General features: G+C 64.7%; 51 protein-coding genes and 1 pseudogene. 18 read left to right on the top strand and 34 right to left on the bottom strand.

Going from position 1 to position 56721, the window contains the following annotated elements; all coding sequences use genetic code 11:
* The first annotated feature begins 27 nt into the window (after nt 1-27).
* From RAD15_RS28980 to RAD15_RS28970, 3 genes are all read left to right on the top strand, one after another.
* Entirely contained in the window at nt 28-3084 is a 3057-nt protein-coding gene (locus RAD15_RS28980) for an ATP-binding protein (protein WP_458181628.1), read from the top strand.
* 318 nt (nt 3085-3402) lie between these two features.
* On the top strand, nt 3403-4620 hold the full coding sequence (locus RAD15_RS28975; protein ID WP_458181627.1) for an OpgC domain-containing protein: 1218 nt from the start codon (nt 3403-3405) through the stop codon (nt 4618-4620).
* A gap of 45 nt (nt 4621-4665) precedes the next feature.
* A complete protein-coding gene (locus tag RAD15_RS28970) occupies nt 4666-5154 on the top strand; it encodes a DUF2059 domain-containing protein (protein WP_458181626.1) in 489 nt (162 codons plus the stop codon).
* Here the strand turns inward: RAD15_RS28970 and RAD15_RS28965 are convergent.
* From RAD15_RS28965 to RAD15_RS28950, 4 genes are all read right to left on the bottom strand, one after another.
* Nucleotides 5151-6263 carry an ABC transporter permease gene (locus RAD15_RS28965; RefSeq protein WP_458181625.1) on the bottom strand — a complete coding sequence of 371 codons (1113 nt, stop codon included), beginning with the start codon at nt 6261-6263 and terminating at the stop codon, nt 5151-5153. The two genes, RAD15_RS28970 and RAD15_RS28965, sit on opposite strands and share 4 nt — an antisense overlap.
* 2 nt (nt 6264-6265) lie before the next feature.
* Complete coding sequence (rbbA, locus tag RAD15_RS28960; RefSeq protein ID WP_458181624.1) at nt 6266-9043, bottom strand: ribosome-associated ATPase/putative transporter RbbA; 2778 nt, start codon at nt 9041-9043, stop codon at nt 6266-6268.
* Nucleotides 9040-10107 (bottom strand): HlyD family secretion protein, encoded by a 1068-nt coding sequence (locus RAD15_RS28955; RefSeq protein ID WP_458181623.1) that lies wholly within the window; start codon nt 10105-10107, stop codon nt 9040-9042. The genes rbbA and RAD15_RS28955 overlap by 4 nt, the downstream gene beginning before the upstream one ends.
* A gap of 236 nt (nt 10108-10343) precedes the next feature.
* Nucleotides 10344-11549: an ABC transporter substrate-binding protein gene (locus RAD15_RS28950; protein WP_458181622.1), complete on the bottom strand. Its 1206-nt coding sequence runs from the start codon at nt 11547-11549 to the stop codon at nt 10344-10346.
* Nucleotides 11550-11714: 165 nt separating this feature from the next.
* Here RAD15_RS28950 and RAD15_RS28945 point away from each other — a divergent pair, with 165 nt between their 5' ends.
* On the top strand, nt 11715-12482 hold the full coding sequence (locus RAD15_RS28945) for a FadR/GntR family transcriptional regulator (RefSeq protein ID WP_458181621.1): 768 nt from the start codon (nt 11715-11717) through the stop codon (nt 12480-12482).
* Between the two features lie 68 nt (nt 12483-12550).
* Nucleotides 12551-14164 (top strand): acyl-CoA synthetase, encoded by a 1614-nt coding sequence (locus RAD15_RS28940; RefSeq protein WP_458181620.1) that lies wholly within the window; start codon nt 12551-12553, stop codon nt 14162-14164.
* 36 nt (nt 14165-14200) lie between these two features.
* Here the strand turns inward: RAD15_RS28940 and RAD15_RS28935 are convergent, their stop codons facing one another.
* Entirely contained in the window at nt 14201-15151 is a 951-nt protein-coding gene (locus RAD15_RS28935; protein ID WP_458181619.1) for an AraC family transcriptional regulator, read from the bottom strand.
* Nucleotides 15152-15345: 194 nt separating this feature from the next.
* Complete coding sequence (locus RAD15_RS28930; protein ID WP_458181618.1) at nt 15346-16545, bottom strand: MFS transporter; 1200 nt, start codon at nt 16543-16545, stop codon at nt 15346-15348.
* A 225-nt stretch (nt 16546-16770) separates the two neighbouring features.
* Between RAD15_RS28930 and RAD15_RS28925 the strand changes: the two genes are divergently transcribed.
* From RAD15_RS28925 to RAD15_RS28915, 3 genes are all read left to right on the top strand, one after another.
* Complete coding sequence (locus RAD15_RS28925; protein WP_458181617.1) at nt 16771-17574, top strand: MBL fold metallo-hydrolase; 804 nt, start codon at nt 16771-16773, stop codon at nt 17572-17574.
* A 158-nt stretch (nt 17575-17732) separates the two neighbouring features.
* Nucleotides 17733-18749, top strand: a complete 1017-nt coding sequence (locus tag RAD15_RS28920) for an alpha/beta fold hydrolase (protein WP_458181616.1) — start codon at nt 17733-17735, stop codon at nt 18747-18749.
* Nucleotides 18750-18764: 15 nt separating this feature from the next.
* Nucleotides 18765-19712: a fatty acid desaturase gene (locus RAD15_RS28915; protein WP_458181615.1), complete on the top strand. Its 948-nt coding sequence runs from the start codon at nt 18765-18767 to the stop codon at nt 19710-19712.
* A gap of 57 nt (nt 19713-19769) precedes the next feature.
* Here RAD15_RS28915 and RAD15_RS28910 read toward each other — a convergent pair whose 3' ends face one another.
* Nucleotides 19770-20009 (bottom strand): hypothetical protein, encoded by a 240-nt coding sequence (locus RAD15_RS28910; RefSeq protein ID WP_458181614.1) that lies wholly within the window; start codon nt 20007-20009, stop codon nt 19770-19772.
* Between the two features lie 98 nt (nt 20010-20107).
* Nucleotides 20108-21130: a helix-turn-helix transcriptional regulator gene (locus RAD15_RS28905; RefSeq protein ID WP_458181613.1), complete on the bottom strand. Its 1023-nt coding sequence runs from the start codon at nt 21128-21130 to the stop codon at nt 20108-20110.
* 86 nt (nt 21131-21216) lie between these two features.
* On the opposite strand from RAD15_RS28905, the gene RAD15_RS28900 reads away from it, so the two are divergent.
* Together RAD15_RS28900 and RAD15_RS28895 are read left to right on the top strand one after the other, a co-directional pair.
* Entirely contained in the window at nt 21217-21861 is a 645-nt protein-coding gene (locus RAD15_RS28900) for a glutathione S-transferase family protein (RefSeq protein ID WP_458181612.1), read from the top strand.
* Between the two features lie 17 nt (nt 21862-21878).
* Nucleotides 21879-22313, top strand: coding sequence for a DUF6157 family protein (locus RAD15_RS28895; protein ID WP_458181611.1), 435 nt, complete (start codon nt 21879-21881; stop codon nt 22311-22313).
* Here the strand turns inward: RAD15_RS28895 and RAD15_RS28890 are convergent, their stop codons facing one another.
* The 4 genes from RAD15_RS28890 to RAD15_RS28875 form a co-directional block, all read right to left on the bottom strand.
* Complete coding sequence (locus tag RAD15_RS28890; RefSeq protein ID WP_458181610.1) at nt 22314-23099, bottom strand: enoyl-CoA hydratase/isomerase family protein; 786 nt, start codon at nt 23097-23099, stop codon at nt 22314-22316.
* A 13-nt stretch (nt 23100-23112) separates the two neighbouring features.
* Complete coding sequence (locus tag RAD15_RS28885; protein WP_458181609.1) at nt 23113-24222, bottom strand: cyclic nucleotide-gated ion channel; 1110 nt, start codon at nt 24220-24222, stop codon at nt 23113-23115.
* Between the two features lie 154 nt (nt 24223-24376).
* Nucleotides 24377-24595 carry a hypothetical protein gene (locus RAD15_RS28880; protein WP_458181608.1) on the bottom strand — a complete coding sequence of 73 codons (219 nt, stop codon included), beginning with the start codon at nt 24593-24595 and terminating at the stop codon, nt 24377-24379.
* Between the two features lie 289 nt (nt 24596-24884).
* Entirely contained in the window at nt 24885-26330 is a 1446-nt protein-coding gene (locus tag RAD15_RS28875) for a TAXI family TRAP transporter solute-binding subunit (protein ID WP_458181607.1), read from the bottom strand.
* Between the two features lie 403 nt (nt 26331-26733).
* Here RAD15_RS28875 and RAD15_RS28870 point away from each other — a divergent pair, with 403 nt between their 5' ends.
* Together RAD15_RS28870 and RAD15_RS28865 are read left to right on the top strand one after the other, a co-directional pair.
* A complete protein-coding gene (locus tag RAD15_RS28870) occupies nt 26734-27081 on the top strand; it encodes a DUF3307 domain-containing protein (protein ID WP_458181758.1) in 348 nt (115 codons plus the stop codon).
* Between the two features lie 278 nt (nt 27082-27359).
* On the top strand, nt 27360-27758 hold the full coding sequence (locus RAD15_RS28865; RefSeq protein WP_458181606.1) for a hypothetical protein: 399 nt from the start codon (nt 27360-27362) through the stop codon (nt 27756-27758).
* On the opposite strand, the gene RAD15_RS28860 is transcribed toward RAD15_RS28865, so the two are convergent.
* Both RAD15_RS28860 and RAD15_RS28855 read right to left on the bottom strand, forming a co-directional pair.
* Nucleotides 27755-28075 carry a YkgJ family cysteine cluster protein gene (locus RAD15_RS28860; protein WP_458181605.1) on the bottom strand — a complete coding sequence of 107 codons (321 nt, stop codon included), beginning with the start codon at nt 28073-28075 and terminating at the stop codon, nt 27755-27757. The genes RAD15_RS28865 and RAD15_RS28860 overlap by 4 nt on opposite strands.
* The gene (locus tag RAD15_RS28855; protein WP_026202551.1) at nt 28075-28773 is read right to left on the bottom strand and encodes a helix-turn-helix transcriptional regulator; all 699 of its coding nucleotides are present in this window, start codon (nt 28771-28773) and stop codon (nt 28075-28077) included. The genes RAD15_RS28860 and RAD15_RS28855 overlap by 1 nt, the downstream gene beginning before the upstream one ends.
* Before the next feature lie 113 nt (nt 28774-28886).
* Between RAD15_RS28855 and RAD15_RS28850 the strand changes: the two genes are divergently transcribed.
* Both RAD15_RS28850 and RAD15_RS28845 read left to right on the top strand, forming a co-directional pair.
* A complete protein-coding gene (locus RAD15_RS28850; protein WP_458181604.1) occupies nt 28887-29147 on the top strand; it encodes a hypothetical protein in 261 nt (86 codons plus the stop codon).
* Between the two features lie 35 nt (nt 29148-29182).
* Entirely contained in the window at nt 29183-29911 is a 729-nt protein-coding gene (locus tag RAD15_RS28845) for a glutathione S-transferase family protein (RefSeq protein WP_458181603.1), read from the top strand.
* A gap of 183 nt (nt 29912-30094) precedes the next feature.
* Here the strand turns inward: RAD15_RS28845 and RAD15_RS28840 are convergent, their stop codons facing one another.
* From RAD15_RS28840 to RAD15_RS28800, 9 genes are all read right to left on the bottom strand, one after another.
* Nucleotides 30095-31246, bottom strand: a complete 1152-nt coding sequence (locus RAD15_RS28840) for an ABC transporter substrate-binding protein (protein ID WP_458181602.1) — start codon at nt 31244-31246, stop codon at nt 30095-30097.
* Nucleotides 31247-31323: 77 nt separating this feature from the next.
* Complete coding sequence (locus RAD15_RS28835) at nt 31324-31743, bottom strand: acyl-CoA thioesterase (RefSeq protein ID WP_458181601.1); 420 nt, start codon at nt 31741-31743, stop codon at nt 31324-31326.
* A 13-nt stretch (nt 31744-31756) separates the two neighbouring features.
* Nucleotides 31757-32518 (bottom strand): SDR family NAD(P)-dependent oxidoreductase, encoded by a 762-nt coding sequence (locus RAD15_RS28830; protein ID WP_458181600.1) that lies wholly within the window; start codon nt 32516-32518, stop codon nt 31757-31759.
* A gap of 25 nt (nt 32519-32543) precedes the next feature.
* Nucleotides 32544-34427 (bottom strand): feruloyl-CoA synthase, encoded by a 1884-nt coding sequence (locus tag RAD15_RS28825; protein WP_458181599.1) that lies wholly within the window; start codon nt 34425-34427, stop codon nt 32544-32546.
* The gene (locus tag RAD15_RS28820; protein ID WP_458181598.1) at nt 34424-35233 is read right to left on the bottom strand and encodes a crotonase/enoyl-CoA hydratase family protein; all 810 of its coding nucleotides are present in this window, start codon (nt 35231-35233) and stop codon (nt 34424-34426) included. Before RAD15_RS28820 ends, RAD15_RS28825 begins: the two co-directional genes overlap by 4 nt.
* Before the next feature lie 140 nt (nt 35234-35373).
* The gene (locus tag RAD15_RS28815; RefSeq protein WP_458181597.1) at nt 35374-35835 is read right to left on the bottom strand and encodes a DUF3237 domain-containing protein; all 462 of its coding nucleotides are present in this window, start codon (nt 35833-35835) and stop codon (nt 35374-35376) included.
* 12 nt (nt 35836-35847) lie between these two features.
* Nucleotides 35848-37167: a TRAP transporter large permease gene (locus RAD15_RS28810; RefSeq protein ID WP_458181596.1), complete on the bottom strand. Its 1320-nt coding sequence runs from the start codon at nt 37165-37167 to the stop codon at nt 35848-35850.
* A 2-nt stretch (nt 37168-37169) separates the two neighbouring features.
* Nucleotides 37170-37679: a TRAP transporter small permease gene (locus RAD15_RS28805; protein ID WP_458181595.1), complete on the bottom strand. Its 510-nt coding sequence runs from the start codon at nt 37677-37679 to the stop codon at nt 37170-37172.
* A gap of 105 nt (nt 37680-37784) precedes the next feature.
* Nucleotides 37785-38801, bottom strand: coding sequence for a TRAP transporter substrate-binding protein (locus RAD15_RS28800; RefSeq protein ID WP_458181594.1), 1017 nt, complete (start codon nt 38799-38801; stop codon nt 37785-37787).
* Between the two features lie 256 nt (nt 38802-39057).
* On the opposite strand from RAD15_RS28800, the gene pobA reads away from it, so the two are divergent.
* Together pobA and RAD15_RS28790 are read left to right on the top strand one after the other, a co-directional pair.
* Nucleotides 39058-40227 carry a 4-hydroxybenzoate 3-monooxygenase gene (pobA, locus tag RAD15_RS28795; RefSeq protein ID WP_458181593.1) on the top strand — a complete coding sequence of 390 codons (1170 nt, stop codon included), beginning with the start codon at nt 39058-39060 and terminating at the stop codon, nt 40225-40227.
* Nucleotides 40228-40489: 262 nt separating this feature from the next.
* Nucleotides 40490-40909, top strand: coding sequence for a PaaI family thioesterase (locus RAD15_RS28790; protein WP_458181592.1), 420 nt, complete (start codon nt 40490-40492; stop codon nt 40907-40909).
* Nucleotides 40910-41059: 150 nt separating this feature from the next.
* Here RAD15_RS28790 and RAD15_RS28785 read toward each other — a convergent pair whose 3' ends face one another.
* Complete coding sequence (locus RAD15_RS28785) at nt 41060-41944, bottom strand: LysR family transcriptional regulator (RefSeq protein WP_458181591.1); 885 nt, start codon at nt 41942-41944, stop codon at nt 41060-41062.
* 122 nt (nt 41945-42066) lie between these two features.
* On the opposite strand from RAD15_RS28785, the gene RAD15_RS28780 reads away from it, so the two are divergent.
* The gene (locus tag RAD15_RS28780) at nt 42067-42693 is read left to right on the top strand and encodes a pyridoxamine 5'-phosphate oxidase family protein (RefSeq protein ID WP_458181590.1); all 627 of its coding nucleotides are present in this window, start codon (nt 42067-42069) and stop codon (nt 42691-42693) included.
* 242 nt (nt 42694-42935) lie between these two features.
* On the opposite strand, the gene RAD15_RS28775 is transcribed toward RAD15_RS28780, so the two are convergent.
* Genes RAD15_RS28775 through RAD15_RS28765 form a run of 3 tightly spaced genes read right to left on the bottom strand, consistent with a single transcriptional unit; the run spans nt 42936 to nt 46481 of the window.
* Complete coding sequence (locus RAD15_RS28775) at nt 42936-43667, bottom strand: ABC transporter ATP-binding protein (protein ID WP_458181589.1); 732 nt, start codon at nt 43665-43667, stop codon at nt 42936-42938.
* A complete protein-coding gene (locus RAD15_RS28770; RefSeq protein WP_458181588.1) occupies nt 43664-45433 on the bottom strand; it encodes a branched-chain amino acid ABC transporter ATP-binding protein/permease in 1770 nt (589 codons plus the stop codon). Before RAD15_RS28770 ends, RAD15_RS28775 begins: the two co-directional genes overlap by 4 nt.
* Before the next feature lie 7 nt (nt 45434-45440).
* Nucleotides 45441-46481 (bottom strand): branched-chain amino acid ABC transporter permease, encoded by a 1041-nt coding sequence (locus RAD15_RS28765; RefSeq protein ID WP_458181587.1) that lies wholly within the window; start codon nt 46479-46481, stop codon nt 45441-45443.
* Nucleotides 46482-46658: 177 nt separating this feature from the next.
* Between RAD15_RS28765 and RAD15_RS28760 the strand changes: the two genes are divergently transcribed.
* Nucleotides 46659-47180, top strand: coding sequence for a MarR family winged helix-turn-helix transcriptional regulator (locus RAD15_RS28760; protein WP_458181586.1), 522 nt, complete (start codon nt 46659-46661; stop codon nt 47178-47180).
* A 19-nt stretch (nt 47181-47199) separates the two neighbouring features.
* Here the strand turns inward: RAD15_RS28760 and RAD15_RS28755 are convergent, their stop codons facing one another.
* The 7 genes and pseudogenes from RAD15_RS28755 to RAD15_RS28725 all read right to left on the bottom strand — a co-directional run.
* On the bottom strand, nt 47200-49296 hold the full coding sequence (locus RAD15_RS28755; RefSeq protein ID WP_458181585.1) for a putative bifunctional diguanylate cyclase/phosphodiesterase: 2097 nt from the start codon (nt 49294-49296) through the stop codon (nt 47200-47202).
* Nucleotides 49297-49496: 200 nt separating this feature from the next.
* The gene (locus RAD15_RS28750) at nt 49497-50780 is read right to left on the bottom strand and encodes a glycerate kinase type-2 family protein (protein ID WP_458181584.1); all 1284 of its coding nucleotides are present in this window, start codon (nt 50778-50780) and stop codon (nt 49497-49499) included.
* A 192-nt stretch (nt 50781-50972) separates the two neighbouring features.
* Nucleotides 50973-52202, bottom strand: coding sequence for an ABC transporter substrate-binding protein (locus RAD15_RS28745; RefSeq protein ID WP_458181583.1), 1230 nt, complete (start codon nt 52200-52202; stop codon nt 50973-50975).
* 170 nt (nt 52203-52372) lie between these two features.
* Entirely contained in the window at nt 52373-53602 is a 1230-nt protein-coding gene (locus RAD15_RS28740) for an ABC transporter substrate-binding protein (protein WP_458181582.1), read from the bottom strand.
* Between the two features lie 241 nt (nt 53603-53843).
* Entirely contained in the window at nt 53844-55070 is a 1227-nt protein-coding gene (locus RAD15_RS28735) for an ABC transporter substrate-binding protein (protein ID WP_458181581.1), read from the bottom strand.
* 120 nt (nt 55071-55190) lie between these two features.
* Nucleotides 55191-56420: an ABC transporter substrate-binding protein gene (locus RAD15_RS28730; RefSeq protein ID WP_458181580.1), complete on the bottom strand. Its 1230-nt coding sequence runs from the start codon at nt 56418-56420 to the stop codon at nt 55191-55193.
* A gap of 41 nt (nt 56421-56461) precedes the next feature.
* A pseudogene (locus tag RAD15_RS28725) lies at nt 56462-56721 on the bottom strand (branched-chain amino acid ABC transporter permease); the annotation flags it as partial.

The following is a 56721-nucleotide window of genomic DNA, read 5'->3' as shown; positions in this document are numbered from 1 at the left end:
CATCTTCGCATCGGTGAGACCTTCGGAATGAATTGCCATGCGTGCCAGTCGACGATCGACCCGGGCGACAGCTGGTGTCGCAAATGCGGGGCAGCGGTCGGGCCGCGCATCGATCCCGATAACGAGCGGCGGTTCGTCACGATCCTTCGCGCCGATGTCGTCGATTCGACCGGTCTCGTTGCCGAGTTGGGACCGGAGGAGGCGGTCTCGCGGCTGGAGCCGGCCTTGGCGGCCATGAGGGGCGCGGTACGGCAGTTCGGAGGCATCGTCAGCAAGGAGCTGGGCGACGGGCTGGCCGCGGTTTTTGGTGCCCCTATCGCCGACGACAACCATGCCCCGCTGGCCTGCCACGCCGCCATCGAGCTCGTCCGGCGCGTCGCGAGCCTGGGAGATCCCGGACTTCAGGTGCGCGTCGGCCTCCATTCCGGCCACGTCGTTGCCTACATGGTCGCCAGCGAGTTCTCCAAGGTTTACGAGATTGGTGGTGCCGCGCAACATTTGGCGGCGAGACTCGAGGCGGCGGCCGACGCGAACCGGATTTACGTGTCCGAAGCCTGCCAGAAGCTTGCAGATGGGCACGTCCGTTTCGAGTTCTTGGGCCCCAAGGCCTTGCGCGGCTTCAACGAACCCCTGCCGGTCTACCGAATTGTGGGGGCGAGCGATCTATCGAGCTGGCGGGTGCGACGGGCACGCAGTCTTTCCCGGTTCGCCGATCGCACCACGGAGCGGGCGCTGTTGGCCGGCGCCGCGGAAAGAGCCAAGGCAAGCCGGCAGACTGTTCTGCTATTGGGCGACGCCGGCATTGGAAAGTCCCGGCTCGCGCATGAGTTTGCGCAGGGCCTGCGCGCCGATGCCTGGCGCTTGATCGCCACCGAATGCAGTCCGAACCTTCAGGGCGCGCCGTTCAGTACGTTGAGACGCGTGCTGCTTCCAATCCTGGAGGCTGTTGCGCAGCACCCCGATGACCTGCCCGATCCTCGCAAGTCCCTGCCTCCGATTCAGCAGTGCGCTCTCGACGCGGTGCTGGATTTGCCCATATCCGATCCGCAGTGGAGTGACCTGGAGCCCGACGCGCGGAGACGGGCGATTTCCGATACGTGCTGCGCGATCGTCGAGGGCCTTGCCCACCGCCAACGCACGGTGCTTCTGATCGAGGATTTGCACTGGATCGACCGGGCCAGCGATGCCGTCGTCGCCACGATAGCCTCGCTGCGAACACCAGGTCTTTTCGTGCTTCTGACCACGCGGCCAAATGGCATGCCGGTCTGGATCGCAAGCTGCCACGCCGAAGTCGTGGCGATGCGGCCTCTCGACGACGATTCGGGATTGGCCATGTTGGCGGACATGCTCGGTCCTTCCGAGACAAATGCCGATTTGAAGCAGCGGATCATTTCTCATACGTCCAACGTCCCGCTTTTCATCGAGGAAGTTTGCCGCGGGCTGAAGGACAGCGGGACCCTCCGCGGCCAGTGGGGCGACCTGGCCCTCGTACGCCCCATCGATGAGCTCGGCATCCCCGCCAGCATCCAGGGTGTGATTGCCGCGCGCCTTGATCGCGTGTCGAGGCAGGAGCGTTCCGTTCTGCAGATCGCCGCAACACTTGGTCAACGATCGAGCGAAACGATGTTGCGGAAGGTTGCCGGGCTGTCCGAGGAGGTGTTGCAGGATTGTCTTTCGACCCTCGATCGCGCCGAGTTGCTGATCAGAATCGATAGCGAGCTGGAGGATGCTCTCGAGTTTCGGCATGAGATGGTTCGCCAGGTGACCTACGACTCGATGGTCGAAAAGGTCCGCGAAAATCTCCATGCACGCGTCATGGCAGCCTTCGAGAGCGACGAGACCGGACGCGATGCGCCCGAGAGGCTTTGCTATCACGCGACACAGGCGAAGGATTGGCAGAAGGCGTTCAGCCATGGAAGGAGCGCGGCAAGGAAATGCCTGGTGCGCTCAGCCTATGCCGACGCGGCCGACTATTTTGAAATCGCGATGAATTCGCTCGACAAGACTCCGACGAGCCGGCTGCGCGAGGCGGATGCCATCGATCTCCGAATGGAGGCGCGCATGGCGTTCATGTGGTCTGGTCATGTTGCCAGGGCGCTGGATCTGGGAAACGAAGCCGAGCGGCGAGCTGACGCGATCGATGACGTCGGACGCAAGGTCGCGGCGATGACGGTGAGAGCGAGTGCGCAGAATTTCTACGGAACGCCGACCGACGCCGTCGCGATCGGCGAGGCCGTGGTGAGCCTGGCGGAAGGGTGGGGTAATCAGGGATGGCGCAATCTCGCGCAATACGGGCTTGGGCAAGCCTATTTCCTCGCTGGTCGTTATCACAGCGCCGAGAAGATGCTGGCGGCGGCTCGTGGCCGTTTGATGGATCCGGAAGCCGGCGCCCCGATCGGCACAACCCCGCGATATCTGCTCCTGCTCTGCTGCATGATGAACAGCGTCGCCCACACCGTCATGGGCGAGCTCGATGCCGCCGAGCAGCTCCAGCGGCAGGCCGCGGCGATCGCGGACGAGACCGACCGTCCCTACGACCGCGTCGCTGCCGCCTATAGCGGCGGCTGGCTGATGCTCGGCCGCAACGAGCCGGCGGCGGCTGCGGACATTCTCGAACAGGGATTCGTTCTTGCGCAGAAGCACGGCATCCGGCTGTTCGTGCCGGTGCTCGCCTGTCACCTCGGCATGGCCTATCTGGAGCAGGGGCTGTTCGAGCGGGCGCGCGGCATGCTGAGCGAGGCGCGCGAGGAGGCCAAGGCGGTCGGCTATACCTCGGCGGTGTTGCGCAGCTCGATCTACCTCGCGCTCGCCACCTACCGCCTCGGCGATGTCCAGGCCGCGCAGAACATGCTGCGCGAGGCGCGCAACACGGCCCGCCAGCAGGGGTTTTCCGGGCTCGAGGCCGAGGCCCTGTTCGGCGAGGCCGCGGTGACGCCGGCCTCGGACGAGCCGAACAAGGCGGCGATCCTGGCCGCCTTGCGTGCCGCGATCGCGATCGCCTCCGACAGCGGCGCGCTGCCGCTGCAGCAGAAGGCCGAGGCGATGCTGAACGAGATGCTCGCCCAGGGCGACGAGTACACCTGACCCTGTCCGTCGGTTGGACGTGCGATCGTACCGTCATGCGGGGGCTGGCGCTCGATCTGGCGTTTTTATTTCATAGATATTACAATGGCTTATCTACTGTGCATGGGGTTGTTTTTCGATGTTTTTGCGAGATGGGCCGGTTCGGCGGCGCGCGACCGGCGGTCCATGTTCGGCGTGACGACGAAGCCTCTTGCACGGATGCCGGGGTGAGCTACCGTTGGCACTAGCCGCAGGGCCAGGTGACTTTTGGTTTACATTTTTTAGCATCCGATTTTCCGGCGCCGCGACGGCGCGACGCCCACCGAACGAGGCGGGGCCATGATCACTCGGGACCAGTCAGCTTTGTTGGCGCCGGTCGAGCGCGATCTGCGGCTCGATCTCTTCCGCGGCATCGGCCTGTGGATGATCTTCCTCGACCACATCCCGCACGACGTCGTGGCCTGGCTGACCTTGCGCAATTACGGCTTCAGCGACGCCGCCGAGTTCTTCGTCTTCATCTCCGGCTATCTGGTCGGCTGGATCTACGGGCCGATCGTCGCCGGCGGCTGGTTTCTCGCCGCGCTGAAGCGGCTGTGGCGGCGCGCGGCCGAATTGTACGTCGCGCACATCATGCTGTTCCTGCTGTTCACCGCGCAGATCGCGCGCACCGCGCGCCGCTTCGACAATCCGATGTACCAGCACGAGTTCAACGTGTTCAACTTCCTGTCGCATCCGGACGAGCTGATCGGGCAGGCGATCGTCTTGAAATACAAGCCGGTCAATCTCGACGTGCTGCCGCTCTACATCACGCTGGTATTGGCCTCGCCCTTCATCGTGTGGTGTCTGGTGCGCCGGCCGAACCTGACGCTCGCCGGCTCCGTGGTGCTCTACGTTCTGTCGCGCCGGTTCGACTGGAACATCGCCTCCTATCCGCCCGGCACGACCTGGTACTTCAACCCGTTCTGCTGGCAGCTGATGTTCGTGTTCGCGGCCTGGTGCGGCATCGGCCAGATCGACAAGATCGCGAAATGGGTCTGGTCGAAGGCGACGATGGGGCTGGCGGCGGCGTGGCTGGTCTTCGCCCTGCTGATCGTGATGACCTGGCACGTCCCCGCGCTCGAGGCGCTGATCCCGAAATGGATGATCAAGGCGATCTACCCGATCGACAAGACCGATCTCGACATGCTGCGCTTCACGCATTTCCTGGCGCTGGCGATCTGGGTGACCCATTTCCTCTCGCGCAAATGGCGGGCGCTGCATTCTACATGGTTGCGCCCCGTCATCCTCTGCGGCCAGCATTCGCTGCCGATCTTCTGCCTCGGTGTGTTCCTGTCGTTTTCCGCGCACTGGATCCTGACGCAATACACCAAGGGCGTCTGGGAGCAGCTCGCCGTCTCCATCGTCGGCATCGTCATCATGGTCGGCGCGGCCTGGCTGCTCGACCGCGCCAAGCGCGTGCCGAACCTGTTCGTGAAGGTGACGGAGGTCGAGGAGGCCGACACCGCCTTGGACAGCGTCCCGGCCGCGACCGCGGCCGCCGCGCCTGCGAGCCGCTGAACGCGTCGCCTGCATTCTCACGGAGGGTCCATGTCGAGCCGTTTCATGTCCAGACGTTTGTCGATCATCGCCGGCATCTTCCTGTTCCTCGTCTGCGGAGCGTCGGCACAGGCGCCGTCGCCGGACGCGATAGATGCGGCGCGCAAGCTGGTGGTCACCTTGAAGATCGCGGACCAGTACCGCGCGTTGCTGCCGCAGTTGCTGCTCAAGCTCCGGCCCGTGGTCGCGCAGGACCGGCCCGAGATCGAGCGCGACTATGATGCCATGACGGCGCCCGGCTCCGGGGTCTACGCCCCGTTCCTGGCGTCCATGATCGACCAGATCGCCGCGCTCTATGCGGCCGGCTTCAGCATCGACGAGCTGCGTCAGATCGAGGCGTTCTATGCCCAGCCGGCGGGACAGAAATTCCTGGCGAAGTCGGATGCGCTGGCGCAGGCGAGCGCGCAGATCGGCCAGGACGTCAGCCAGAAGGCCGCCGAGGAATTGAAGCAGCGCCTGATCGAGGCGCTGCGGCAGAAGGGGCACAAGCTTTAGGCCAGAAAGGCGCGAAAGCGCCGCAGCGCGATCAGGAAGAAGACGCCGCCGATCAGCGCGAGCGCGACGAGCTGCGGCCACACCGCCTCGAGGCCCGCGCCGCGGAACAGGATCGCCTGGGCAAGCATCACGAAATGCGTGTTGGGCGCCGCCAGCATGATGTCCTGGACGAATTGCGGCATGCTTTCCCGTGGCGTCATGCTGCCCGACAGGGTCTGCAGCGGCAGCAGGATCATGATCAGCAGCAGTCCGAACTGCGGCATCGACCCGGCGACGGTGGCGAGGAAGATGCCCATGCTGGTGGTGGCGAACAGTTGCAGCGCCGCGCCGAGCAGGAACAGCGCCAGCGAGCCGTCGATCGTGACCGCCAGCCATCCCTTCACCACGATGGCGATCGACAGGGCGGAAGCGACCAGCACCACCAGGCCCATCGACCAGACCTTGCTCACCATGATCTCCAGCGGCGAGACCGGCATCACCAGCAGGTGCTCGATCGTGCCATGCTCGCGTTCGCGGATCAGCGCCGCGCCGGTCAGGATGATCGAGAGCATGGTGATCGAGGTGATCACGTGGTCGATGGCGCCGAACCAGGATTTCTTCAGCTCGGGATTGAACCGCGCCCGCAGCGCCAACTCGATCGGCGGCGCCTGCCCATCGCGGGTATGCGCCAGGAATTCTGCGATCTCCGCGCTGACGATCTGCTCGACATAGCCGCCGCCGTTGAACGCCTGCGAGATGCGCGTGGCATCGACGTTGAGCTGGATGGTCGGCGACTTCCGCGCCAGCAGATCGCGCTGGAAGTCCGGCGGGATGTCCAGCGCGAAGGTGTCGAGGCCGGCATCCATTCTCCGGTCCATCTCGTATTGCGAGATCAGGCGCGGCTCGGAGAAGTAGGGCGCGGTAAACGCCATCTCGATGCGGGTCGAGACCGGCGAATGGTCTTCGTCGACGACTGCGATCGCGGCGCGGTTCAACGTTTCCGGCAGCGCCCTGGCGCCGGCATAGACGGCCAGCGTGAAGGAATAGACGATGAGCACGAGCAGCATCGGGTCGCGCACGAGACCGCGCAATTCCTTGATGCCGAGCTGAAGCACGTTGTCGATGCGCATGGTCAGCGGGCCTGTTTCTTCAGCAGCATTGCGCCGGCGATCACCAGGACGGGGACCATGATGGCGAGCGCCAGCAGATCGTTGTGCAGGGTGTCGAACGCCAGGCCCTTGGAGAAGGTGCCGCGCGAGATCGTGACGAAATAGGTGGTGGGATAGAGCCGCCCGACCAGGGCGCCCAGTCCCTGGAGCGATGACACCGGGTCGATCAGTCCGGAATACTGGATCGCCGGGATCAGCGTGATCAGCACCGTGCCGAACAGGGCCGCGATCTGGCTGTTCATGAAGGCCGAGATCACGAGGCCCATGCCGGTCGTGGCCGTGACATAGAGCAGCGCGGCGAGCGCATAGGTCGCGAAGCTGCCGGTGAAGGGCACGCCGAACACGGCGAGCGCGAAGCCGACGAGCAGGAGGAAGTTTCCGAAGGCCAGCACGACGTAAGGCAGTTGCGTGCCGAGCAGGAATTCCAGCCGCGTCACCGGCGTCACGTAGAAATTGACGATCGAGCCGAGCTCCTTCTCGCGCACGACCGCGAGCGCGGCCAGCACCGCCGGAATCATGATCAGCAGCAGCGGGATGATCCCGGGCGCCATGGCGACGACGCTTCTGACGTCCGGATTGTAGCGGTAGCGCAGCTGAAGCTGGTAGGAGCCGGCGATCGCCGCCTCGCCATAGAGCTCGCGGCCCTTCTGGGCGAGCCAGGTCGCGTGGATCGCCTGCGCATAGGAGCGCAAGGTTTCGGCACGCGTCGGATTGGCGCCGTCGACCCAGGCGCCGATCTCGACATGGCGGCCGCGGCTGACGTCGCGGCCGAAGCCCGGCGGCAGCTCGATGGCGAGGCCGATCTCGCCGGCGCGCATGCGGCGGTCGAGGTCGGCGTAATCGGTGATTGGAGACTTCTCGGTGAAATAGCGCGACCCTGCGATCTGGAGACTGTAGTCGCGGCTGATCGCGCTGTCGTCGCGGTCGAGCACGGCGAAGGTCAGGTTCTCGACGTCCATGCTGATGCCGTAGCCGAGCACGAACAGCAGCAGCACGCTGCCGAGGATCGCGAGCGTGGCGCGGATCGGGTCGCGGCGCAGCTCGAGCGCCTCGCGCCGGGAATAGGCGAGCATGCGGGTCGGATTGAACGCGGCGCTGCGCCGGCGGGCCGGCGCGGCTGTCGTCGCCGGAACGGGCACGGGCGAGGCGGCGGCCGGCTGGCTCGCCGGCTTCGTGGTGTCCGCGATCGCCTCTTCCAGGCAGGCGATGAAGGCCTGCTCCAGCGTGGCGGTGCCGCGCGCGGCCACGATCGCCGCGGGCGTATCCGACGTCAGCACCTTTCCCGCATGCATCAGCGAGATCCGGTCGCAGCGTTCCGCCTCGTTCATGAAATGGGTCGACACGAAGATGGTGACGTTGTCGTTGCGGGACAGCTCAGCGAGGATCTGCCAGAAGCGGTCGCGGGCAACCGGATCGACGCCGGAAGTCGGCTCGTCGAGGATGAGGATGTCGGGCGCATGGATCATCGCGACCGCCAGCGACAACCGCTGCCGCAGCCCGAGCGGCAGCGCGTCGGGCAGGGAATCGGCGACGTCGGCAAGATCGAACCGGGCGATCATCTCGTCGATGCGCCGGGCAATGGTGTCCGCCGGCAGTTCGAACAGCCTTGCATGCAAGTCGAGATTTTGCGTGACCGTCAGCTCCGAATAGAGCGAGAAGCCCTGCGACATGTAGCCGATGCGCCGCCGCACCGACATGTCGCCGGCATCGATCGCCTTGCCGAACAGCCGCGCGGTGCCTTCGCTCACCGGCAGCAGGCCGGTGAGCATCTTCATGGTCGTGGTCTTGCCGCAACCGTTCGAGCCGAGGAAACCGAAGATCTCGCCCTTCCTGATACGGAAGCTGACATCGTTCACGGCGACGAAGTCGTTGAACCGCCGGGTCAGGTGGTCCGCCTCGATCGCGATCTCCTCGTGCTCGGTGTTGCGCGGGGGGATGACGACACCGGCCTGTCCGCCGCGATCTGCCTCCGGCAGCAGGCGGATGAAGGCATCGTCGAGTGTGGCGGCACCGGTCTGCCGCAGCAGCGCGGCCGGCGTTCCCGTCGCCAGTACGCGGCCCGCGTTCATTGCGATCAGGAAGTCGAACTGCGCCGCTTCCTCCATATAGGCGGTCGAGACGATCACGCTCATGCCGGGCCGGCCGTTGCGGATCGAGGCGATCAACTCCCAGAACTGGCGCCGCGACAGCGGGTCGACGCCGGTGGTCGGCTCGTCCAGGATCAAGAGCTCGGGATCGTGGATCAGGGCGCAGCACAGGCCGACCTTCTGCTTCATGCCGCCGGAGAGTTTTGCCGCCGGCCGGTCGGCAAAGGGCGTGAGCCCCGTGTCGCGCAGCAGGCCGGCGATCCGCCGGCTCCGTTCCGCCTTGTCGTGTCCAAACAGGCGGCCGAAGAAGTCGATGTTCTCGAACACCGACAGCGTCGGATACAGATTCTTGCCAAGCCCCTGCGGCATATAGGCGATGTCGGGGCACACGTTGCGGCGATGGCGCGAGCTCGCCATGTCGCCGCCGAGCACATGGATGCTTCCCTGCTGGATCGCACGTGCGCCGGCGATCAGCGAGAGCAGGCTCGACTTGCCGACACCGTCGGGGCCGATCAGGCCGACCATGCAGCCGGACGGCAGATCGAGCGTGACGGCATCGAGCGCGCGGGTCTTGCCGTAGCTCAGGCCCACGCCTTCCAGATGCACCACGCTGCCGGCGGCAGCCGGTGCATCGGCTGTGGCAGTTCTACTCATCGGGTCAGCTTGATCTTGAGATTGTCGGGCCATTGCGCGGCCGGGTCGAGCTGCACATAGGCCATGCCGGGCAGGCCGGTCTTCACGTGCTCAATGTGCTGGCGCAGCAGCTCGGGCGCGATATGCGCCTTGATCCGGAACATCAGCTTCTGGCGCTCCTCCTCGGTCTCGACGGTCTTGGGCGTGAATTGCGCGACATCGGCGACGAAGGTGGCCTTGGCGGGGATCACGTATTGCGGGATGGCGTCGAGGACGAGGCGGATTTCGGAGCCGATCGCGACGCGGCCGGCGTCGGCCGTCGGCAGGAAGAACGTCATGTAGACGTCGCCGAGGTCGACCATGTTGAGGACGCGGCCGCCGGCGGCGAGCACCTCGCCGGGCTGCGACACGCGGTACTGCACGCGGCCGTCGCGCGGTGCCTTCAGCACGCTGTCATTGAGGTCGGCGTTGATGCTCTCGATCGCGGCTTTTGCTGCGTCGACTGCGGCGCCGGCATCGATCACCAGGGCGCGGGAAGAGCTGATCGCCGCCTCGGACGCCGCGACCTGGGCCTTGGAAGCGGCAAGCGCCGCCTTCGCCGTGGCGTTGGCGGAGCGGTCGTCGTCCAGGACCTGCTGCGACACCGCACTCGTCCTGATCAATTGCTGGGAACGATCGAGCTTGCGGCTCGCGGTGTCGAGCTGGGCGATGCGCTGGTCGACCACGGCTTCTGCGGCCTCACGTTCGGCTTCGCGCTGGTTGACGAGGCTCTTGGCGGTCTCGACGTTGATCGATGCGCGCTGAAGCTGCGCCTCGGCCTGCCGGCGCTGGGCCTGCAATTGCTCGGTGTCCATGCGCGCCAGCACTTGGCCCGCGCTGACGAAATCGCCTTCGTTGACGAGGATCTCGCGGATCCGTCCCGGCGTCTTGGTGGCGATGTCGATCTCCACCGCCTCGATGCGGCCGTTGCCGCGGGCGAAACCTGCAGGAAGCGCGTTGGAATCGCGGTGCTGCCAATAGTAATAGCCGCCGCCAGCAACGAGGACGGCGATCGCGGCGATGACGCGACCCGGAGTGAAGTTCATTTGATCAAAACGCCGTGAGGCGGCGCCCACTGTTGAGACACGAACGCTCCGCCCGCTGATTGCGCGGAAGGGCAGCCTCAACATTGCAGCTAATTTTTGCACCGCAACTTGATGCAGATCAGACGCCGGCGCGAAGCGTTCTTGCCTCTATACTGGCTAGCGTCGCCATTGCCGCTCGTCCGCCCTGACGGGCGGACGAGCGAGGCTTGCTGAACGGAATTGCTATCGGCGCAGCCTCACTTCAGCAGCGGGCAGCCGCCATCCTTCAGCGGCCTAAACGCCTGCTCGGCGGGCACCTCGGCGAGCAACTTGTAGTAATCCCACGGCCCCTTCGATTCCTCCGGCTTCTTCACCTGAAACAGGTACATGCTGTGCACCATGCGACCATCCTCGCGGAGGGTGCCGTTGTCGGTGAAGGCATCGCGCACCGGAAGCTCGCGCATCTTCGCCATCACGGTCTTGGTGTCCTTCGTGCCGGCGGCCTGCACTGCCTTCAAATAATGCAGTGTCGCGCTGTAGGTCGCGGCCTGGTTCATCGTCGGCATGCGCTTCATCCGCTCCAGGAAGCGCTTGCCGAAGGCGCGGGTCTTGTCGTTGAGGTCCCAGTAATAGGCCTCGGTGATGATCAGCCCCTGCGCGAGCTTCAGGCCCAGGCTGTGCACGTCGGAGATGAACATCACGATCGCCGCCAGGTTCTGGCCGCCGGCGACGATGCCGAACTCGCCGGCCTGCTTGATCGCGTTGATGGTGTCGCCGCCGCCGTTGGCGAGCCCGATGATCTTGGCCTTGGAGGCCTGGGCCTGCAGCAGGAAGGAGGAGAAGTCTGCCGTGTTGAGCGGATGCTTGACGCTGCCCAGCACCTTGCCGCCGGCAGCCTTCACGACATCACCGGTATCGCGCTCGACCGAATGGCCGAACACGTAGTCTGCGGTGAGGAAGAACCAGGTGTCGCCGCCGTTCTTGACGATGGCGCTGCCGACCGTGTGCGCGTTGGCGTAGGTGTCGTAGGTCCAGTGCGCGGTGTAGGGCGAGCAGGATTTTCCGGTGATGTCGGAGCTTGCCGCATCCGTCACGATCATCACCTTCTCGTACTGCTTCGACAGCTCCATCACGGCGAGCGCGGTCGCCGAGGTCGGCAGGTCGATGATCATGTCGACGCCCTCGGTCTCCCACCATTTGCGCGCGATGGTGGAGGCGACGTCGGGCTTGTTGAGCACGTCGGCCGAGGCCATGTCGATCGGCTTGCCGAACATCTGCCCGCCGAAATCCTCGATGGCCATCTTCGTGGCCTCGACATTCCCCATGCCGCCGATGTCGGAATAGACCGAGGAGAAGTCGGAGAGCACGCCGATCTTGAGCGGCGCCTGCTGGGCGGATGTGGGGGCGATCAGGGCAGCCGACAGCAAGCCGGCCGCAGACACGAGTGCTGCGATAGGTCTCATGGATACGTTTCCTCTTACCCGGGGCTATTCTGCCCCTTTGTCCGACAAAGTTAGAACTGAGTTCCCGAGGAGTCAATTTGGTGCCGATGCGGCAAAAAAGATGCGGTTTGACGCGCTTTCTCACCGATCCTATAGTTTGTCGGACAAACGACATTGGAGGCCGCCTTGCCTGTCGCTTCGCTCTTTCGTCCGATCGATGTCGCGCCGGCCTATCAGAAGGTCGCCGATGCCATCGAGCGCGAGATCGTCAATGGTCGCATCAAGCCGGGCGATCCCATCGGCACCGAGCACGATCTGGTCCGCCAGTTCGGCGTCAACCGTTCGACCATTCGCGAGGGCATCCGCGTGCTGGAGGAAGGCGGGCTGATCAGCCGCGACTCCTCGCGCCGCCTGCACGCCTGCCTGCCGCGCTACAGCAAGCTGGCAAGCCGCCTCAGCCGCGCGCTGGTGCTGCATGAGGTCACCTTCCGCGAGCTCTACGAGGCCTCGATGACGCTGGAGGTCGCCAGCATCGAAGGCGCGGTGGAACGGGCGACGGAGCAGAGCATCGCCGAGCTCACCGACAATCTCGCGCACAGCGAGGCCGTGGTCGGTGATCCCGCGATGCTGGCCGAATGCGATGCCGAATTCCACGTGCTGGTCGCAAAAGCCTCGCAGAACCGCGTGCTCCAGCTCGCCCGCGAGCCGGCGGCGCAGCTGTTCTATCCGACCACCGAGATGATCGTGACGGGAGTGGCCGAAGGCGGCCCGCGCCTCGTCGCCGCGCACCGCCATCTCGTCGACGCGATCCGCCGCCGAGATCGCGAGGCGGGGGTGCTGTGGACGCGCCGGCACCTGCAGGACTGGCGGCGCGGCTTCGAGAAGATCGCCTCGCTCGATCGGTCCGTCGAGCACATGTACATGGAGCACGCGCAGGCGGCCCGGCGCAGATAGCGCAAACAGACAAGACGCAAGATTTCAAGAACAAAACCCAACAAACGAGACATCACACGGAGGAACACATGACCGGCGACACCGCAGCCACCATCTCGAAAGCGCGCGAGCATTCCATCGGCGATCTCCTGCGCCGTTCGGCGGGCCGCGAGCCGGCCAAGCTTGCGGTGAGCTGCGGCAATGTGAGCTGGTCCTTTGCCGAGATGGACGCGATCTGCAACCGGCTCGGCCGCGGCCTGCTCGGTCTCGGCGTCAAGAAGGGCGACCGTCTTGCCGTGCTCTCGCGCAATTCGCATGCCTTCGCCGCGCTGCGCTTTGCACTGGCACGGATCGGCGCGGTGCTGGTGCCGATCAACTTCATGCTCAATCCGGACGAGATCAATTTCATCCTGAAGAGTTCTGGTGCGAAGCTGCTCGCGGCCGGCCCCGATTTCGTCGAGCCCGCGCGTGCCGCGAGCGCCAAGGACTGCGCGGTGGAGAAGATGATCTGGATCCCCGGCGAGGATCCCGCCACGGCGCCCAAGGGCCTCACCACCTTCGACGACCTTCTGCACGCCGACGGCTCGTTCCTGGAGGCGTCGGTCGATAGCCGCGATCTCGCGCAGATCGTCTACACCAGCGGCACGGAATCGCTGCCCAAAGGCGCGATGCTGACCCATGAGGCCGTGATGTGGCAGTATGTCAGCTGCGTCATCGACGGCGGCATGAGCGTGGAGGACAAATTCCTGCACGCGCTGCCGCTCTATCATTGCGCCCAGCTCGACGTCTTCCTGGGGCCGCAAGTGTATCTCGGCGCCTCCGGCGTGATCACGGGCAAGCCGACCGCCGACAACATCCTGGCGCTGATCCAGGCGCACAAGATCACGTCCTTCTTCGCGCCGCCGACGATCTGGATCGCGATGCTGCGCTCGCCGAATTTCGACAAGACCGATTTGTCGACGCTTCAGAAGGGCTATTACGGCGCCTCGATCATGCCGGTGGAAGTCCTGCTCGAGCTTCAGCGCCGCCTTCCCAACGTAAAATTCTGGAATTTCTACGGCCAGACCGAGATCGCGCCGCTGGCGACCGTGCTGCGGCCGGAGGATCAGCTGCGTAAGGCGGGCTCGGCCGGCAAGCCCGTGCTCAATGTCGAGACGCGCGTGGTCAACACGGCGATGGAAGACGTCAAGGTCGGCGAAGTCGGCGAGATCGTGCACCGCTCGCCGCATCTGCTCTCCGGCTATTACAACGATCCCGTGAAGACCGCGGCGGCGTTTACCGGCGGCTGGTTTCACTCCGGCGATCTCGCCACCGTCGATGACGAGGGCCACATCACCGTGGTCGATCGCGTCAAGGACATGATCAAGACCGGCGGCGAGAATGTCGCCAGCCGCGAGGTCGAGGAGATGGTCTATCGCATTCCCGGAGTTTCCGAGGTCGCCGTGGTCGGCCTGCCCGATCCGCGCTGGATCGAGGCGGTGACCGCGATCGTCGTGGTCAAGAGCGGCGAGACGCTGGACGAGGAAACCGTCATCAAGCACTGCGCCGGCCATATGGCGCATTTCAAGGTGCCCAAGCGCGTGATCTTCGTGGATGCCCTGCCGAAGAACCCGAGCGGTAAGCTGCTCAAGCGCGAGCTGCGCCAGCGCTTCGTTGGCGGGGAGACGCTCGACAAGGCGGTCCAGAAGAGCTTCGGGACATAGCAGGCGCCGTTCCGGCGCCGTCGCGGCGGAGCCCGCCTATTCGGCTTCGCCGGCCAGCTTCCTGATATCGTCGGGCGTCGCTCCGAAACGGCGCCGAAACGCGCGATGGAAGTAGGAAACGTCGTGAAATCCCGCGAGGTGCGCGATCTCGATGATCTTGCGCGAGCGCAGGCCCGGGTTCCGAAGCAGTCGCTCGGCGCGCAGCAGGCGCTGCTCGAGCACGAAGCCGCTATAGGTGATGCCGGCCTTCTCGAACAGCAATTGGATCGTGCGCGGGCTGATGCGGTGCGTTGCCGCAAGGTCGGGCAGCGACAGTGCGGCGCTGTCCAGCTGCGCCAGGATGTCGGCCTTGATGGCTTCGAAACGCGCTGCCGCAAGGCCGCGCATGCGCGCCTCCTCGGCGACATCGCCGCGCGCTCCGATCATCAGCACGGAGAGATCGAACAGGTGCTGCGAGACCGCGTCGAGCTCAGCGGGTGCGAGCTTGTCGGCGTGCGCATGCGCGAGGTCGTAATATCGCAAGAACATCGACGTGATCGGATTGACGCCGGGGATCGACCGCGCAATCAGATCCTCCGCATTCGGGCATGCGCGTAGCAGGGCGTTGCGCGGCAGCAGCGCGGTCTGGAAATTACCATACCCTGTCTGAGTAATGTGGGCGCCCTTGATCGAGGGATCGCCGATCGTGACGTCGCCCGCCGCGATCTCCAGCGGGCGCTTTCCCATGGCCCCGCTCAGCGCCGAATTGGGCGACATCGTAATCACCAATTCGTCGTTCGTCCCCAGCGACACGAAAGACATCGGCGTGCCGAACGAGGCCGAAAGCCTGACGCGGGGAAGAATGGCCGGCGCAATGGTCCGGTGAACCCGCCCGTCGCCGACCGGAACGAAATCGACGTTCGCCACCTGACGGCAAAACTGCTCCCGCCATCTTTCATAGGCCGGACCGTTGGGGTCGCCATCGAATGAGAGCTGAGGCTGAATCATCGATCGGGTCGAAACGTCCATTGGTCATTTATTGCAGGTTGTATCCTCGGGCCGGGACGCCGCAACGGCAAAAGCGCAGGATTGCGTGATAAGCCACTCGCAACGGCGCGTTGAGACCGTGACCAGGTGCCGCAGTCTGCCGGTCGCCCGGATTGACGCGCAAATTGTGCCAGGATTTCCCGCGGCGATTCGTCTCAATACTTTTTCACCGTCGCGCCGAAGGCCAGCCATAGCGCGATCGACGCGAGGCCGAAGCTGCCGAGCAGCAGGAAGGTCGGGCCGTAGCCGATCCATTGCGCGATCCAGCCGCCAAGCGCGGGACTGAGGCTCGCGCCGACGCCCTGCACGGTGATCACCGCGCCCTGGCCGAGATTGATGCGGCCGGTGCCGTTGAGCGAACGCGCGACCATGCCGGGGACGGCGACGGTCTGGAGCCCGGTCCCGATGCCGTCCAGCACCTGCATCGGCACGACGCCCCACCATCCCGTGACGAAGAAGGCGAGCACGCCGCGGACGGGCAGGAACATGAAGGACACCAGGATCACCGGCCAGTAGTTGCGCTTGCCTGCGACCTGCATCGCGATCAGCGAGGTCACGATCATCACGCCTTGCGCGATCACGACAGTGGTCGCGACGAAGCTCGGTCCGTTGGCCTGTCCCTCGGCCACGGCCGCAAGGCCGTACAGCGGCACGATCGCGGCATTGCCGAGATGGAGCAGGGCCAGCGCCAGTGCCAGCACCAGAAGCGGCCTGTGCTTGAGGAGGACGGACATGCCGTCCGGCGGAGCCTTGCTGTCGTCCTCCCTGCTGCCGCGTGCCGCGCGATCATCGATCGCTTTCGCGGAAATCATCATCACGCAGGCGATCGCGACGGCGCCGAACACGGCCGCCAGCACGAACACGGCGACGTAGCCGAACTTGTAGCCGAGATAGCCCGACAATGCCGCGCCAACCATGTTGCCGGCGTGGTTGAACGCCTGGTTGCGGCCGTTGAGCGCATTGAAGCCCTTCTGCTTGGCGATGCCGAGCGTGATGCCTGTGACCGCCGGCACGATCGCGGCGCTCGCCAGCGATTGCGCCACCTGCGAGAACGTCACCGCCCAGAAATTCTGCGAGACCAGGATGATCGCGGACGCCGCGACCACGCAGATGCCGGGAATGACGACCCACATGCGCTTGTTGCGGCTGGAATCGATGAAGCCGCCGATCGGCGTCGTGATCAGCATGCCCGCGACATTGCCGATCGTCATAGCGGTGCCGATCAGCCCGCTGGCCCAGCCGCGCTCCTGCAGGAACACGCCGACGAACGGCCCGATGCCGGACTGCATGTCGGCCATGAAGAAGTTGACTGCAAACAGCGGCCAGAGACGGGACGGGGAGGGGCGCGATGTCATCGAGACGCTGAACTTGAATGCTGCCGATCGAATTGGGCCTTGCGTGAGGCGAAGATTGCGGGTCCGTTGTGTCGGGGACGAACCTGAACCTAACCTGCGCTCATCGCGTTGGTTCCGAGCGCACTTGCGATCCCAGGGTCGCACTTGCGATCCCAGGGTCGCACTTGCGATCCCGGCACCGCGACGTCATGTCATGTCTGCGACGGTCTCACTGGGATCACGGCCATGCCTCTTTGGACTTGCGAAACCTGCGGCGCGCAGTTTCCGGACAGCGGACATCCGCCCGCGTCCTGCCCGATCTGCGAGGACGAACGGCAGTTCGTCGGCTGGAAGGGGCAGACCTTCCTGACGCGCGAAGCGCTTGCGCGCGGGCACCGGCTGGTGGGACGCGACGATCTCGGCCTCACCGGCATCGGCATGGAGCCGAGCTTCGCCATCGGCCAGCGTGCGCTGCTGGTGCCTCAAGGCGACGGCTGCGTGATGTGGGATTGCATTCCGCTCGCAACCGACGAGGCCATTCAATACGTCGCAGCACTCGGCGGGCTGAAGGCCATCGCAATCTCGCATCCGCACTACTATGGCGCCGTCGCCGACTGGAGTGACACATTCGGCGGCATTCCGGTCTATTTGCACGCAGATGATCGCCAATGGGTGACGCGGCCGCATCCCTCGATCGTTCATTGGACCGGCGATAGCCATCGTCTCGCAGATGATCTGGTGCTGCTGCGCACCGGTGGTCATTTCGCCGGCGCCACCATGCTGCATCATGCGCGCGGCGCGGACGGAAAGGGGGCGCTGCTCACCGGAGACATCGCGCAAGTGACGATGGACCGCCGCTTCGTCAGCTTCATGTACTCCTATCCCAATTACATGCCGCTCAATGCCGCCGCGGTGCGGCAGATCGCGGCGGCCGTCGAGCCGCTCGCCTTCGATCGCATCTACGGCGCGTGGTGGGGCCGCAACATCGCCACCGGAGCCAAGGCCGCGTTCGCGGCGTCAGTGGAGCGGTACATCGCGGCCATCGGCTGAGACCTGCGACGAGCGGAGCCCACTTGTCATCATTTAATAACTGTACTATACGTACAGTTATTAAGGGCGACGCAACGAGGCGTTTGCCGGTCCGGCACGATCGATGCATCTTCGCGCAGGCGGCGCGTTCTGCGGCCGCGCGAGCAGGAGTTGGGTCCATGACGGCGCAGCACGACTACGAGATATTCGAGGCCGGCGCCGTCTCGCTTCAGTCAGGGACCGTCTTCCCGTCGATGAAGCTCGCCTATCGGACTTACGGCACGTTGAGCCCGACCAGGGACAACGTCATCCTGTACCCGACCTCGTTCAGCGCGCAGCATTTCGACACCGAGTGGCTGATCGGGCCCGGCGGCGTGCTCGATCCCGCGCGTTACTTCATCATCATCCCGAATCTGTTCGGCAACGGCCTGTCGTCCTCGCCGTCGAACACCGCCGCGCCCTTTCCCGACATGACCTATCACGACGCGGTCGCGGTTCAGCACCGCCTGCTCACCGAGCGCTTCGGCATCACGAAGCTCGCTCTCGTCTATGGCTGGTCGATGGGCGGCATGCAGGCCTATCACTGGGCGGCGCTGCATCCCGACATGGTCGAGCGCGCGGCGGTCGTTTGCGGCAGTGCCCGCTGTGCACCCTATAATTATGTCTTCCTCGAAAGCGTGAAGGCCGCGCTATCGGGCGATCCCGCCTTTCGCGACGGCCGCTTCGCCGAGAGGCCCGTCGCCGGTTATCGCGCCATGGGGCGCGTCTATGCCGGCTGGGCGATGTCGCACGGCTTCTATCGCGACGAGCTCTGGCGCGAGGCCGGCTTCACCTCGCTGGAGGACTATCTCGTCCGTGCATGGGACGCGGCGTTCGCGCGGCGCGATGCCAACGATCTCTTGGCGCAGGTCGGCATCTGGCAGAACGGCGATATCAGTCAATGCTCAGCCTTCGGCGGCAACCTCGATCGCGCGCTCGGTGCGATCAAGGCGCATATGCTGTTGATGCCGGGTGCGACCGACCGCTATTTCGACGTCCGCGACAACGAGGACGAGCTTGGCCGGCTGGTCAACGCAAGGTCGGCCGTGTTGCATCCAATTCCATCCCTGCACGGCCATCGGGCCGGCAACCCCGTCAACAATCCGCGCGACCTCGCCTTCATCAAGGCCGAGATCGCAGAACTTCTCGGCAAGTAGGGCAGGCATCCAAACATGACTGACGCAACCGTTTCTGAGTCCGGCCATCGCCTGAAGCCGTTGAGCCCGGCGATGCTGCGCGAATTGTCGGTTCGCTCCGATCTCAAGGGCGCGGCGCGCAGCCTCTGCCACTACGCCTTGGTCGTGCTGGTCGGGGCGTTGATCTGGAAGGTCAGCTCGAGCTACGGCGTGCTTTGGGCGCTGCCGCTGATGGTGATACAGGGTTATTTCGTCGCCTTCCTGTTCATGGCGGTGCACGAGACCGCGCACAAGACCGCGTTCAGGAGCCGCGGCCTCAACCTCGCGGTCGGTTATCTCTCGGCCTTCATCATCGGGCAACCTTACGAATATTACTGCCTGTTCCACTGGGACCATCATCGCTACACCCAGGATCCCGAGAAGGACCCGGAGCTGATCGTCGGCGTGAAGCCGAAATCCGACACCCAGATCGTGATCGCCTATAGCGGCCTGCTCCAGGTTGCGGGCCGCCTCCGGCTGATGCTCGGCCATGCCGTCACCGGCAAGGTCACCGTGCCCTGGATCCCCGAGAACAAGCGCGCCATTATCGTGACCGAAGCGCGCGTCTATGCCGCCCTCTATGTTCTGCTGCTCGCGCTTTCACTGTGGTTCTCCTCCGCGCTGCTGCTCGAGGTCTGGATCGTTCCGCTGGTCATCGGGCAATTCTTCCTGCGGCCCTATCTCTTGGCCGAGCACACCGGCTGCGAGCGTACGCGCAGCGCGTTCCAGAACACCCGCACCACCTATACCGGCGGGATCGTCAAATGGTTCGCGTGGAACATGCCCTACCATGTCGAGCATCACGCCTACCCGTCGATCCCGTTTCATGCGTTGCCGAAGCTGAACGAGATCGTCGACGACGAGATCGTTCATCGCGGTCGCGGCTATATCAGGACGACGCGCGAGACCTGGGCCTGGTTTCGCCGGCAGCGGCAGGCCGGCTAGCTCAATGCAAAACCCCGATCGCGGTGCGATCGGGGTTTTGTTCGCGAACGTCGGATATCAATAGATCCCGTAGGCGCAGACATTCACGACGCGGACGCGCATGCCGTGGCGGGTCTGGACGACGCGCTCCTGGTAGCAGTTGCTGACGCCGGTGTTGACGTAGAGGCCGCCGTAACCAAAGCCCCAGCCGGGACCCCAGTGATGATGGAAGCCGTGGGCCGAAGCGGCGGTGGGGGCGAGAGCGGCAAAACCGAGCGAGCCGGCGGCGATCAGACCAAGTGCAAGCTTGCGAAACATCTTCATTCTCCAGTGTGGCGCGAGGCCGTTGTTGTGTCCCTGCCTTTCGGTCGGCCCGAGGCGCGAATGCGTTCACGGCGCGAGGGAAGAATCGTGTTTCAGGATTGTTTCGTGGGCCGCGGCACAATGCGCCGATGCCGGGCTTTCGGCGCCGCAGCGCGATAACGCGCGGCCATCGCCCGGGTCAGCTCCGCCATCTTCTCGCGCAGATCGGCGGGCTCCAGCACTTCGGCCTCGGGGCCGAGGCGCAGCAATTCGGCGGCGGCGTGCCACGACGTCTTGCCGGTCGGCACGCGCGCGATGCGCCAGCCCTCCGCATCCGTATCTTCCTCGAGCTGCGTGCGCGCCTTGATGTAAGGCTGGCTCAACGCGTCGAGCAGCTTGACGCCGAACGGCGACAGCCGAACGATCGCGACGTTGGGATGCATCTCCGCTTCGAGACGAAGCGTTGCGGCCTGCCAATAGGCGGCAAGATCGAAACCTGCGGGCCTGTCGCCGCGCTCGTCGAGCATCGTGCAGTCGAGCACCCGCGCGACGCGATAGGTCCGCACGCTGCCGTCGACCAGCCCTGCGAGGTACCAGCTCCCGCCCTTCAGCACGAGGCCGAGCGGCGCGAGGCGGCGCTGTTTCTCCGCGCGCCAGCTCTGGTAACGGATCTTGATCAGCGTCCCGCGCAGCACCGCGCCGGCGATGTTGCGCAGATGCTTTGGCTCTTCCGCCTCGCCGAACCAGCCGGGCGCGTCCAGGTGAAAGCGCTCCTGCATCCGGCCGGCATCCTCGCGCAGGTGGACAGGCAGCGCCGCCATCAGCTTGTTCTGCGCGGCGATCATTGCGGCATCGAGCCCGAGAGCCGCCGCCGGGCCCGGCAATCCCGCCAGAAACAGCGTCTCGGCCTCGCTCTGCGACAGGCCGTTCAGCCGCACGCGATAGCCGTCGAGCAGCCGATAGCCGCCCTCGGCACCGCGATCGGCATAGACCGGGACGCCGGACGCCGCGAGCGCGTCGATGTCGCGGTAGATCGTGCGCACCGACACCTCGCACGCTTCGGCAAGCTCAGGCGCGGTGACCTGCCCCCTGGCCTGGAGGGTGGTGAGGATGGACAGCATCCGGCTCGCGCGCATGATCCCTTAAACCATACCTGACAGAGGATGTCAGGTATGAGCCGCTACAAGGTGCGCCTCGCCAGACGGCACCGAGGAGACCTGCCATGACCGATCCGAACCGCATCACGCTGTATTATTCGCCGCAAAGCCGCGCCACCGGCACGCGGGTGCTGCTGGAGGAACTCGGCGCGCCCTATGATCTCCACGTCCTCAACATGAAGGCCGGCGAGCAGCGCCAGCCGGCCTATCTCGCCGTCAATCCGCTCGGCAAGGTGCCGGCGATCCGCCACGGCGAGGCGCTGGTGACCGAGCAGGTCGCGATCTACATTTATCTCGCCGATCTGTTTCCGCAGGCCGGGCTCACGCCTGCGCTCAGCGATCCGCTGCGCGGCCCCTATCTGCGCTGGATCGCCTATTACGGCGCCTCGTTCGAGCCGGCCCTGATCGACAAGTTCATGCAGCGCGAGCCCGCGCCGGTGTCGCACTCGCCCTATGCCGATTATGACACCATGCTTGGCGCGCTCGAGGCGCAATTGTCGAAGGGGCCGTATCTGCTCGGCGAGCGCATGACGGCCGCGGATATCCTGTGGGGTGTCGCGTTCAGCTGGACCATGATGTTCGGCATCGTGCCGAAGAAAGACGTATTCGTTCGTTATTCGGAGCGGATTACGTCCCGCCCTGCGTTCCAGCGGATCAATGCCGCCGACGATGAGATGGCGGCCCAGCATGCCGCGGCTGTTGGTGGTTGACTAATCCAGGGTTGCAGATGACGAAGCCGATGCACACGACCAACTGCTTCGATACCTTCATCCGGGTCGCTGAAGACTGTCCCGCGGGCACTGGCGAGGAGCCGCCGCTCCGCGGGGGAAAGCCGACGGTGGCGAGCCTGCAATACGGGATGATCGCCAAGGCGCCCTACAAATACACGTCCGATGACGTGATCTTCGCGACGTCTGCGCCGGGACGCGAGCTCGATGCGAAGGCGACGAAAGCGGAGAAGCATGCGGCCCGCGAAGCGTTCTTCTCCCGGGGGCAGGCGTGCATGAGGGCGTCGAGCCTGGGCAAGCGCTTCGGCTGGGGCGTTCATGCCGACAGTGAGGGTCGGATCGCGATCTACGCCATCGACAGCAAGCGCTACCAAGCGCTCGTCCGCGATCCCAAGCTCACGCAGGTGCGCGCGATGCGGTCGAAGCGGGCGTGATCAGAATTTTGGCGGCCGCTTCTCCGCGAACGCCTTGATGCCTTCCTTGATCTCGTCGCCGCGCATGCTGTCGCGGTGGCGCTGGTCGGCGGCCGGCTCGTCGAGCTCGCCGCGGGCGAATTCGTTGATGGCGCGCTTCATGCCGCGCATCGCCTGCGGCGCGTTGCCGGCGAGGACGCCAGCGAGCTTGCCGACTTCCTCGTCGAGCGTCTCCTCCGGCACCATGGCGGTGAGATAGCCGATGCGCAGCATCTCCGGCGCGCTGATCTTCTGCGCGGTCAGGAACAGCCTTTTCGCGTTGTCGACGCCGAGCCGGGTCACGTAACGTTTGATGCCGCTCCGGTAATAATGCAGCCCGAGCCGCGCCGCCGGCATGAACATCTCGGCGGTGTCGACACCGATGCGGAAATCGCAGGCCAGCGCGAGGTCGGTCGAGCCGCCATAGACGCCGCCATTGAGCCGGCAGATCGTCGGCACGCCGAGATCCTCCAGCCGGTTGACCACCACCTCGAACGCCGAGCCCGCGCTCTGCTGCTCATTGGCGCTCACCGCGCGCTCGGCGACCGAGTTGAGGTCATAGCCCGCGGAGAACGCGCGTCCCGTGCCTGTCAGCACCAGCACGCGAATGGCAGGATCGGCCTCGACACGGTCGAACAGTTTGACCAGCTCGCCGAGATCTTCGGCCTGAAGCCGGTTGAGATGCTTGGGGCGGTTGAGGCGAATGGTGGCGCGTGCGCCATTGATTTCGAGCACGGGGCCAGAGCCTGCGTCGGCTGTGTCCGACATTCTTGTCTCCATTTCACTTGTTTTCGAGCGCGCGGCGTTTTGCTTCGGCGTCGATGGTCTCGGCAAGGTCGGGGTGTCGCGCCATCAGCACGCGGAAGTCGACGAGGTCGAGCACGAGAAGCCGCGACACCTTCGTGGTCGAGACATTGGCACCGCGCAGATTATTGCCGAGCAGCGCCATCTCGCCGAAGAAGGCGCCCTCGCCGAGTTGCACCTTCTTGCCGGGCAGGTCGACCTCGACCGCGCCGGCGGCGATGAAATACATGCAGTCGCCCTGCGCGCCCTTGCGGATGATCATGGTGCGCGCCGGCAGCTCCATGGTCCGCAGCATGTGGGTGACGTCGGCAATGGCCGCCGGTCCAAGCGCCGCGAAGAACGGCACCTTGCTGACGGATTCCCAGGTCTTGAGGAAGTTGTCGCGCCGCGTCTCCGCGGCAAACCCCGTCGCCAGGATACCGGTCCAGAGGCCGAACACGCCGAGGCCGGAGATCATCACCAGCGCCGCCACCATGCGTCCCAGCGGCGTGACCGGCACGACGTCGCCATAGCCCGTCGTCGTCAAGGTCACCACCGCCCACCACAGCGCGGCCGGCACGCTGCCGAAGGTCTGGGGCTGCACGTCCCGTTCGAGGAAATACTCGGCGACGGAAGCGAGGAAGACCACCATCAGGAAGATCACGAGCACGCTGACCAGCGGCCCCGATTCCAGCACCAGCACGCGGCGAAGCTGCCGCAGGCCGGGGATGCCCGGCACCACCTTCAGCATCCAGAGCACGCTGAGCAGCCAGGCCGTCTTCGGCTCGGCGCCGAGAATCAGCGCGAGCGGCACGGCCAATGCCCCGATCGCGTCGACGATGCCGGCGGAGGAGGACATGTAGAGCGGAAGACGCCCCTGCCGGGCCATATGGCGCAGCCGGACGACCCATTCGAACACGAAGTAGAGGAGGCAGGTCCACAGCAGGACATCGACCCAGCGGGGCGCCGCCTCGTAGGCCGGGCCGACGGTCAGCAGCACCATGCTGAGCACGCCGACGCCGACCGCCACATAGGCCGCCTTGGTCATGTTGCGGCCGGCCGTGGCGGCCGCGAACTGGGCCAGAGCGGAGATCAACGGCTTGGACATGCGGAAAGGCGGCTCGGTTTTGGCTTTTTGCGGCCCCGGCTGGGAACCTCGGTGTCAAAGTGCCTGCCCGCGCCGGGGCCGTCAACGACGGGCGCGCGGCATCGTCGAATGGCAGGACGAAGACGGGCGGGCAGCGCGGCGGTCGGCCGAACCCTTACCTGAAATGTGGCGGCTCGTCGTAGCCGCGCCGGCTGCTGAAGAACAGCAGCATCATCAGGCCGACGCCGACGATGACGGAAAACCCCGCGCCCAGCGCCAGCGCCACATAGCCTTCCGTCGGGATCGGTTCACCTTCGATCGCCATTGCCGAATAAGCGAAATAGCCGACCGCCGCCAGCATTCCCAGGAGGAGGACAATGAGGAGTGTACGCATGCCGCGCTCTCCGGTTGCAACCGCAAACCAACGGTTGCGGGCAGGGACGGTTCCAGGATCCAGGAGGCCGGCCATAGATCGAACGGGGTGCCCTTCGCCAGCCCCGAGCCTGGCGGCACTTCAGTCTCGTGCCCCGGACGCAGCGCAGCACGTCGTGATGCGCTGCAGAGCCGGGGCCCATGCAGCAGTGCACGGTGCGGCTCCTGGGTCCCGGCTCAGCACTGCAACGCCTTCGGCATTGCAGCTTGTCCGGGACACAAGAGGGGGCGGGTTGCCCCAACCCGGCGGATCAGGCGCTCTGCGCGGTCTTCACCACCACGACGTTGCTGTCGTCGTGCTGCGCAGGGCCGGCATCGCGGGCGGCCTTTTCGGTCTCGCCGGCGTGACGTTTCAGGTAGTCGCGGCGCATGCCGATCTCGTCGCGGACGAATTCGTAGCCGAGCTTGAAGGTGTCGAGCCCGTCGGTACTGATCGTGCCGTCCCTGAGGCCGATGACCGCGCCGCGCAGGATGCCCTCCAGCTCGTCCTGGAGACATTCGAGCTGGTCCAGCGAATGGGCGTGCTCGATCCGCTCGCCGATGTCGAGGATGGCGGTGGAGAGCTCGCTGGCCTTCTCCGGCGCGATCCTCGTGATCTTGGCGTAGATCGCAGCGAAGATCGTGCCGATGACGCTGAGCGCGGCGGCGCCCAGATACATCATGTCGCTGTACTTATCCATGAACGACTTGGTGTCGTCGTTGATGTAGTCGGCCGCCCCCTGATGCGCCATCACGAAGGCGTCCTTCTCGACCGAGGCCGGCTCGATCCGGCTGGCAAAGCCGCTGTCGAGCCCGAGCGCGGATTTGTTCTCGTAGACGGTACGCGCAAGCTCGCCTGCCGTTGCCACCGACATCTTGGATTGCGTGACCAGCAGCCATTCGAGCCCGATCGTGTCGAGGTCGTCGTCTGGGATTTCCGGCGATGCGGACAGCATGCCCGCCGTCAATGTCTCGGCGGAAATGCCGGGGAATTTGCGCGCCAGCGCCTTGGCCTCGTCGATCGCGTTCAGCGTGAAGCCGCCGCGCTTGGCGGTCTGCTCATAGGCCTTGTCCCGCACGGCCTTCGAGGCATGGACGATGGCGATCACCGCGCCGAAGCCGTTTCCAGGGGCAAACAGCTTGTCGAGCGTCGCGCCCTGCGGCGCCATCTGGATCTTCGCGGCGTCCGGACCGTCGGGGACGTCGAGGATGCTGCGGACGAAAGCGAGCGAGGATTCGTTCTCGGCGAGCACGGCGACCTTCTTCTTCTTCAGCTCGGCAAGTGACTTGATCTTCTTGCTGCCGGGACCGAGCAGGAGCACCAGATCGTGCTCGAGGATCGCGAGCGTGCGCGCCCGCAGCGGCACCTTGGCGTCGGTGCGCAGCACGGCGAGGTCGGCCTGCTTGCGGTCGAATTGTGCGAGCGCCTTGGTGTTATCTGCGTTGTTGACGATCTTCAGCCGGAAACGTGAGGCGTTGGTCTTCAGGACCGTGGCGAGCTTGGCCGCGAACAGGGCCTCGTCGCTGTTGGGGGCGCCGACGGCAAAGGTCAGCGTCTCCGAATTATGCAGCATGGCGCGACCACCCCAGACGGTGGCGAGCGACAGGAGCAGGGTCAGCACGACGTAGAGAAAGACCTGCTGCTGATTGGTCTTGATCACCTTGGGGCGCCGCGGCGGCGGTTCGCTCGGTGACGAGGTGGGGCCGTCAGTACTCATGGCAGCACTCTGGCCTTATTTTCCGGTGACGGGCGGCTCGCGGATGTCGATCGCGGCACGCGCCCTGCAATTCGTAAACGCCTGAAAAAAGAACGATATTCTCTATCGGCAATGATAGCGCGCCGGTACCGGAATGCAAATTTCGAGCCGAAGGTAACCTTACCCGCCCGGCCGCGGCGATCAGCCATCCTATCACCAGTTAGCCACAGTTTGCGATTTTCCGGTTCCCCCCGGCTGCATTCCGTCGCGGGAAATGTCATAAATCGCAGGTCCCGGCGATTTGACGGGTCCAAGAAGAAGTTGCGCTGAACGCTCCAATTTTTCTTGTCACGTCAATGAGGGCGTCAGCTTGTCGTTTCCACCCATGTCATCGGCGGTTCCGGTCGAAGCGCTCATTGGCTGGATGCTGCTGCTCACCTTCAAGCACATCATCGCCGATTTCGTCCTCCAGACCGCCTGGATGGCGCATGGCAAGGACCAGAAGCACGGCTGGGCCCTGCCGCTGCTCGTCCACTGCCTGATTCACCTCGCGGTTGCGTTGCCGCTGATCCTGATCGTCGCGCCGAAATTCTGGTTCGTGGCGTTCATCGACTTCTTGATCCACATCACGATCGACCGCGCCAAGGGGTTGGTCTCGGCCAATTTCGGTGTCGACCTTGCGCATCCCTGGTTCTGGACCCTGATCGGCGTCGATCAGGCGCTGCACCATCTCACCGGCTTTGGCCTTTCCATCTTCATGGCGGCGAACTGACGCCGGCGACGCTTGGCTGCGTGCTCGGCCTGCATGGTTCGAGACGCGCCGTAAGGCGGCGCTCCTCACCATGAGGGTTCCGGGATTTCGCCGCGAATCAAAACCTCATCCTGAGGGCCCGCCGAAGGCGGCGTCTCGAAGGATGGCCGCAGGGCTGCCCGCTCGGCGCCTCCGATTCGCGGCCAGGGCGCAAGGAACCCCGGGTGACTACCGGGCAGCGTGGTTAACCTTTCATTAGAGAATTGCGCTGCATCTTCCCCTCACGAGGGAGAACTGCAATGTTTTCAAGCCGCGACGCCTTTGAAAGCGATTTCTGCCCGGTCCGCGACGAACTCCTTGGCGAGATGTATCGCGCCAGCGAGAGTGGCCTGCCGAGGCTGGTTGAGAGTGTTTCCCCTGACGCGCGCGCCAGGCTGGCGCTGTTTTGCTATCGCCGCAGCCATCTGCACTCGCTGGCGGTTGCGATCGCAGCAAGCTGCAGCGAGCGTGACCTGATCGAGAATGGTGGCCGCGTCGGTTCCACGCTCTACGCGCTGTCGCGCGAGCGCACGGCGAAATCCTCGCCGCCGCTATCGGGTGGCCGCAAGCCGATCACGCTGTCGACCAAGCCGCTCTCGGTGCTCGCACCGCTGGACGACGAGATCGACGACGAAATCAGCGAAGCCGTTCCTGCTTAAGTAGCTTCGATCGCCGGCAAACCAAACTTCCGTCGCGCCATCGCGCATTCGGCGTCGCCCGGCATGCAGGTGCGGCACACCTCCGGCCGCACCGCATAGATGCCGCACGCGGTCGCTTTTCCGATGTCCCCCTGTAACGCCGAGCAGCGATCGCCCTCGCAACGCATGCCGGATTGGCGGTCGTTGATCAGCGCTTGCGGAATCGCGGCAAGCTCTTCGTCGCTCTCGATCGAAAAGCGCGGCCAGTTCTGCGAATAGCCGCAGCAGGCGCCGCAACTCTGGCAGAAGGTCGAGAGATCGATTGCTTCCGCCATCATCACGTATCCTTGGGCGGGCCCCAGACCAGGCTCTGCCGCCATCTTGCGCGCAGCACGTCGCGCCGCTCCGGATATCTCTCGTCGAGATAGTTCGCATCGACCACGCGGTCGGTGCGGAAGCTGCGGAAATCGCCGCGCAGCTCGCACCAGGCCGCGAGCAGGCGCACGGCTTCGAGATAGCCGACCGAAATCGGCCAGATCATGCGCTCGCTGGCGCGGCCCTGCTCGTCGCGATAGCGCAGCATGATCTTCTTGCCTTCGTGGATCTGGGTGCGCGTGCGCACCATGTCCAGACGGTCCGGCTCCCTGTTCCAGCTCGGCCGCGCGCGGCTCGCGGGCTCCAGCACGAAGGGCCGCAGGCGCTCGGGCACGGTGTCGGCGATCTTGGCCATCAGATCTTCGGCGGCGCGCGCCAGCGCGGAGTCGGCATGGCCCGCGACCCATTGCGCGCCCAGCACCGCCGCCTCGATCTCGTCGGGGGTCAGCATGAGAGGCGGAAGGTCGAAACCTTTCTCCAGGATGTAGCCCATGCCGGCTTCACCGCGGATCGGCACGCGCTGGCCGATCAGCGTCGCGATGTCGCGATAGATCGTGCGCTTCGAGGTTTCGAGCTCGGCCGCGATGGCGTCCGCCGTCAGCGGCTTACGCGTGCGCCTCAGCACCTGGATGATTTGAAACAGCCGGTCGGCGCGTCTCATGACGGTTCTCTTGTCGCTGGTCTTTTTAGAAGGCGGCGCGCGGCTGCTGACAGGATGTTGGCAGCAGGGGAGTTCTATACCGAGACAACACATCGACTGAAGAGGATTTGTCCATGATCATCCCAACCCATTTCGGCCCGGCCGTTCCGCTGTGGCGCGCCCAGATGTGGCAAGCTTGGGCGTTCAGCCGCCTCGTTTCACTCGATCTCATGGCCGTCGACCTCCGCTTTGCGCTGGCGAGCGTGGTTGCTCGCTCGCTGGTCCAGGCTGCGGACGCGCTGGTCCGTCACGTCATGGGCCGCGCCTGGCGGGGGGCCCGTTTCGCAGAAGATATCACGGCTGCTGCCACCATGGTGGCAGCAGCCGGTCGCTAGGTTCCATCAAGTTTGGCAGGTTCAGGAGAGCTTTCATGATCACGCTTTACGGCTTTGGCACTGGCTTCGGCCTGCCGGAAATCAGCCCCTTCGTCACCAAGACGGAGGTGCAGCTCAAGATGGCGGGATTGCCCTACCGGAAGGAGCGCGCGATGCCGCCCGCTTCGCCGAAGGGACAGCTGCCGTTCATCGACGACGGCGGCGAGGCGGTGGCCGATTCCACCTTCATCCGCGCGCATATCGAGCGCCGCTACGGCTTCGATTTCGACGCCGGCCTGTCGCAGGCCGAGCGCGCGCAGGCCTGGGCGTTCGAGCGGATGATCGAGCATCACGTCTATTGGGCGCTGGTCGGCGCGCGCTGGGTCGATCCGGTCAATTTCGCCAAGGGCCCTTCGCATTTCTTCGACGGCGCACCCGAGCACAACCGCGAGAAGCTGCGCGAGGACGCGCAATTCCGCGTCGCCGAGAACTATCTGCTCTCCGGCCTCGGTCGCCATGGGCCCGATGACGATGTCGACCTGGCCGTGCGTTCGTTGTTTGCGCTGTCGGTGCAACTCGGCGACAAGGCGTATCTGATGGGCAACAAGCCCTGCGGCGTCGATGCCACCGCCTTCGGTGCGCTCGCCGGGATCCTGACGCCGTTCTTCGAATCGGCCTTGCGCCAACGCGCGGAGGGATTTCCGAACCTCACCGCCTATGTCGACCGCATGATGGACAATTACTATCCCGAGTTCGCCTGGACCCCGCTGCGGCAGGCGGCGTGAGTCTCGATGAGTCTCGGCTAGCGCCTCGGCGGCGGTACGTTCCCTCCCCCACAAGGGGGGAGGGAAGGGAGAGAGCGCTGCTGTTGGCTTAACTCGATGCAACTTCACGAGCGCTAGTCTCAAACCAAACAAAAGAGCCGGCCCGATGGGCCGGCTCTCGTCGTCTCGAAACTTTCGCTGTGTCTATTTCACCAGCGTGTACTTGCCGTTCTTCACCGTCAGCAGGATGCGCGAGCGCTCGTCGAGGCCGTAGCGGTCCTTTTCGGTGAAGTTGTAGACGCCCTGGCTCGCCGCCAGTTCCCTCTCCGACAGCAGCGCCTGGCGGATGGCTTCGCGGAATTCCGGCGTGCCGGGCTTGGCCGTCTTTAGTGCCGCCGGAATGATGCGCTTGAGGATCTCGAACGCGTCATAGGAATGACCGGCGAACTGGCTGCGGCTGTTCGGGCCGTACTTGGCTTCATAGGCCGTGTTGAGCGCGAGGCCCGGCTTCTTGGTGGCGGCCTCGTCCGGCTGGTCCTCGGGATCCATCACGGGACCGGAGGCCATCAGCACGCCTTCCGCCGCTTTGCCGGCGATGCGGATGAAGTCCATGCTGGCAGCGCCGTGGGTCTGGTAAATCAGGCCCTGATAGCCACGCTCGCGCAGCTCTGTCTGGGGCAGTGCGGCCGCGGTGCCGGACGCGCCGACCAGGATCGCGTCGGGATTGGCGGCGACGAGCTTGAGCACCTGTCCGGTCACCGACGTATCGGGACGGGCGAAGCGCTCCTCGTCGACGATGGTCATGCCCATCGGCACGGCCTGTGCCTTCAAATCGTTGAACCAGAGGTCGCCATAGGAGTCGGAATAGCCGATATAGCCGAGGGTCTTGATGCCCTTCGACTTCATGTGGTCGTACAGCACCTTGCCCACGATCGGGATCGGTTGCGGCATCGCCACCGACCACTTCATTCGCTCCGGCGTGATCGGGAACGGCGCGAGGCCGAAATGCGGAATGCCGGCTTCATTGGCGACGTTGGAGACCGCGATCGTCGGCGGGGTCAGCGCCGAACCCATGATGATGTCGGCCTTGGATTCGGTCACGAAGCGGCGGGCGTTGGTGGTCGCGGTGGTGGGATCGCCGCCGTCGTCGAGCACGATCACCTTCAGCGGCACGCCGCCGATTTCCTTCGGCACGAATTCCAGCGCATTGCGCTCGGGGATGCCGAGAGCTGCGCCCGGGCCGGTCGTCGTGGTGGTGATGCCAATGGTGATTTCGCTGGTCTGGGCCAATGCGGGCAGCGCCGGCAGGGCAAGTGTCGCGGCAGTGATGGCCGCGGTCAGGTAAAAGCGTTTCATCTATTCCTCCCTTTATGTGTTCTTTGAAAGCAGAAATCGGGGGGTAATTCAGCCCCCTCTTTTGGCGATGCGGCGATTTAGCTTCCCGTGAATTTGGCGACCATTTCCGCCGGGAATGGTGCCGATTTCAGCTTCTCGGGATTGGCGGGATCGCGGCCGACGAGGACGCGGGTCTCGAAACCCTCGATCGCCAGCGCATCGCCCTTGTAGACGTTGTGCTTCACCTCGAAGCTCGAGCGCTTGATGCTCTCGATCTTCGTCTCGATGGTGATCCAGTCGCCATAGGTCGAGGGGATGTAGAACTTGGACCGCGTGTCGACCATGGGGATGCCCACCAGGCCGTATTTGCGGACCAGGTCCTGCTTGGAGAACCCGGCGACCTCGAACAAGGTCGACGTCGAGTCGTCGAACATCGCGAAATAGCGCGGGTAATAGACGATGTTGGCGGGGTCGCAATCGCCCCACTGGATCTGTACGTCGCGCCGGTTCACGAACATGCGTCGCGCGTCCTTACTTGGGCGCCATGCGCAGCGAGCCGTCGAGGCGCACTACTTCGCCGTTCAGGTACGAGTTCTCGACCATGTGCAGCGCGAGCGCGGCGAACTCGTCGGCGTGGCCGAGCCGGCGCGGGAAGGGGATCGCGGCGGCGAGCGAATCCTGGGCTTCCTGCGGCAGGTTCGCGAGCAGCGGCGTGAGGAACAGGCCGGGTGCGATGGTCAGCACGCGGACGCCGAACTGCGCGAGCTCGCGCGCGATCGGCAGCGTCATGCCGACGATGCCGCCCTTGGAGGCCGAATAGGCCGACTGGCCGATCTGGCCGTCATAGGCCGCGACGGACGCCGTGTTGATGATGACGCCGCGCTCGCCGCTCGCCTGCGGCTCGAGCTTGGACATCTCGGTGGCGGCAAGGCGCAGCATGTTGAAGGTGCCGATCAGATTGACCTTGATCACCTTGTCGAAATCGGCGAGCGCCATCGGGCCGTCGCGGCCGACGACGCGCTTGGCCACACCGATGCCGGCGCAGTTGACCAGCACGCGCGCCGGGCCATGGGCCTTGGTCGCCTGCGCGATCGCGGCTTCAGCGGAGGCGGCGTCGGAGACGTCGCAGGTGATCGCCACGCCCTTGATCTCGGCGGCAACGGTTTCGGCGAGCTTGGCGTTGAGGTCGCACACCGCGACCTTGGCGCCCTGCGCCGCCAGTTTTCGCGCGGTGGCAGCGCCCAGCCCTGATGCGCCGCCGGTGACGATGGCTGCCTGATCCTTCAACAACATGGCGTTCTCCTGTAGCGATGATTTCTTACCCGACCGATATCACACGGTCGGACGGATTGGCAGCGTAGAGCTCGTCGATCAATGCGGCGCGATGTTCCAGCACGGCGCGCTGGTTGATCGAGCCCTTGTCGGTGACCTCGCCCTTGTCGATCGAGAGCGGCGTGTCCATCAGGATCGCGCGCGTGATCCGGGTCGACGAGCCGGTGGCTTGGCTGAGGAAGCGGGTCAGGCGCTCGCGAAACGCCTCGCGCACCAGCCGGTCGCGCGTCGCGACGACGAGATCGTCGCTCGGCAGCGTCGGGTTGATCAGGCGGCAGCCGTCGAGGTCGAGCACGACGAGCGCGGAGACTTCGTCGCGGTTGATGCCGGCGATGACGACGTCGCGCACCAGCGGGGCGCAGGCCGCCGTGAGCCGCGCGCGCAGCGGGCCGACGCTGACCCAGGTGCCGCTCGCGAGCTTGAAGTCTTCACCGACACGGCCGTCGAAATCGAATCCGGCGTTAAGATCGTCAGGATCGGCGGGCTTGAGCGCATCCCCCATCTTGTAAAATCCCTCCTCGTCGAAGGATTTCGCGCTGATGTCGGGTTGGCGCCAGTAGCCGGGCATCACGTTCGGCCCCTTGGCGCGCACTTCCAGCTTGCCGTTGTTCGGAACCAGCTTGGCATCGTTGCCTGATACGGGCAGGCCGACATGGCCGGAGCGGCTGGTACGCGGATTGACCGACATGAAGAACGGCGCGGTCTCGGTCGCCCCGAGGCCGGTCAGCATCGGCACGCGGTAGCCTTTTTCCTTCACCGCGAGCTCGTCGAGGCTGTCCCAGATGAAGGGCGACAGCGCCGCACCCGAGAAGAACATCGCGTGCAGCCGGTCGAAGAACCTTGCGCGCAGGCCCTGGTCGTCGCGCAAATAGGGCAGCAGCGATTCATAGCCCTTGGGCACGTTGAAATAGACCGTCGGCGAAATCTCCTGGAGATTGCGCACGGTCTCCTCGATGCCGCCGGGCATCGGCTTGCCGGCGTCCAGATACATCGAGCCGCCGTTGTAGAGCGTCAGCCCGATATTGTGATTGCCGCCAAAAGTGTGATTCCAGGGCAGCCAGTCGATGATGACGGGTGGCTCGTCCTTGAGGAAGGCGAGCGTCTCGCGCAGCATCACCTGGTTGGCGCAGATCATGCGCTGGGTGTTGATGACCGCCTTGGGATTGCCGGTCGAGCCCGAGGTCAGCAGGAATTTTGCGATGGTATCGGGACCGATCCTGTTGTGCACCTCGTCGAGATCGGCGTGGATCGGCGTCGCCATGAGGTCGGCGAGCAGCGTGACGTCGCGGCCCGGGACGCTGCCGTAGGACGCGGCGATCTCGGTGCCGAGCGACACGTTGGCGGCGAGCGCGTCCGAGAATTTGTCGGCATCCTCGGCGAAGACGAGGCCAGGCGTCAGCAGCTTCATCAGGTAAGAGAGCTTGCCGTAATCCTTCGACACCAGCGAATAGGCCGGCGACACCGGGCAGAACGGAATGCCGGCATAATATGCGCCGAACGCCAGCAATGCGTGGTCGATCGAGTTGCCGGAGAGGATCACGACTGGCCGCTCCGCCGATAGGCCGCGTGCAATCAGGCCTGACGCGATGTGCCGGCTGGCGGTGAGCAGCTCGGCGTAAGTGATCTTGCGCCAGCCGCGGCCGCCTTCGCGTTCCGCCATGAAGACGCGGTCAGGCGTCGTCGCCGCCCAGTGATGCAGGCGGTCGGTGATGCGGACGGGATAATCGCCGAGCGGCTGTTGGGGCCGCAGGTAGATCGTGCCGTCGTCGCGACGCTCGATGTTGACGACGGGATCGCCGAACGAAATGGGCCGCAGCGGGAAAGTGCTCGCGCCGCGCTCCGTGCTGGAAGAGGACGGCTGCGCGCTCATGATTTCGGCTTCACCTTTGCGGTCTTGTGTTCGAGGAATTCGCGGATCCTGCGCTTGGCCTCTTTATCGCTCTGCGCGACGGTCGCCATCAGCGATTCCATCAGGAGGCCGGTCTGCGGATTGGCTTCCGCGATCATCGGAAGCGCCTGGAGCACGGCGAAATTCGTCAGTGGCGCGTTGGAGGCGATCTTGGTCGCAAGCTCCAGCGCCTTGCCGAGCCCGTTGCCGGTCTCCGTCAGATATTGCGCAAAGCCGTAGGAGGCGCCTTCAGTCGCGCTGTAGACGCGGCCCGTCAGCATCATGTCCATCATCCTGGCGACGCCGATCAGCCGCGGCAGCCGCACCGAGCCGCCGCCGCCGACGAAGATGCCGCGCTGCCCCTCCGGCAGCGCGAAATAGGTCGAGGGTTCGGCGACGCGGATATGCGCCGAGCAGGCAAGCTCCAGCCCGCCGCCGATCACGGCGCCCCTGAGGGCTGCGATCACGGGCACGCGGCTGTACTGGATGCGGTCGAACACCCGGTGCCACATCTGGGAATGGAGCAGGCCGCCGGTCGCGTCATGCTCGGTCAGCTCGGAGAGGTCGAGGCCGCTGGAGAAATGGTCGCCGATGCCGTGGATGACGACCGCGCCGATATCCTCGGGCAGGGAGGCAAAGCACTCGCCGATTTCCAGGATGATGCCGTCGTTAAGCGCATTGCGTTTCGCCGGCCGGTTCAGGCCCACGGTCAGGACCCGGTCCGCCCGTTCGATCCTCAAAAGCCCGGAGGCGCCCGCGTCAGCGGTCTCGGCGTTTCCCTGTGTCATTTGCGTCCTTATCAGAATAGTTATATTCTATAACGAATTTCGGGGGAGTCAAGGTGGGGAGCAGAGCCCCGGCCAGTTTAGGCGCTCCAAATTGGGCGCCGGGACGACAAGCGTGGAGCGTTGAAAAGCAGCCCGACCGTTCACATTACCTGATGCACGTCGATCACCACGCGATCCGCATGCCGCGCGGCTGAGCCGACAAAGATGTGCTGCATCAGCCAGCGGTAGTTCTCGTGCCCGGTCTCGAACTTCGGCACGGTGCGGAAATAGATCAGCTTGGGGTCGACCGGCTCGCCGCGTTTGAGTTTCTGCAACAGTTCGACCGGGCCGAAGCGTAGGCCCTTGTTCTCGACATAGACAGTGGCGCCGTCGTCGGTCTCGAAGGCGTATTTCGCCTCGAGATCGATCAGCTCGTTGGGACGGATGGTCTGGAAGTCGGCGCCGAACGGCAGCACACGGCCGGTGACCGCGCCCGTCACCTCGCCGCCGATGATCGGGATGATGCGGCGAACGCCGATGCCGGTCTCACCGGCGGTGACGACGTCGCCGATTTTAGCGGTGATGGTGAAGACGTATCTGGTCTCTAGCGTCGGCGTGGTCATCGCTCCACCTCGTCAATGCGCCATCATCCGCGTCGGCAGCCACGTCGCCAGCAGCGGGAAGGCGATCAGGATCACGAGGCGCACGAGGTCGGTCGCCACGAACGGGATCACGCCCTTGAAGATGGTGGAGAAGGAGACATCCTTCACCACGCTCTTGATGACGAAGACGTTCATCCCCACAGGAGGGTGAATCAGGCCGAGCTCGACCGTCATGACGATGATGACGCCGAACCAGATTGGGTCGAAGCCGAGATGCGTGATCACGGGGAAGATGATCGGCACGGTCAGGATGATCATCGCCATCGCGTCCATCAGGCAGCCGAGCACGAGATACATCACCATGATCAGCGCCAGCACGCCGTAGGAGCCGAGGCCGAGGCCGGTGAGGAACTCGGTTACCTTCTGCGGCGTCTGCGTCACCGTGAGGAAATAGCCGAAGATCAGCGCGCCGATCAGCACGGTGAAGACGGCGGCCGCGGTGCGCGTCGCCTGGAGCAGCGAGGCCAGGATCTTCTCGCGGTCGAGCCGTCCCGTTAGCACGCCGATGATGAAGGCGCCCGCGGCGCCGACGCCGCCGGCTTCCGTCGGCGTGAAGCGCGGCAGATAGGGCAGGCCGTAGAGGCCGCCGATCACGAACACGAACAGCAGCACCGGCGCCCAGATATCCTTCAGTCCGGCAAAGCGCTCGCGCCACGGCAGCACCTTGCCCTTGGGCAGGAAGTCGGGCCGGAAATAGCCGATCAGGAAGATCGTGATCATGTACATGGTCATCGCCAGCAGGCCCGGGATGATGCCGGCGATGAATAGTTTGCCGATGTCCTGCTCGGTGATGATGCCGTAGACCGCGAGCACGGTGGAGGGCGGCAGCATCGCGCCCAGCGTGCCGCCGGCGGCGATCACGCCGGTCGCAAAGGATTGCGGGTAGCCGAAGCGGCGCATCTCGGGATAGGCGACCGCAGAGAAGGTCGCGGCGGTCGCCACCGACGAGCCGCAGATCGCGGCAAAACCGCCACAGGCGCCGACGGTCGCAATGCCGAGCCCGCCGCGCAAGTGTCCGACAAAGCCGTTGGCGGCGCGGAACAGCTCGCGGCTCATGCCGGAATTGGAGACGAAGGACCCCATCAGCAGGAACATCGGGATGACGCCGAACGTGTAGTCGGTGACCGTGCGCATCGAGGTCTGGCCGACCAGCTTCAGCGCCGGCGTCGCGCCGACGAGATAGGAGAAACCGGAGACGCCGACGAGGCCCATGGCCATGCCGACGGGCACGCGCAGCAGCATCAGCGCGAACAGTGAAACGAAGCCGAGAACGGCGACGGCATCGGTGCTCATGATTACTCCGTCGCCTTCAGCTTGGGGTCGTGCATCTCTTCGGGATGGAAGATCAGCCGGTAGGTGCGGATCGCGATCAGCAGCACGGCCGAGACGTCGCCGATCCAGGCGATCGCGAAGAACGGCCAGGTCGGCATATGCATGTCGAAGGTCTGGACGTTGTCGTTGTAGGTGCCGCGCACCTTGTCGAACAGCGTCCAGGTTTGCACGGTCACCACGAACAGCAACACGAGCGTCGCGAACACGTCGATCCAGCGCTGATAGCGCGGCCCGACATTGCCCCAGACGAGATCGACCGTGATGTGCGTGCCGCGATAGGAGGTCGCGGCGATGCCCCAGAAGATCAGGATGCCGAGCAGCATGCGGCCGATGTCGAAGCTATCGGGGATCGAATAGTTCAGCGTGTTGCGCAGCAGCACCGACAGGAAGATGTCGAGCGCGACGATGCCGACGAAGCCGGCCGCGATCCATTCGATCGTATCGATCACGCGATCCATCCAGGCGCGCTTCATGGGGGGATCCTATTCAAGATAAGTACGGGTTGCATCCGCGACGGTGCTGCGCTCCCTCTCCCGCAAGCGGGAGAGGTGCAGCGAGTGCGCGGCCGCAGCTTGGCCTCACTCCGCCAGCGCGTTGTACTTCTTCAGCGAGGCCTTGAGCTCCGCGAGCGCGACGTCCGGATCGGCGCCGGCCTTCTTGGCGCCGTCGGACCAGGTCTTGACCAGCGGCTCGGCGGCTTTCTTCCAGGCCGCGGTCTGTTCGGGCGTCAGCTTGTAGACCTCGTGGCCTTCTTCCGCCTTCACCTTGTCGATGCCGGCGTCCTCGAACTTGCCCCAGTGCTCGCCGACCACGCCCGCCATCTCGACCGTGCAGTTCTTGTCGATCGCGGCCTTCTGCTTGTCGGACATCGCATTGTACTTGTCCTTGTTGATCACGAACACGAAGGTCGTGGTGTAGAGCGGCGCCTCCATGTCGTACTTGGTCACCTTGTCGATGCCGAACAGCACCAGGGAGCCCCAGGGGAAGGTGACGCCGTCGGCGACGCCGCGTTCGATGATGTCGCGGACTTCGGGTGCGGACGACTGCACATTGGTGCCGCCAAGCGAGGTGACGAAGTTGGCCATGGTGGCGTGGGCGGGACGAATCTTCAGGCCCTTCACGTCCTCGGGCGCCACGATCTTCTTGGTCTTGGAATGGAAGGAGGAGGGCGAGTGGACGAAGGCGAGGCAGTATTTGACGTCCTTCATCTCCTTCTCGGCATATTTGCGATACCAGGCGTCCAGCCCCATCGAGCCGCCCTTGGCGTCGGAGATCAGGAACGGCAATTCGCCGGCGCCGACGATCGGGAAGCGGCCGGGCTGGTAGCCGGGATTGACGTAGGTCACGTCGGCGATGCCGTCGCGCGCCATGTCGTAATGGTCGAACGCCTTGCCCATCTGCTGGGCCGGAAACACCTTGCCCGTGATGGTGCCGCCGGAATCCTTGTTCACCGCGGCCGCCCAGTCTTCCAGCGATTTTTGCAGCGGATGCGAGGCGGGCACCCAGTGCGAGATCTTCAGGTCGAAGGTCTTGTCCTGCGCGAACGCAGGGCTCACGCTTGCTGCCAGTAGCAAAGCCAGACAGGCTTTTCTCATCACGCGTCTCTCCTTGTTGTCGACGGCGGGCTTCGATGGCCCGGTCTCATTAATTAACATGTTATATAATTGGCCGGCGTGTTCAAGCCGGAACTGGCGCCTCGTCTACGTCAGCCATGTTGCATGGATTTGTCGCGCTGCGGCGGCGACGCGCTCTCCCCTTTTTGCCCAACCGTTATATGATATAATTATCGACTGCGGATCGACGCGACAAGCGCGTCCGCGCCGCACCCTACAAAATCGGGAGGAGCAAGTATTGCGGACAAAAGTCGCAATCATCGGGGCCGGGCCGGCCGGATTGTTGCTAGGGCAACTGCTGCACGCCTACGGCATCGACAATGTCATTCTGGAGCGGCAGAGCCCGGACTACGTGCTCGGCCGCATCCGCGCCGGCCTGCTCGAGGAGGGGACCGTCGCGCTGCTCGACCAGATCGGCGCGAGCGCGCGGGCGCATGCCGAAGGCCTGCTGCATGAAGGCATCGAGCTCGCCTTTTCCGGCCGCCGTCACCGTATCGACATGAAGGCTGCGACCGGCAAGACGGTCATGATCTACGGCCAGACCGAGGTCACGCTCGACCTGATGAATGCGCGCAAGGCGGCGGGCCTCACGTCCGTCTACGAGGCCAAGGACGTGCAGCCGCATGATTTCGACGGCAGTCACCCGCGCGTAACCTGGGTCAAGGACGGCGTCACCCACACGCTCGATTGCGATTTCATCGCCGGCTGCGACGGTTTCCACGGCGTCAGCCGCGCCAGCGTCCCGGCCACGGCCATCGAGGAGTTCGAGCGGGTCTATCCGTTCGGCTGGCTCGGCATTTTGTCGGACACCCCGCCGGTCAGCCATGAGCTGATCTACTCCAATCACGCCCGCGGCTTTGCGCTCTGCACCATGCGCTCGACCAAACGCAGCCGCTACTATGTGCAGTGTCCGCTCGACGACCATGTCGACCAGTGGCCCGATGAGCGCTTCTGGGACGAATTGAAGAGCCGGCTCGATCAGGAGGCGGCGGACAGCCTCGTGACGGGTCCCTCGATCGAGAAGAGCATCGCACCCTTGCGCAGCTTCGTTGCCGAGCCGATGCGTTTCGGCCGGATGTTCCTGTGCGGCGACGCCGCCCACATCGTGCCGCCGACCGGCGCCAAGGGCCTGAACCTTGCCGCCAGCGACGCGCATTACCTGTCGAGCGCGCTGCGCGAATTCTACGACGAGAAATCCAGCGCCGGCATCGACGCCTATTCCACCACGGCGCTGGCCCGCGTCTGGAAGGCCGTGCGCTTCTCCTGGTGGATGACCTCGATGCTGCACAAATTCCCCGACACCGGCACCATCGGCGCGCGCATCCAGCTCGCCGAGCTCGACTACGTCACGCAGTCGCAGGCCGCAATGACGTCGCTGTCGGAGAATTACGTGGGGCTGCCGTTTTAAGACGGTACCGTAGAGACGGTGCCGTAGGGTGGGTTAGCCGCGCGGCGGCGCGAAGCGCAGTCGCGCGGCGTAACCCACCTCTTCTGCTTCCGCGGATATAGACAGTGGTGGGTTACGCCTTCGGCTAACCCACCCTACGGCCCTGTCATCGCGGCGCCATCCATTTCAAACACCCGCGCAAATCCCGTTTAAAACTTTGTAGGCGGTGAAACCGTCATCCATATCGCGTTCAATGCTGGCGACACGGCAACGCGAGATATTCATGACCTCCCCCGACATTCCCGACGGCTTCGAGCCGCTGTTTCGCAAGAGCCCTCTCACCGAGCCCTGGGAGCCGCTTTACTCAAGGAAGACCGACAAGGCCGTCATCATCGGCCTCCGGCTGGCGAAGCCGCATACCAACGGCCGCGGGCTGATCCATGGCGGCCTCATCACGGCGCTCGCCGACAACGCCATGGGCTATAGCTGCGCTCAGGCGACGGGTTGGACCACGTCGTTCGTGACGGTCTCGCTCTCGGTCGATTTCGTCGGCTCCGCCGAGATCGGCCAGTGGTGTTCGATCGAGAGCGACGTGATCAAGACCGGCAAGACGATCTGCTTCGCGCAGTGCCTGATCAAGGCCGACGATGTCGTGATCGCGCGCGCAAGCGGGACGTTCCGCGTGGTACCGAAGAAGGGGTGATCCCCGCCTTCTCCGTGTCCCGGACGCGGTGCGGCGCGAAGTGCCGCTCCGCAGAGCCGAGACCCATGTCTCGACATGATGCCGTGCCGCCTTCTGGGTCCCGGCTCTGCGCAGCAGCGTTGCACGCTGCAGCGCGTCCGGGACACGTACCTACCCAAACCTCCATTCCGTCGTCTCCACCACGAGATCGACGAACGCGCGCACCTTGGCCGAGAGCAGGCGCGAGGTCGGGTAGACGATATGGATCGGCAGCGCCGGCTGCTGGTACTTCGCCAGCACGATCTTCAGGCGCCCGCGCTTCAGACCCTCGGCGGCCTGATAGGCCAGCACCCGCGTCACGCCGCCGCCGGCCTCGGCATATTGCAGCGCTGCGTCGGCGCTGTTGCTGATGAAGCGGGGCGACGGCGTCACCTCGATGTCGCGGCCGTCATGCGGGAAGCGCCATTCGGTCGTGGGGCCGAACTGGATGGTCTGGTGCTCGCGCAGCGCTTCGGGCGTCTTCGGCTCGCCATGGCGCTTGAGATAGCCGGGCGCGGCCACCACGATCCGCCGCATCTCGCCGACCTGGCGCGCCACCAGCGAGGAATCGGCGAGATGGCCGATCCGCACCGCGACGTCGACGGCGTCCTCGACGAGATTGACGAGGTTGTCCGAGAGCCTGAGTTCGCCGGCGACCTCGGGATAGCGCTTGAGATAGGCCGTCATGACCGGTCCGACATGCAGCCGGCCGAAGCCGACCGGGGCCGAGACCACCAGGCGGCCGCTCGGCCGGTTACGCTCCTCTTGTGCGGAGCCCTCGGCCTCCTCGACATCGGCGAGGATCCGCCGCGCGCGCTCGAGATAGCGCGTGCCGACGTCGGTCAGCGTCACCTGCCGCGTGGTCCGCTGCAGCAGCCGCGCGCCGAGATGCTCCTCCAGCGCGGCAATCAGCCGCGTCACCGCCGAAGGCGACAGCCGCAGTTTTCGCGCTGCCGGCGCAAAGCCGCGCAGATCGGCGACGGTGACGAAGACGTGCATGGCGTCCAGGCGGTCCATGGCATTATTGCATATATTGCAATGATGAACTGTCAAGGGGTCAGATTGTTTTGATCGCCGGAAGGTCCATTTTAACGAGCGAAAGACGCAGAGATGCGCCGGAATCTCAAGGAGTCGTTCCGATGTCGGACGTACACACCTATCCCAGCGACGTTGCCTTCTCGCCCGCGGTGAAGGCCATCCAGGCGCGCAAGGGTTCACGCGAGGCCTATGCGAGGGCCGAGCAGCGCGGCTGGCGCACCGAGGTCGACGAAAACCTCGAAGCCTTCCTCGCCGATGCCAACAGTTTTTACTTCGCCACCGCTTCGGCGGATGGTCAGCCCTATATCCAGCACCGCGGCGGTCCCAAGGGCTTTCTCAAGGTGTTGGACAAGCAGACGCTCGCCTTCACCGACTTTGCCGGCAACCAGCAATATCTCACCCAGGGCAATCTGTCGGAGAATCCCAAGGCCTACATCTTCGTCATGGACTACGCCCATCGTCGCCGCGTGAAGATCTGGGGCGAGGCGCGCGTGGTCGAGGACGACGAGGCGCTGACGGAGTCATTGATGCCGAAAGGCTACCGCGCCCGGCCGGAGCAGGTGATCCTGTTCAAGATCACCGCCTGGGACACCAACTGCCCGCAGCACATCCCGCAGAAATTCGATGCGCCGGATGTGGCGGCCGCACTGGCTGCGAGGGACGCGAGAATTGCGGAGCTGGAGGCGGAGGTCGCGGCGTTGAAGGGGGAGAAGGCGGCTCGAGCCTGATCTGAAGCAAGCGCCACGAGTTCGATGCACCCTCTCCCCTTGTGGGAGAGGGTGGCTTCGACGCGAAGCATCGAAGCCGGGTGAGGGGTTCTATCCTCGCGCGCAGTCTCGCGAGTGGAGAGAACCCCTCATCCGGCGCCATAGCCGATGCATAGCATCGGCGTTCTTGAGAACGGCGGCCCGAGGCCGCCTACGCCACCTTCTCCCAGAAGGGGAGAAGGGAAGAGGAACCATTCGCGAAATCAGATCACACTCGCGCCTTCGTGCTGGAAGCCGAGATAGCTCGCCGCCACCCGTTCGTTCGCAGCGATGTCGCTGGCCTTGCCACTGAGCACGAACTCGCCGAGCTCCATCACGTAGGCCTGGTCCGCGATCTTCAATGCGGCCTGTGCGTTCTGCTCGACCAGCAGCACGGACACGCCGCTGGCGCGCAGCTCGGTGACGATGCGGAAGATATCCGCGACGATGATCGGGGCGAGGCCGAGGCTCGGCTCGTCCAGCATCAGGAGTTTCGGCTCGCCCATCAGCGCGCGGCCCATCGCGAGCATCTGCTGCTCGCCGCCGGAGAGCGTGCCGGCGAACTGCTTGCGCCGCTCCTTCAGCCGCGGAAACAGCGTGTAGACCCGCTCCATCGAGGCCTTCGCCTTGCTTCGCTCGATGCGGAAGGCGCCGAGCTCGAGATTGTCCTCGACATTCATGGTCACGAACAATTCGCGGTGCTCGGGGACGAGGCCGAGGCCCATCGCGACGCGGTCCTCGATGTCGAGCCGCGCCAGATCCTGGCCGGCAAAGGTGACGCGGCCTTTCAGCGGCAGGATGCCCATGATGGCCGACAGCAGCGTGGTCTTGCCGGCGCCGTTGGCACCGACGATGGTGACGATCTGGTTCTGGCCGACCTCGAGCGAGACCGAGCGCACGGCCTCGACCTTGCCGTAGGCGACATGGGCGTCGGTGACGGACAACAGCGCGCTCATGCGGCCACTCCGAGATAGGCCTTGATCACTTCGGGATTGGTCTTGATCGTGGCGGGCGTGCCCTCCGCGATCTTGGTGCCGAAATCGAGCACCACGATGCGGTCGGCGAGGTTCATCACGAAGCCCATGTCGTGCTCGACCAGAAGGACGGACATTCCGCCGTCGCGCAGCTCCCGCAGCAGCGCGGCGAGCCGCTGCTTCTCCATGTGGCGGAGGCCCGCGGCCGGCTCGTCGAGCAGCAGCAGCATCGGGTCGACGCAGAGCGCGCGGGCGATCTCGACGATCCTCTGCTGGCCGAGCGAGAGCGAGCCTGCGAGCTGATGCATCTGCTCGCCAAGTCCGACGCGCTCGATCTGGCGGGCCGCTTCGGCGAGCAGCTTGGCCTCATCAGCGCGGTCGAGCCGCAGCATCGAGGAGATCGGTCCCGAATGGCCGCGCAGATGGGCGCCGATCGCGACGTTCTCCAGCACGGTCATGTCAGGCACCAGCTTGACATGCTGGAAGGTCCTGCTGATGCCGAGCTTGACGATCTCCTGCGGCGGCGCCTTGTCGACCTTGTTGCCGAGCACGGAAATCGAGCCTGATGTGGCCGACAGCACGCCGGTGATCAGGTTGAAGGTGGTGCTCTTGCCGGCGCCGTTCGGGCCGATCAGCGCAACGATTTCGCGGGCCTGGACGTCGAAGGAGACGTTGTTGACCGCGACCACGCCGCCGAATTGTTTTCGCGCTTTTTCCACCTGGAGCAGAATGCCGGACTGGCCTGCAGCGCGAACGCGCCCTTCGAGCTTCAACGACGTGTCGGGCTTTTTGCCACTGGTACGCTCGGGCAGGAACGAGATCAGCCAGGGCCAGAGGCCGCCGGGCGCGAGCTGGAGCAGCGCCACCAGCATGATGCCGAACACGATGGTCTCGACCTGGCCGGAGCCCGGCAGGATCAGCGGCAGATAGCTTTGCAGCACTTCCTTCAGGACCACGACGATCGCCGCGCCCAGCACGCCGCCCCAGACATAGCCGGCGCCGCCGACCACGGCGATGAAGAGATACTCGATGCCGGCCTGTGCGCCGAACGGCGTCGGGTTCACCGCGCGCTGAAGATGGGCGTAGAGCCAGCCGGAGAGGCCGGCGAGCACGGCGGCATGGATGAACACCAGCATCTTGGCCCGCGGCGTGTGTACGCCGAACGCCTCGGCTGCGACATGACCGCGGCGCAGCGCGCGGATGGCGCGGCCGGTGCGGGAGTCCAGCAGGTTCATCGTGAGCAGGGCCGAAAGGATCACGGCGACCCAGATCGCGTAATAGATCGAGCCGGGCGAGAGCATCTTGAACGCGCCGATCGACAGCGGCGGGATCGCCGAGATGCCGTCGTTTCTCCCCAGGAATTCCAGCTTGCTGAAGAGGTAGAACAGGCCCAGCCCCCAGGCCAGCGTGCCGAGCGGCAGATAGTGGCCGGAGAGGCGGACGGTGACAAGGCCGAGCAGCACCGCCAGCAATCCGCTGACCAAGAGCGACAGCGGCAGCGTCAGCCAGGGCGACAGGCCGTAGCCCGTCGACAGCACGGCCGTGGTGTAGGCGCCGAAGCCGACGAAAGCGGCTTGTCCGAACGAGGTCAGGCCGCCGACGCCGGTCAGCAGCACGAGGCCCATCGCGACGAGGGCCGCGAGGCCGATATTGTCGAGCAGCACGATCCAGAACGGGGGCATGCCCGGGACGAACGGGATCGCTGCCATGACCAGCGCGAATATGAGGATGGGAAGCCGGCTCTGCATCTTGGCCTCAGTCCTTCTCTTCCTCGACCGCGGGCGCGGCGAGCGAGCGCAGCAGCAGCACGGGGATCAGCAGCATGAAAACGATCACCTCCTTGTAGTTGGAGGCATAGAAGGACGAGAACGCCTCGACGATGCCGACCACCAGCGCCGCGACGGCGGTGAGGGGATAGCTGACGAGGCCGCCGATGATCGCGGCGACAAAGCCCTTCAGGCCGATCAGGAAGCCGCTGTCATAATAGAGCGTCGTGATCGGCACGATCATGATGCCCGACAGCGCGCCGATGACGGAGGCCAGCAGGAAGGCGATCTGCCCCGACAGCGTGGTGCGGATGCCGACGAGCCGCGCGCCGAGCCGGTTCACGGCGGTCGCGCGCAGCGCCTTGCCATAGAGCGTCAGGCCGAAGAACAGCCAGAGCCCGACGATGAAGGCGATGGTGATGCCGTAGACGGTGAGGCTCTGGCCGGTGAAGCGCAGCGAGCCTGCGGTGAACGCGCCGGACAGCACGGCAGGTCCGCGCTGGCCTTCGGCGCCGAAGAACAGCAGGCCCAGTCCCTGCAGCGCGAGGTGGACGCCGACGGAGGCGATCAGCAGCACCAGCACGGAGGTGTGCGCCAGCGGCTGGAACGCGACGCGGTAGAGATAAACGCCGATCATCGCCACGATCACCAGCGACAGCGCGATGCTGATCGCCACCGGCGGCTTCTGGGCGGCGAAGTAGATGGTCAACGCCAGCACGATGGCCGGCAGCACGACATTGGTGACGAGGCTGCGCAGGATCAGGCGGCCGTGCAGCGCCTTGCGCGCGACGAACAGGTCGAAGGCGAAGGCGCCGATGCCCAGCGCGAGCGCGAGCTTTGCGGTGCCCGGCATCTGTCCCGCGGCCAGCGAGGCATAGGTCAGCGCGCCGTAGGTGACGAATTCGCCCTGGGGAATCAGGATTACGCGGGTGACGGCGAACACCAGCACCAGCGCCAGCCCGAGCAGCGCATAGATTGCGCCATTGGTGATGCCGTCCTGCAGCAGGAACAGCATGATGGTGGTATTCAAGACCGGACGCTCCCCCTTAAAGATTAAGGACCGGTCCCCCGATTGTGGTGGACGGTCCGCTCACAGCCATTGAAAAACGCTGACGATATTTGATATGGTCCATAACAATTATCAAATATAACATCAAGGGCGGGGAACGACCCGCCCCGAATTTAGCGGGATTACGAGCACGAGGCGATGACCGTTTCCAAAACCGCTGAAAAGTCTTCTGAAAAACCGGCCGACTCGGCCAAGGTCCGCAAGGACGCCTCCGAGCCGCAGGCCGAAGCCCTCCAGCTCGGCGAGCTCTCCGAGCAGCTCGGCTATGTCCTGAAGCGGGCACAGCTCAAGGTGTTCGAGAACTTTTTGCGCTGCATGGCCTCGCTCCAGCTCACGCCGGCGCAGTTCTCGGTGCTGCTGCTGGTCGAGAAGAACCCGGGCCGTAACCAGACCGAGATCGCCTCCACGCTCGGCATCCTCAGGCCGAATTTCGTGGCCATGCTCGACAATCTCGAAAGCCGCGACCTTTGCGCGCGGATCCGCTCCACCAACGACCGCCGCTCGCACATCCTGGTGCTGACCGACAAGGGCAAGGCGGTGCTGACCCGCGCCAAGAAGCTGGTCGCCACCAAGCACGAGGCGCGGCTGAACGAGCTGCTCGGGCAGGCCAACCGCGAGGCCCTGATCGAGATGCTCTCGAAGATCGCCAACGAATTCTAGGGACTTAAGTTGGCGCCGGTTACGCCGCGGCGAACCGGTCGGGCAGGGCCGGCGCGTCCGCGCCCAGGAAGCGGCGCTCGATCTCTGCTGCGGGCAGGGGGCGGCTGAACAGATAGCCCTGCATTTCCGTGCAGCCCTCCGCCGCGATCCGCTCCCGCTGTTCGTCGGTTTCGACGCCCTCGGCCGTGGTCGTCATGCCCATCCCGCGCGCCAGCGCCGCCACCGCCCGTACGATGCTGAGAGACCCCGCGTCGTTTTCGACCCCGCTGACGAAAGACCGGTCGATCTTGATCTTGTCGAAGGGGAAGCACTGCAGATAGGCCAGTGACGAATAGCCGGTGCCGAAATCGTCCATGGCGATCCTGATGCCGAGCGCGCGAAGCTGGTGCAGCGTCGCCAGCGTCGTAGTCCGGTCCTGCAGCAGGACGCTTTCCGTGATCTCGATCTCCAGCCGCCGCGGATCGAGGCCTGAGGCCGCCAGCGCCCCCACGATCACCTCCGTCAGGCCCGCCTGGCGGAACTGCACCGCCGAGATGTTGACGGCGACGTGCAGATGGCTCGGCCAGCGGCTTGCGGTGGCGCAGGCCTGCCGGATCACCCATTCGCCGATCGGCACGATCAGGCCGATCTCTTCCGCAAGCGGGATGAAGCTGCTCGGCGCGACCAGCCCGCGCCGCGGGTGGCGCCAGCGGATCAGGGCTTCGAAGCCGGTGATCTCGCGGCCGTCGGTCTTCACGATCGGCTGGTAGTGCAACTCGAACTCGCCCGCCGCAAGGCCGTTGCGCAGATCCTGCTCCAGCGCACGATGGCTTTGCGCCTCCTCGTCCATGGCCGGCTCGAAGAAGCGATGCATGCCGCGGCCGTCGCTCTTGGCGCGATACAGCGCAAGGTCGGCATTGTGCAGGAGCTGCTCGGACGTCGCGCCGTCGTCCGGCGCAATGGCGATGCCGATGCTCGCGCTCGTAATGGCCTGGTGTCCGTCGAGCCCGAACGGCTCGCTCAGTCTGCCGACGACGTCACGCGCCAGCACGTCCGCCTCGCTCCGGTCGGAAATCGGCGTCTGCAGGATCACGAATTCATCGCCGCCCATGCGCGCGATGGTATCGCTGTCGCGCGCCAGCTGCCTGAGGCGGCGGGCGACATCCTGCAGCAGGATGTCGCCGGCCCGGTGGCCCAGCGTGTCGTTGACGGCCTTGAACTTGTCGAGGTCGATGTGATGGACCGCGAACATCCCGCCCTGTTCCAGCGCCCGCTCGAGGCGCTGGCCGAGCAGCACGCGGTTGGCAAGGTCCGTCAGCGCATCGTGATGCGCCATGTGCGCGATCCGCAGCTCCGCCTTGCGCTGCTCGGTGATGTCCTCGTGGGTCGCGACCCAGCCGAGGTCCGGCATCGGCCGGTGCCTGATCTTGAAGGTGCGCCCGTTCCGCATCTCGACGATGCTGTCGGTCGCCTCCGCCGAGGTGGCGACGCCGGTCCGCCATGTGGCGTATTCCGCTCGCGTCATCGCCGGCACGCTGCCGGCCTCGAAGCGCAGGTCCAGGATCTCCTGGAGCGGCGTGCCCGGACGAACGCGGTCGGGCGGCAAGCCGTACATGTCGACGTAATGCGTATTGCAGACCAGCAGCCGGTGGTCCGCGTCGAAGAAGCACAGCCCGTGCGACATGTTGTTGATCGCGATGTCGAACTGGAGATTGCGTTCCTGCAGCCGCGCGCTGAGCTCTTCGCGCTCGGTGATGTCCTCGTGGGTCGCCATGCCGCCACCGCCGGGCAGGGGATGGATGGTGTAGGCGATGATCCTTCCGTCGGCGAATTGCTGGACGGTCTGCTCGCGGGCGACCGCACCTTCCGTGCGGGCGCGGACATAGGCGCCGGCTTCGCCACGAATGTTGAGGCCCAGGCTGAGCCGATGCTCGATCAGATTCCTGACGGGCGTGCCCGCGCGCACCTGCTCGGGCGCGAGCGCGTACATCTCCCTGTAGCGCGGATTGCAGAAAATGACCTTGCGGTCGCTGCCGAAGAGGATGATCCCGAGCCACAGATTGTTGGCGGCACAGGCCAGCAACTCGCCAAGCGCGAGCGGGTCGATGCGTGCGACCTCCTGATCACCATCCGCCATGTGAGTTGTCCCCGGACCAGCACGGATTAGAGCAGGCGGTGGTGAATGAGCCCAACGATTTGCCCGGTTCCAGGGCATGTTCCCGAAACTGCGGCGAACGCGAGGTTAAGGACGATGCCGGCAGCCACCGGAATCGCGGGCGCCGGGCTCAGACATCGTTAACTATGGCCGCGCGGGATCCCCCGCGCGGGCAGGCAGCATCAGTCGACGAGGATCACCCTGATGTCGTTGACATTGGTCAGCGTCGGGCCCGGCTGCAGCAGATCCCCCGTTGCCTCGAAGAACGTCGTCGCGTCGTTGTTGTCGAGATAGGCCTGCGGCTGAAGCGCGAGCGCCTTCATCTTCGCGAAGGTCGACGCGTCGATCAGCGCGCCGGCGGGGTCGGTGGGATGGCCGGCGCCGCCATCGGCGCCGTCGGTGTCACCGGCGAGCGCCGAGATGTCAGGCGTGTCTTTGAGCAGGGCGGCGAGCGCCAGCGCGTATTCCTGGTTCGGCCCGCCGCGCCCATTGCCGCGCACGGTCACCGTGAGCTCGCCGCCGGAGAGGATCGCAACGCGCTTGCCTTGCGCACGGGCCTGAAGCGCCAGCTTCGCGTGCGCGGCCGCGACCTCGCGCGCCTCGCCCTCGAGATCGGCGCCGAGATCGATCGTCTCGTAGCCGGCCTCCTTCGCAAGCTTCACTGCGGCATCGAGCGACTGTTTGGGCCGTGCGATCAGCTCGAACGAGGCGCGCGCGAACGCGGCCTCGCCCGGCTTGCAGCTCTCGTTGTTGGCATCGTCGAGCGCGCGGCGTACCGCATCTTCGATGTCGAGCTTGTATTTTGCGACGATCGCGCGCGCGTCCGCCAGCGTGGTCGGATCGGGCACGGTGGGGCCGGAGGCGATCGCGGAGGGATCGTCATGCGGCACGTCGGAGATCGCGAGCGTCACGATCTCGGCGGCGTTCCTGCCGGCGCGCGCGAGCCGCCCGCCTTTGATCCGCGACAGATGCTTGCGCACGACGTTCATCTCGCCGATCGGTGCGCCCGAGCGCAGCAGCGCCTTGTTGACCGCCTGCTTCTGCGCAAAGCTGATGCCGTCCACCGGCGCAATCCAGTTCGCCGAGCCGCCGCCGGTGAGCAGCACCAGCAGCAGATCGTCAGGGCCAGCCTCGCCCGCGAGCGCGAGCGTGTCGGCGGCGCCCTTCAGGCCAGCCTCGTCAGGCACGGGATGGCCGGCCTCGAGCACGCGGATGCGGCGCGTCGGAACGCCGTAGCCGTGACGCGTGGTGGCGATGCCGACGAGGCGCTCCGGCGCCAGCTTGAGCGAGTCGAGATAGTGCCGCTCGGCCGCGGCGGCCATGGCGCCGGCGCCCTTGCCGGCGGCAAGGCAGATCACGCGTCCCTTGGGCGCGGGGCGCAAGTGCGGCGCCAGAATTGTATTCGGATGGGCGGCGGCGACGGCGGCATCATACAGCGCACGGAGCAGGGGACGTCGGTCGGTCATGGCGAGGGCCTTCGGCGGACTAAAGCAGCGGCGGCGAAATCGCCGTCCTCCTGCCTAGCGCATCATGCGCCAAAGCGTAAGCAGGCTTTACCATCATTCGATTGTGCAATCGCGTGATCATAATCGGCGCGCAGCAAAAAGCCCCCTGCGATCATCTCGCAGGGGGCTTGTGACCGTCAAATATCTAGGCGGCTAGCCGCCGGCGTCGGCGCTGATCACGTCGCCGAACAGTTCCCAGCGCTCGCCCTTGAACCTCTCGAGGCGGAGCTGGCTGATCGGCGCGAAGTCGTTCGGCCCGGTGTTGATCTGGATGCCCGGCAGCAGCGCCTCGGTGCGGAAGTTCTTCAGGCTGGCGGCCTGCTTCATGATGTTCTCGCGCGTGAGATCATCGCCGCACTGCTTCAGCACCTGGACCAGCGTCTGGGCCACGGCGTAGCCGACGATGGTGCCCTTGTCGAGCTTGTCGCCGTCGGGGAAGTATTTGGCCATGAACGCGAGAAAATCCTTCATGCCGGGATCGTTGGCCCATTCGGTATCCGACACGTCCTTGAGATAGTCGGCCGAGATGATGTCCTGGCCGTTCTCGAAGCCGGCCGGCTTCATCACGCTGCCGACGGAGGCCGAGACGTTGTTGAGGAAGTGCAGCGGCTTCCAGCCGATCTCGGAATTCTTCTTGATCGCTTGCGCCGCGAATTTCGGCGTGGTGATGTTCATGAAGACGTCGGCGCCGGTCGACTTCAGCTTGACGATGTGGTTGTCGATGGTGGGCTCGGAGGTCTCGTAGCTCTCCTCGATGACGATCATCGAAGCGGCTTTCGAGCCGAGGCCGTCCTTGAGGCCCTTCAGATAGTCCTTGCCGTAATCGTCGTTCTGGTAGAGCACGGCGATCTTGGCGTCCGGCTTGTTCTTGAGCAGCCACTTCGCATAGATCTGCGTCTCGCTCTGGTAGTTGGGCTGCCAGCCCATCGTCCACGGGAAGTTCTGCGGGTCGTTCCACTTGGTGGCGCCGGTGGCGACGAACAGCTGCGGCACCTTCTTCGAATTCATGTATTTCTGGATCGCCGAGTTCGGCGGCGTGCCGAGCGAATTGAAGATGAACAGCACCTCGTCGCTCTCGACCAGCTTGCGCGCCTGCTCCACCGTCTTCGGCGGCGAATAGGCGTCGTCATAGCTGATGTAGTTGATCTTGCGGCCGTTGATGCCGCCCTCTTCGTTGATCTTCTTGAAATAGGCGGCCTCGGTCCGGCCGATGATGCCGTAGGCGGAGGCCGGTCCGCTGTACGGCATGATGTTGCCGATCTTGATCTCGGTATCGGTCGCGCCGGTATCGTATTTCTTCTGGGCCGATGCAGTGGAGGCCGAGGCCGCAATGAGCGCAAGCGCCAGTGACGCGGCCGCAAGTTTGCCGGTGACAGCGGGCATTCCTATCTCCCTATTTTCTTGGTGTGTGTGCGCCCGTTTTCTTGTCTTGATTGTTTTTGGCGACGCCACGGCGATTGAATACGATTTGCGTTGCAGCATCAAGGAAAAGCCCCTGCGACGAGGTCGCAGGGGCTGCTTCTTTAGTAGTCATGGTGGGCCAGGCCGAGCCTTTAGCCGCCCACGTCGCTGCTGAGGACGTCGCCGAACAGCTCCCAGCTTTCGCCCTTGAAGCGCATGAGCTGCACCTGGGACAGGGGAGCAAAGTCGGTGGGGCTGGTGTTAGCCTTGATGCCCGGCAGCAGGCCGGCGGGTTCGAAGTCGTTGATGTTGGCTGCCTGCTTCATGACGTTGGCGCGCGTCAGATCGTCGCCGCATGCCTTCAAGACGTGCACGAGACCTTGGGCTGCGATGTACCCGTACATCACCGCCGAATCCGTGCGGTTGGCTTCGGGATAGTACTTTTCGAGGAACTCGTTCCAGGCCTTCATCGCCGCATCGTTCTTCCATTGCTGATCGGTCGGATCCTTGTAGTAGTTCGAGGAGATGATGCCTTCCGAGGCCTCGAAGCCAGCCGGCTTCATGACGCTGCCGATGGAGACCGAGACGTTGTTGAGGAAGTGCATTGGCTTCCAGCCGATCTCGTGCATCTTCTTGATCGCCTGAGCCGCAAATTTCGGCGTGGTGACGTTGAAGAACACGTCGGCATCCATCGACTTCAGCTTGACAATGCTGGAGTCGATGGTCGGCTGCGCCACCTCGTAGCTTTCCTCGACCACGATCATCGACGCCGCCTTGGTGCCCAGGCCGTCCTTCAGGCCCTTGACGTAATCTTTGCCGTAGTCGTCATTCTGATAGAGGATGGCTATCCTGGCGTTCGGCCTTTCCTTCAGAATGTACTTTGCATAAATGCGGGCTTCGGTTTGGTAGTTCGGCTGCCAGCCCATTGTCCAAGGGAAATCCTTGGGATCATCCCATTTGGTGGCGCCGGTGGCGACGAACAATTGCGGCACCTTCTTCGCGTTCATGTATTTCTGGATCGCCGTGTTCGGCGGCGTACCGAGCGATTGGAAGATCAGCAGCACCTCGTCGCTCTCGACGAGCTTGCGTGCCTGCTCAACCGTCTTCGGCGGCGAGTAGGCGTCGTCATAGCTGATGAAATTGATCTTGCGGCCGTTGATGCCGCCCTCCGCGTTGATCTTGCGGAAGTAGGCCTCCTCAGTCTTGCCGATCACGCCGTAGGCCGACGCCGGCCCGCTATAGGGCATGATGTTGCCGATCTTGATTTCGGTGTCGGTAGCGCCGGTGTCGTATTTCTTCTGCGCCATGGCCGCCGTGGAAAGCGTAGCAGCCAGCGCGAGGGCGGCCGAGAAGGCCCCCAATCGCATATGCACTGCAGGCATCTTGATCTCCCTGGATACGGTTGAATGTGTCGTTTGTTGTTGATTGGGAGCGCCCGTTTCCCGTAGCTCCGGCGGACATTGAATACCCTTCCCGGTTCACCAGCAAGAAAAACGCCCCCTGCAGGGGGCGCGATTTGATCGAAGCGAGGGGCAGATGAGGTTCTGCGCGACGTCAATAGATTGAGTTTGAGTTGCGTTTACGATTCACGCTTCCGTTTGGTTGCGCGACTTGCGAGGCCTTCTAATGACCGAGATCACTCGAGATGATGTCGCCGAACAGCTCCCATTTCCGGCCCTTGAAGCGCATCATCTGGAGCTGCTCGATCGGGGCGAAATTGTCGGCCGCGGTATTGATCCTGATACCGGGCAGCAGCGTATCGGGCTCGAAATCCTTCAAGGAAGCGGCCTGCTTCATGACGTTCTCTCGGGTGAGGTCGTCGCCGCACATCTGCAGCACCTTCACCATGGTCTGTGCGGCGGCATAGCCGAACACCACGCCGGCATCGAGCTTGTTGGCCTTGGGATCGTACTGGGCGATGAAGTCATAGAACTTCTTCATGCCGTCATCGGCGTTCCATTGCGGGTCGGAGCCGTCCTTGGTGTAGCTCGCCGACAGGACGCCCTGCGAGATCTCGAGACCGGCCGGTTCGAGCACGCCGCCGACCGAAGCCGAGACGTTCGAAATAATGTGGATCGGACGCCAGCTGATCTCGGCCGCCTTCTTGATGGCCTGGGCTGCGAATTTCGGCGTGGAGATGTTGATGAAGACGTCGGCGCCCGAGGCCTTCAACTTCACGACGTGCTCGTCGATCGCGGGCTCGGAGGTGTCGTAGCCGTCTTCCAGCACGATCATCGAGGCCTTGGGCCCGAGGCCTTCCTTCAGCCCCTTCAGGTAGTCCTTGCCGAAATCGTCGTTCTGATAGAGCACGCCGATCTTTCCGTCCGGCTTCTCCTTCATGATGTACTTGGCGTAGATGCGCGCCTCACTCGCGTAGCTCGGCTGCCAGCCCATCGTCCAGGGATACTGCCTGGGATCGTTCCACTTCGAGGCGCCGCTCGCCACGAACAATTGCGGCACCTTCTTCTCGTTCATGTATTTGCGGATGGCGCCGTTGGTGGAGGTGCCGAGCGAGCCGAAGATCAGCAGCACCCCGTCGCTCTCGACCAGCTTGCGCGCCTGCTCCACCGTCTTCGGCGGCGAATAGCCGTCGTCGTAGGAGATGAACTTGATCTTGCGGCCGTTGACGCCGCCCTCGGCATTGACCTTGTTGAAATAGGCTTCCTCGGCCTTGCCGATCGCGGCATAGGCGGAAGCCGGGCCGCTATAGGGCATGATGTTGCCGATCTTGATCTCGGTATCGGAAGCGCCGCTGTCGTATTTCTTCTGCGCCAGTGCCGGGCTGCTCACCGCAGTGCACAACGCGAATGCGGCCAGCAGGGCCGCAACCTGAAATCGAACGGCAGTCATAACTCTCCTACCCCGGCTGGATCGGCGCCGCATTGAACAAGATTGACGCCGGACGTCAACAAAAAGCCCCCGCGAGCGATCGCGGGGGCTTCCCTGGGGTTGGACTATTGCGTCAGCGTGTCACTCGGAGGCGACGTCGCCGCTGATGATCTCGCCGAAGAGTTCCCACCTCTCGCCCTTGAAGCGCTGCATCTGGAGCTGCGCGATCGGGGCGAAGTCGGTGGCGCCGGTGTTGAGCTTGATGCCGGGCAGCATGGTGTCCGGTGCAAAGTCCTTCAGGCTGGCGGCCTGCTTCATGAGGTTGGCGCGGGTGAGATCGTCACCGCACATCTCCAGGACCTTGGCCAGCGTCGAGGCCGCGCCGTAGCCATAGACCATGCTGGTGTCGGACTTGTCGGCACCCGGCATGTACTTGTCGACAAACTCGTTCCACTTCTTCATGCCGGGGTCGTTGGCCCACTGCGGGTCCGTCGAGTCCTTGGCATAGGCCGCCGACAGCACGCCCTGCGCGTTCTCGAAGCCGGCCGGCTTCATCACGCTGCCGACCGAGATCGAGACGTTGGTGAGGATCTGGAGCGGCTTCCAGCTGAGCTCGGCCGTCTTCTTGATGGTTTGGGCGGCGAACTTGGGCGTCGCGTAGATCAGCAGCACGTCGGGATTGGCGGCCTTGATCTTGACGATGTGGCCGTCGATCGACGGCTCGGACACCTCATAGCTCTCTTCCATGATGATCATGGACGCACCCTTGGCGCCGAGGCCGTCCTTGGTGCCCTTGAGGTAGTCTTTGCCGAAATCGTCGTTCTGGTAGAGGATCGCGACCTTGGCGTCGGGCTTCTCCTTCATCAGCCATTTCGCGTAGATCTGCGCTTCGCTCTGGTAGGAGGGCTGCCAGCCGATGGTCCAGGGGAAGTTCTTCGGATCGTTCCACTTGGTGGCGCCGGTGGCGACGAAGAGCTGCGGGATCTTCTTGGCGTTGAGGTACTTCTGGATCGCGGTGTTCGAGGGCGTGCCGAGCGGGTTGAACACCGTCAGCACCTCGTCGCTCTCGACCAGCTTGCGGACCTGCTCGACCGCCTTCGGCGGCGAATAGCCGTCGTCATAGGTGACGAAGTTGATCTTGCGGCCGTTGATGCCGCCCTTCTCGTTGATCATCTTGAAATAGGCTTCTTCGGTCTTGCCGATGATGCCATAGGCCGACGCCGGACCGCTGTACGGCATGATGTTGCCGATCTTGATCTCGGTATCGGAAGCGCCGGTGTCGTATTTCTTCTGGGCGAGGGCAGCGCTGGAGGCGAGGGTCGCGACCGCCGTCGCGAGCGCGGCGGTTCGCAGTGTTCTTCCGAATAGCAATTGGGTCTCCTTGAGTTGAACAGCAGTCTTGAAGAGGGTTTTCAGTTCTTTCTGAGCTTGCCGGCGAGTTGCTGGCCCAGGATCGCGACCTGCCTTGCGCCGTGCGGCACGAGGTAGATGACGAGGAACAGCAGCACGCCGAACACGGCGCCGGAGAGGCCCTTGGAGACGCCCTCCGCGATGTTCGGCACGAAGATGATGAAGGCCGCGCCGACGATCGAGCCGGGCAGCCAGCCGACGCCGCCGACCACCATGCCCAGGAACAGCGAGATCGCGAGCGTGATGGTGTAGCTGTCGGGCG

This window comes from Bradyrhizobium sp. 14AA, assembly GCF_054185205.1.
This window is presented reverse-complemented; position numbering and strand designations above follow the sequence as displayed.

Bases quoted from the DNA above. Each gene is read 5' to 3' on its own strand.
- RAD15_RS28980 (WP_458181628.1), top strand. From the start codon at position 28: ATGAATTGCCATGCGTGCCAGTCGACGATCGACCCGGGCGACAGCTGG.
- RAD15_RS28975 (WP_458181627.1), top strand. From the start codon at position 3,403: ATGATCACTCGGGACCAGTCAGCTTTGTTGGCGCCGGTCGAGCGCGAT.
- RAD15_RS28970 (WP_458181626.1), top strand. From the start codon at position 4,666: ATGTCCAGACGTTTGTCGATCATCGCCGGCATCTTCCTGTTCCTCGTC.
- RAD15_RS28965 (WP_458181625.1), bottom strand. From the start codon at position 6,263: ATGCGCATCGACAACGTGCTTCAGCTCGGCATCAAGGAATTGCGCGGT.
- rbbA (WP_458181624.1), bottom strand. From the start codon at position 9,043: ATGAGTAGAACTGCCACAGCCGATGCACCGGCTGCCGCCGGCAGCGTG.
- RAD15_RS28955 (WP_458181623.1), bottom strand. From the start codon at position 10,107: ATGAACTTCACTCCGGGTCGCGTCATCGCCGCGATCGCCGTCCTCGTT.
- RAD15_RS28950 (WP_458181622.1), bottom strand. From the start codon at position 11,549: ATGAGACCTATCGCAGCACTCGTGTCTGCGGCCGGCTTGCTGTCGGCT.
- RAD15_RS28940 (WP_458181620.1), top strand. From the start codon at position 12,551: ATGACCGGCGACACCGCAGCCACCATCTCGAAAGCGCGCGAGCATTCC.
- RAD15_RS28935 (WP_458181619.1), bottom strand. From the start codon at position 15,151: ATGATTCAGCCTCAGCTCTCATTCGATGGCGACCCCAACGGTCCGGCC.
- RAD15_RS28930 (WP_458181618.1), bottom strand. From the start codon at position 16,545: ATGACATCGCGCCCCTCCCCGTCCCGTCTCTGGCCGCTGTTTGCAGTC.
- RAD15_RS28925 (WP_458181617.1), top strand. From the start codon at position 16,771: ATGCCTCTTTGGACTTGCGAAACCTGCGGCGCGCAGTTTCCGGACAGC.
- RAD15_RS28920 (WP_458181616.1), top strand. From the start codon at position 17,733: ATGACGGCGCAGCACGACTACGAGATATTCGAGGCCGGCGCCGTCTCG.
- RAD15_RS28915 (WP_458181615.1), top strand. From the start codon at position 18,765: ATGACTGACGCAACCGTTTCTGAGTCCGGCCATCGCCTGAAGCCGTTG.
- RAD15_RS28910 (WP_458181614.1), bottom strand. From the start codon at position 20,009: ATGTTTCGCAAGCTTGCACTTGGTCTGATCGCCGCCGGCTCGCTCGGT.
- RAD15_RS28905 (WP_458181613.1), bottom strand. From the start codon at position 21,130: ATGCGCGCGAGCCGGATGCTGTCCATCCTCACCACCCTCCAGGCCAGG.
- RAD15_RS28900 (WP_458181612.1), top strand. From the start codon at position 21,217: ATGACCGATCCGAACCGCATCACGCTGTATTATTCGCCGCAAAGCCGC.
- RAD15_RS28895 (WP_458181611.1), top strand. From the start codon at position 21,879: ATGACGAAGCCGATGCACACGACCAACTGCTTCGATACCTTCATCCGG.
- RAD15_RS28890 (WP_458181610.1), bottom strand. From the start codon at position 23,099: ATGTCGGACACAGCCGACGCAGGCTCTGGCCCCGTGCTCGAAATCAAT.
- RAD15_RS28885 (WP_458181609.1), bottom strand. From the start codon at position 24,222: ATGTCCAAGCCGTTGATCTCCGCTCTGGCCCAGTTCGCGGCCGCCACG.
- RAD15_RS28880 (WP_458181608.1), bottom strand. From the start codon at position 24,595: ATGCGTACACTCCTCATTGTCCTCCTCCTGGGAATGCTGGCGGCGGTC.
- RAD15_RS28875 (WP_458181607.1), bottom strand. From the start codon at position 26,330: ATGAGTACTGACGGCCCCACCTCGTCACCGAGCGAACCGCCGCCGCGG.
- RAD15_RS28870 (WP_458181758.1), top strand. From the start codon at position 26,734: ATGCTGCTGCTCACCTTCAAGCACATCATCGCCGATTTCGTCCTCCAG.
- RAD15_RS28865 (WP_458181606.1), top strand. From the start codon at position 27,360: ATGTTTTCAAGCCGCGACGCCTTTGAAAGCGATTTCTGCCCGGTCCGC.
- RAD15_RS28860 (WP_458181605.1), bottom strand. From the start codon at position 28,075: ATGATGGCGGAAGCAATCGATCTCTCGACCTTCTGCCAGAGTTGCGGC.
- RAD15_RS28855 (WP_026202551.1), bottom strand. From the start codon at position 28,773: ATGAGACGCGCCGACCGGCTGTTTCAAATCATCCAGGTGCTGAGGCGC.
- RAD15_RS28850 (WP_458181604.1), top strand. From the start codon at position 28,887: ATGATCATCCCAACCCATTTCGGCCCGGCCGTTCCGCTGTGGCGCGCC.
- RAD15_RS28845 (WP_458181603.1), top strand. From the start codon at position 29,183: ATGATCACGCTTTACGGCTTTGGCACTGGCTTCGGCCTGCCGGAAATC.
- RAD15_RS28840 (WP_458181602.1), bottom strand. From the start codon at position 31,246: ATGAAACGCTTTTACCTGACCGCGGCCATCACTGCCGCGACACTTGCC.
- RAD15_RS28835 (WP_458181601.1), bottom strand. From the start codon at position 31,743: ATGTTCGTGAACCGGCGCGACGTACAGATCCAGTGGGGCGATTGCGAC.
- RAD15_RS28830 (WP_458181600.1), bottom strand. From the start codon at position 32,518: ATGTTGTTGAAGGATCAGGCAGCCATCGTCACCGGCGGCGCATCAGGG.
- RAD15_RS28825 (WP_458181599.1), bottom strand. From the start codon at position 34,427: ATGAGCGCGCAGCCGTCCTCTTCCAGCACGGAGCGCGGCGCGAGCACT.
- RAD15_RS28820 (WP_458181598.1), bottom strand. From the start codon at position 35,233: ATGACACAGGGAAACGCCGAGACCGCTGACGCGGGCGCCTCCGGGCTT.
- RAD15_RS28815 (WP_458181597.1), bottom strand. From the start codon at position 35,835: ATGACCACGCCGACGCTAGAGACCAGATACGTCTTCACCATCACCGCT.
- RAD15_RS28810 (WP_458181596.1), bottom strand. From the start codon at position 37,167: ATGAGCACCGATGCCGTCGCCGTTCTCGGCTTCGTTTCACTGTTCGCG.
- RAD15_RS28805 (WP_458181595.1), bottom strand. From the start codon at position 37,679: ATGAAGCGCGCCTGGATGGATCGCGTGATCGATACGATCGAATGGATC.
- RAD15_RS28800 (WP_458181594.1), bottom strand. From the start codon at position 38,801: ATGAGAAAAGCCTGTCTGGCTTTGCTACTGGCAGCAAGCGTGAGCCCT.
- RAD15_RS28790 (WP_458181592.1), top strand. From the start codon at position 40,490: ATGACCTCCCCCGACATTCCCGACGGCTTCGAGCCGCTGTTTCGCAAG.
- RAD15_RS28785 (WP_458181591.1), bottom strand. From the start codon at position 41,944: ATGGACCGCCTGGACGCCATGCACGTCTTCGTCACCGTCGCCGATCTG.
- RAD15_RS28780 (WP_458181590.1), top strand. From the start codon at position 42,067: ATGTCGGACGTACACACCTATCCCAGCGACGTTGCCTTCTCGCCCGCG.
- RAD15_RS28775 (WP_458181589.1), bottom strand. From the start codon at position 43,667: ATGAGCGCGCTGTTGTCCGTCACCGACGCCCATGTCGCCTACGGCAAG.
- RAD15_RS28770 (WP_458181588.1), bottom strand. From the start codon at position 45,433: ATGCAGAGCCGGCTTCCCATCCTCATATTCGCGCTGGTCATGGCAGCG.
- RAD15_RS28760 (WP_458181586.1), top strand. From the start codon at position 46,659: ATGACCGTTTCCAAAACCGCTGAAAAGTCTTCTGAAAAACCGGCCGAC.
- RAD15_RS28755 (WP_458181585.1), bottom strand. From the start codon at position 49,296: ATGGCGGATGGTGATCAGGAGGTCGCACGCATCGACCCGCTCGCGCTT.
- RAD15_RS28750 (WP_458181584.1), bottom strand. From the start codon at position 50,780: ATGACCGACCGACGTCCCCTGCTCCGTGCGCTGTATGATGCCGCCGTC.
- RAD15_RS28745 (WP_458181583.1), bottom strand. From the start codon at position 52,202: ATGCCCGCTGTCACCGGCAAACTTGCGGCCGCGTCACTGGCGCTTGCG.
- RAD15_RS28740 (WP_458181582.1), bottom strand. From the start codon at position 53,602: ATGCCTGCAGTGCATATGCGATTGGGGGCCTTCTCGGCCGCCCTCGCG.
- RAD15_RS28735 (WP_458181581.1), bottom strand. From the start codon at position 55,070: ATGACTGCCGTTCGATTTCAGGTTGCGGCCCTGCTGGCCGCATTCGCG.